59 protein-coding genes (2 of these 59 cut by a window edge) are annotated in these 57,671 nt (G+C 33.1%); 35 read left to right on the top strand and 24 right to left on the bottom strand.

Annotation, left to right across the window (positions count from 1 at the left end; genetic code table 11):
- The 14 genes from nuoF to rpmH form a co-directional block, all read right to left on the bottom strand.
- A protein-coding gene (nuoF, locus tag RT412_RS00775) for an NADH-quinone oxidoreductase subunit NuoF (protein WP_313339309.1) crosses the window boundary here: on the bottom strand, window positions 1-1,008 show its 5' portion. 783 nt of this gene lie to the left of the window's left edge; the window shows 1,008 of its 1,791 coding nt (coding positions 1-1,008); the start codon lies at window positions 1,006-1,008; its stop codon lies off the left edge, out of view.
- 14 nt (window positions 1,009-1,022) lie between these two features.
- Window positions 1,023-1,391 carry a (2Fe-2S) ferredoxin domain-containing protein gene (locus RT412_RS00770; RefSeq protein ID WP_313339307.1) on the bottom strand — a complete coding sequence of 123 codons (369 nt, stop codon included), beginning with the start codon at window positions 1,389-1,391 and terminating at the stop codon, window positions 1,023-1,025.
- A gap of 10 nt (window positions 1,392-1,401) precedes the next feature.
- Window positions 1,402-1,905, bottom strand: a complete 504-nt coding sequence (gene nuoE / locus RT412_RS00765) for an NADH-quinone oxidoreductase subunit NuoE (RefSeq protein WP_313339305.1) — start codon at window positions 1,903-1,905, stop codon at window positions 1,402-1,404.
- 114 nt (window positions 1,906-2,019) lie between these two features.
- Window positions 2,020-2,868, bottom strand: coding sequence for a ParB/RepB/Spo0J family partition protein (locus tag RT412_RS00760; RefSeq protein ID WP_313339303.1), 849 nt, complete (start codon window positions 2,866-2,868; stop codon window positions 2,020-2,022).
- 10 nt (window positions 2,869-2,878) lie between these two features.
- Entirely contained in the window at window positions 2,879-3,640 is a 762-nt protein-coding gene (locus RT412_RS00755) for an AAA family ATPase (protein ID WP_313339301.1), read from the bottom strand.
- Window positions 3,641-3,651: 11 nt separating this feature from the next.
- Window positions 3,652-4,440 (bottom strand): nucleoid occlusion protein, encoded by a 789-nt coding sequence (gene noc, locus RT412_RS00750; protein ID WP_313339299.1) that lies wholly within the window; start codon window positions 4,438-4,440, stop codon window positions 3,652-3,654.
- 15 nt (window positions 4,441-4,455) lie between these two features.
- Window positions 4,456-5,169 carry a 16S rRNA (guanine(527)-N(7))-methyltransferase RsmG gene (gene rsmG, locus RT412_RS00745; RefSeq protein WP_313339298.1) on the bottom strand — a complete coding sequence of 238 codons (714 nt, stop codon included), beginning with the start codon at window positions 5,167-5,169 and terminating at the stop codon, window positions 4,456-4,458.
- Between the two features lie 15 nt (window positions 5,170-5,184).
- A complete protein-coding gene (gene mnmG, locus RT412_RS00740; RefSeq protein WP_313339296.1) occupies window positions 5,185-7,077 on the bottom strand; it encodes a tRNA uridine-5-carboxymethylaminomethyl(34) synthesis enzyme MnmG in 1,893 nt (630 codons plus the stop codon).
- Window positions 7,078-7,161: 84 nt separating this feature from the next.
- Window positions 7,162-8,532 (bottom strand): tRNA uridine-5-carboxymethylaminomethyl(34) synthesis GTPase MnmE, encoded by a 1,371-nt coding sequence (mnmE, locus tag RT412_RS00735; RefSeq protein WP_313339295.1) that lies wholly within the window; start codon window positions 8,530-8,532, stop codon window positions 7,162-7,164.
- A 189-nt stretch (window positions 8,533-8,721) separates the two neighbouring features.
- Window positions 8,722-9,348 carry an RNA-binding cell elongation regulator Jag/EloR gene (gene jag / locus RT412_RS00730; protein ID WP_313339293.1) on the bottom strand — a complete coding sequence of 209 codons (627 nt, stop codon included), beginning with the start codon at window positions 9,346-9,348 and terminating at the stop codon, window positions 8,722-8,724.
- Window positions 9,349-10,122 carry a YidC/Oxa1 family membrane protein insertase gene (locus RT412_RS00725; protein WP_313339291.1) on the bottom strand — a complete coding sequence of 258 codons (774 nt, stop codon included), beginning with the start codon at window positions 10,120-10,122 and terminating at the stop codon, window positions 9,349-9,351.
- A 9-nt stretch (window positions 10,123-10,131) separates the two neighbouring features.
- Entirely contained in the window at window positions 10,132-10,341 is a 210-nt protein-coding gene (gene yidD, locus RT412_RS00720; RefSeq protein WP_313339975.1) for a membrane protein insertion efficiency factor YidD, read from the bottom strand.
- Complete coding sequence (gene rnpA, locus RT412_RS00715) at window positions 10,334-10,675, bottom strand: ribonuclease P protein component (protein ID WP_313339289.1); 342 nt, start codon at window positions 10,673-10,675, stop codon at window positions 10,334-10,336. The genes yidD and rnpA overlap by 8 nt, the downstream gene beginning before the upstream one ends.
- 66 nt (window positions 10,676-10,741) lie before the next feature.
- Complete coding sequence (gene rpmH / locus RT412_RS00710) at window positions 10,742-10,876, bottom strand: 50S ribosomal protein L34 (protein WP_179239151.1); 135 nt, start codon at window positions 10,874-10,876, stop codon at window positions 10,742-10,744.
- A gap of 499 nt (window positions 10,877-11,375) precedes the next feature.
- Here rpmH and dnaA point away from each other — a divergent pair, with 499 nt between their 5' ends.
- The 12 genes from dnaA to RT412_RS00650 all read left to right on the top strand — a co-directional run bounded on the left by dnaA (window position 11,376) and on the right by RT412_RS00650 (window position 25,389).
- Entirely contained in the window at window positions 11,376-12,710 is a 1,335-nt protein-coding gene (gene dnaA / locus RT412_RS00705; protein WP_313339287.1) for a chromosomal replication initiator protein DnaA, read from the top strand.
- A gap of 292 nt (window positions 12,711-13,002) precedes the next feature.
- Window positions 13,003-14,124 carry a DNA polymerase III subunit beta gene (dnaN, locus tag RT412_RS00700; RefSeq protein WP_313339285.1) on the top strand — a complete coding sequence of 374 codons (1,122 nt, stop codon included), beginning with the start codon at window positions 13,003-13,005 and terminating at the stop codon, window positions 14,122-14,124.
- A gap of 82 nt (window positions 14,125-14,206) precedes the next feature.
- Window positions 14,207-14,425 carry an RNA-binding S4 domain-containing protein gene (locus RT412_RS00695; RefSeq protein ID WP_313339284.1) on the top strand — a complete coding sequence of 73 codons (219 nt, stop codon included), beginning with the start codon at window positions 14,207-14,209 and terminating at the stop codon, window positions 14,423-14,425.
- Complete coding sequence (gene recF, locus RT412_RS00690) at window positions 14,422-15,543, top strand: DNA replication/repair protein RecF (protein WP_313339282.1); 1,122 nt, start codon at window positions 14,422-14,424, stop codon at window positions 15,541-15,543. The genes RT412_RS00695 and recF overlap by 4 nt, the downstream gene beginning before the upstream one ends.
- 11 nt (window positions 15,544-15,554) lie before the next feature.
- The gene (gene gyrB / locus RT412_RS00685; RefSeq protein WP_313339280.1) at window positions 15,555-17,465 is read left to right on the top strand and encodes a DNA topoisomerase (ATP-hydrolyzing) subunit B; all 1,911 of its coding nucleotides are present in this window, start codon (window positions 15,555-15,557) and stop codon (window positions 17,463-17,465) included.
- Between the two features lie 12 nt (window positions 17,466-17,477).
- Window positions 17,478-19,937: a DNA gyrase subunit A gene (gene gyrA / locus RT412_RS00680; RefSeq protein ID WP_313339278.1), complete on the top strand. Its 2,460-nt coding sequence runs from the start codon at window positions 17,478-17,480 to the stop codon at window positions 19,935-19,937.
- Window positions 19,938-19,950: 13 nt separating this feature from the next.
- Window positions 19,951-20,265: an STAS domain-containing protein gene (locus RT412_RS00675; protein WP_313339277.1), complete on the top strand. Its 315-nt coding sequence runs from the start codon at window positions 19,951-19,953 to the stop codon at window positions 20,263-20,265.
- Window positions 20,266-20,269: 4 nt separating this feature from the next.
- Entirely contained in the window at window positions 20,270-20,632 is a 363-nt protein-coding gene (locus tag RT412_RS00670; protein WP_313339276.1) for an ATP-binding protein, read from the top strand.
- A gap of 21 nt (window positions 20,633-20,653) precedes the next feature.
- Window positions 20,654-21,415, top strand: coding sequence for a SigB/SigF/SigG family RNA polymerase sigma factor (locus RT412_RS00665; protein WP_313339274.1), 762 nt, complete (start codon window positions 20,654-20,656; stop codon window positions 21,413-21,415).
- 56 nt (window positions 21,416-21,471) lie between these two features.
- Entirely contained in the window at window positions 21,472-24,294 is a 2,823-nt protein-coding gene (locus RT412_RS00660; RefSeq protein WP_313339273.1) for a UPF0182 family protein, read from the top strand.
- A gap of 102 nt (window positions 24,295-24,396) precedes the next feature.
- The gene (locus tag RT412_RS00655; protein WP_313339271.1) at window positions 24,397-24,765 is read left to right on the top strand and encodes a VOC family protein; all 369 of its coding nucleotides are present in this window, start codon (window positions 24,397-24,399) and stop codon (window positions 24,763-24,765) included.
- A 72-nt stretch (window positions 24,766-24,837) separates the two neighbouring features.
- Window positions 24,838-25,389 (top strand): GNAT family protein, encoded by a 552-nt coding sequence (locus RT412_RS00650; RefSeq protein ID WP_313339269.1) that lies wholly within the window; start codon window positions 24,838-24,840, stop codon window positions 25,387-25,389.
- Window positions 25,390-25,435: 46 nt separating this feature from the next.
- Here the strand turns inward: RT412_RS00650 and trxA are convergent, their stop codons facing one another.
- The 4 genes from trxA to RT412_RS00630 form a co-directional block, all read right to left on the bottom strand.
- Window positions 25,436-25,765 (bottom strand): thioredoxin, encoded by a 330-nt coding sequence (gene trxA / locus RT412_RS00645; protein WP_398438643.1) that lies wholly within the window; start codon window positions 25,763-25,765, stop codon window positions 25,436-25,438.
- Window positions 25,766-25,846: 81 nt separating this feature from the next.
- Window positions 25,847-26,701, bottom strand: a complete 855-nt coding sequence (locus RT412_RS00640) for an NAD(P)/FAD-dependent oxidoreductase (RefSeq protein WP_313339267.1) — start codon at window positions 26,699-26,701, stop codon at window positions 25,847-25,849.
- Between the two features lie 7 nt (window positions 26,702-26,708).
- Window positions 26,709-27,146, bottom strand: a complete 438-nt coding sequence (locus RT412_RS00635) for a helix-turn-helix domain-containing protein (RefSeq protein WP_313339266.1) — start codon at window positions 27,144-27,146, stop codon at window positions 26,709-26,711.
- Window positions 27,147-27,240: 94 nt separating this feature from the next.
- Entirely contained in the window at window positions 27,241-27,930 is a 690-nt protein-coding gene (locus RT412_RS00630; protein ID WP_313339264.1) for a cytochrome c biogenesis protein CcdA, read from the bottom strand.
- A 166-nt stretch (window positions 27,931-28,096) separates the two neighbouring features.
- Here RT412_RS00630 and RT412_RS00625 point away from each other — a divergent pair, with 166 nt between their 5' ends.
- From RT412_RS00625 to RT412_RS00605, 5 genes are all read left to right on the top strand, one after another.
- A complete protein-coding gene (locus RT412_RS00625; RefSeq protein WP_313413079.1) occupies window positions 28,097-29,008 on the top strand; it encodes a phosphatidylglycerol lysyltransferase domain-containing protein in 912 nt (303 codons plus the stop codon).
- A 164-nt stretch (window positions 29,009-29,172) separates the two neighbouring features.
- On the top strand, window positions 29,173-30,693 hold the full coding sequence (locus RT412_RS00620) for a DUF1538 domain-containing protein (RefSeq protein ID WP_313339260.1): 1,521 nt from the start codon (window positions 29,173-29,175) through the stop codon (window positions 30,691-30,693).
- Complete coding sequence (locus tag RT412_RS00615; protein WP_313339259.1) at window positions 30,693-31,055, top strand: hypothetical protein; 363 nt, start codon at window positions 30,693-30,695, stop codon at window positions 31,053-31,055. Before RT412_RS00620 ends, RT412_RS00615 begins: the two co-directional genes overlap by 1 nt.
- Before the next feature lie 4 nt (window positions 31,056-31,059).
- Window positions 31,060-31,413 carry a P-II family nitrogen regulator gene (locus tag RT412_RS00610; protein ID WP_313339257.1) on the top strand — a complete coding sequence of 118 codons (354 nt, stop codon included), beginning with the start codon at window positions 31,060-31,062 and terminating at the stop codon, window positions 31,411-31,413.
- A gap of 225 nt (window positions 31,414-31,638) precedes the next feature.
- The gene (locus RT412_RS00605; protein WP_313339255.1) at window positions 31,639-32,892 is read left to right on the top strand and encodes a trypsin-like peptidase domain-containing protein; all 1,254 of its coding nucleotides are present in this window, start codon (window positions 31,639-31,641) and stop codon (window positions 32,890-32,892) included.
- Window positions 32,893-32,969: 77 nt separating this feature from the next.
- On the opposite strand, the gene RT412_RS00600 is transcribed toward RT412_RS00605, so the two are convergent.
- From RT412_RS00600 to RT412_RS00590, 3 genes are all read right to left on the bottom strand, one after another.
- Window positions 32,970-33,626 carry a 3-oxoacid CoA-transferase subunit B gene (locus tag RT412_RS00600; RefSeq protein WP_313339253.1) on the bottom strand — a complete coding sequence of 219 codons (657 nt, stop codon included), beginning with the start codon at window positions 33,624-33,626 and terminating at the stop codon, window positions 32,970-32,972.
- Window positions 33,626-34,279: a CoA transferase subunit A gene (locus RT412_RS00595; protein WP_313339973.1), complete on the bottom strand. Its 654-nt coding sequence runs from the start codon at window positions 34,277-34,279 to the stop codon at window positions 33,626-33,628. Before RT412_RS00595 ends, RT412_RS00600 begins: the two co-directional genes overlap by 1 nt.
- Before the next feature lie 172 nt (window positions 34,280-34,451).
- Entirely contained in the window at window positions 34,452-35,633 is a 1,182-nt protein-coding gene (locus RT412_RS00590; protein WP_313339251.1) for an acetyl-CoA C-acetyltransferase, read from the bottom strand.
- Between the two features lie 357 nt (window positions 35,634-35,990).
- Between RT412_RS00590 and RT412_RS00585 the strand changes: the two genes are divergently transcribed.
- From RT412_RS00585 to spoIIR, 5 genes are all read left to right on the top strand, one after another.
- A complete protein-coding gene (locus tag RT412_RS00585) occupies window positions 35,991-36,191 on the top strand; it encodes a CLC_0170 family protein (RefSeq protein ID WP_313339249.1) in 201 nt (66 codons plus the stop codon).
- Window positions 36,192-36,199: 8 nt separating this feature from the next.
- Window positions 36,200-37,705: a spore germination protein gene (locus RT412_RS00580; RefSeq protein WP_313339247.1), complete on the top strand. Its 1,506-nt coding sequence runs from the start codon at window positions 36,200-36,202 to the stop codon at window positions 37,703-37,705.
- Window positions 37,706-38,794, top strand: a complete 1,089-nt coding sequence (locus tag RT412_RS00575) for an endospore germination permease (RefSeq protein ID WP_313339245.1) — start codon at window positions 37,706-37,708, stop codon at window positions 38,792-38,794.
- Window positions 38,795-38,895: 101 nt separating this feature from the next.
- Window positions 38,896-39,996 (top strand): Ger(x)C family spore germination protein, encoded by a 1,101-nt coding sequence (locus RT412_RS00570; RefSeq protein WP_313339243.1) that lies wholly within the window; start codon window positions 38,896-38,898, stop codon window positions 39,994-39,996.
- A gap of 84 nt (window positions 39,997-40,080) precedes the next feature.
- Window positions 40,081-40,785, top strand: coding sequence for a stage II sporulation protein R (spoIIR, locus tag RT412_RS00565; RefSeq protein ID WP_313339241.1), 705 nt, complete (start codon window positions 40,081-40,083; stop codon window positions 40,783-40,785).
- Window positions 40,786-40,866: 81 nt separating this feature from the next.
- Here the strand turns inward: spoIIR and RT412_RS00560 are convergent, their stop codons facing one another.
- The 3 genes from RT412_RS00560 to murI all read right to left on the bottom strand — a co-directional run bounded on the left by RT412_RS00560 (window position 40,867) and on the right by murI (window position 43,599).
- Window positions 40,867-42,267, bottom strand: a complete 1,401-nt coding sequence (locus RT412_RS00560) for a sigma 54-interacting transcriptional regulator (protein WP_313339239.1) — start codon at window positions 42,265-42,267, stop codon at window positions 40,867-40,869.
- Window positions 42,268-42,358: 91 nt separating this feature from the next.
- Complete coding sequence (locus RT412_RS00555) at window positions 42,359-42,778, bottom strand: DUF1934 domain-containing protein (RefSeq protein WP_313339237.1); 420 nt, start codon at window positions 42,776-42,778, stop codon at window positions 42,359-42,361.
- Window positions 42,779-42,792: 14 nt separating this feature from the next.
- Complete coding sequence (gene murI / locus RT412_RS00550; RefSeq protein ID WP_313339235.1) at window positions 42,793-43,599, bottom strand: glutamate racemase; 807 nt, start codon at window positions 43,597-43,599, stop codon at window positions 42,793-42,795.
- Between the two features lie 402 nt (window positions 43,600-44,001).
- On the opposite strand from murI, the gene RT412_RS00545 reads away from it, so the two are divergent.
- The 13 genes from RT412_RS00545 to RT412_RS00490 form a co-directional block, all read left to right on the top strand.
- Window positions 44,002-45,042: an L-erythro-3,5-diaminohexanoate dehydrogenase gene (locus RT412_RS00545; RefSeq protein ID WP_313339233.1), complete on the top strand. Its 1,041-nt coding sequence runs from the start codon at window positions 44,002-44,004 to the stop codon at window positions 45,040-45,042.
- 103 nt (window positions 45,043-45,145) lie between these two features.
- A complete protein-coding gene (gene ablA / locus RT412_RS00540; RefSeq protein ID WP_313339231.1) occupies window positions 45,146-46,396 on the top strand; it encodes a lysine 2,3-aminomutase in 1,251 nt (416 codons plus the stop codon).
- A gap of 106 nt (window positions 46,397-46,502) precedes the next feature.
- Entirely contained in the window at window positions 46,503-47,534 is a 1,032-nt protein-coding gene (locus RT412_RS00535) for a hypothetical protein (RefSeq protein WP_313339229.1), read from the top strand.
- Window positions 47,527-49,113, top strand: coding sequence for a MutS-related protein (locus tag RT412_RS00530; RefSeq protein WP_313339227.1), 1,587 nt, complete (start codon window positions 47,527-47,529; stop codon window positions 49,111-49,113). The genes RT412_RS00535 and RT412_RS00530 overlap by 8 nt, the downstream gene beginning before the upstream one ends.
- Window positions 49,114-49,146: 33 nt before the next feature.
- Entirely contained in the window at window positions 49,147-50,703 is a 1,557-nt protein-coding gene (locus RT412_RS00525; RefSeq protein WP_313339225.1) for a lysine 5,6-aminomutase subunit alpha, read from the top strand.
- Complete coding sequence (locus tag RT412_RS00520) at window positions 50,703-51,461, top strand: OAM dimerization domain-containing protein (RefSeq protein WP_313339223.1); 759 nt, start codon at window positions 50,703-50,705, stop codon at window positions 51,459-51,461. Before RT412_RS00525 ends, RT412_RS00520 begins: the two co-directional genes overlap by 1 nt.
- Window positions 51,462-51,632: 171 nt before the next feature.
- Complete coding sequence (locus RT412_RS17140; RefSeq protein WP_398438632.1) at window positions 51,633-51,749, top strand: putative holin-like toxin; 117 nt, start codon at window positions 51,633-51,635, stop codon at window positions 51,747-51,749.
- 146 nt (window positions 51,750-51,895) lie between these two features.
- Window positions 51,896-53,038 (top strand): sensor histidine kinase, encoded by a 1,143-nt coding sequence (locus RT412_RS00515; protein ID WP_313339222.1) that lies wholly within the window; start codon window positions 51,896-51,898, stop codon window positions 53,036-53,038.
- 22 nt (window positions 53,039-53,060) lie between these two features.
- A complete protein-coding gene (locus RT412_RS00510; protein ID WP_313339220.1) occupies window positions 53,061-53,708 on the top strand; it encodes a response regulator transcription factor in 648 nt (215 codons plus the stop codon).
- A 151-nt stretch (window positions 53,709-53,859) separates the two neighbouring features.
- A complete protein-coding gene (locus RT412_RS00505; RefSeq protein ID WP_313339218.1) occupies window positions 53,860-54,849 on the top strand; it encodes a hypothetical protein in 990 nt (329 codons plus the stop codon).
- Between the two features lie 10 nt (window positions 54,850-54,859).
- Window positions 54,860-55,789, top strand: a complete 930-nt coding sequence (locus RT412_RS00500) for an ABC transporter ATP-binding protein (protein WP_313339216.1) — start codon at window positions 54,860-54,862, stop codon at window positions 55,787-55,789.
- 9 nt (window positions 55,790-55,798) lie between these two features.
- Entirely contained in the window at window positions 55,799-57,175 is a 1,377-nt protein-coding gene (locus RT412_RS00495; protein WP_313339214.1) for an ABC transporter permease, read from the top strand.
- On the top strand, window positions 57,144-57,671 hold the 5' portion of the coding sequence (locus tag RT412_RS00490; RefSeq protein WP_313339212.1) for an ABC transporter permease. Its footprint extends 651 nt past the window's final position; only the first 528 of its 1,179 coding nucleotides appear in the window; it begins with the start codon at window positions 57,144-57,146; the stop codon falls past the right edge of the window. The genes RT412_RS00495 and RT412_RS00490 overlap by 32 nt, the downstream gene beginning before the upstream one ends.

The following is a 57,671-nucleotide window of genomic DNA, read 5'->3' as shown; positions in this document are numbered from 1 at the left end:
ACCGTTTAGTATGATTTGAGGTACGTTCGCCAATGTTTCAACATTATTGATTATAGTCGGTTTTCCCCACAATCCTCTATTTGCCGGGAACGGAGGTTTGTTTCGTGACATACCTCTTTTACCTTCGATTGATTGCATCAATGCAGTTTCCTCGCCGCAAACAAACGCGCCTGCACCCAATCTGATTTCTACATCAAAATCAAAACCTGAATTAAATAGATTATTACCTAACAATCCAAGTAATTTTGCTTGTTTAATAGCTACTTCCAATCTGTGAACAGCTATCGGATACTCAGCTCTTACATAAATAAAGCCCTTGGTTGCTCCGATTGCATATCCGGCTATGGCCATTGCTTCTAAAACGGCATGAGGATCTCCTTCAAGGACACTTCTGTCCATGAAGGCTCCCGGATCTCCTTCATCGGCATTACATATAACATACTTTTGGTCTGCCTTGTTAGGTGCGGCAAAGCTCCATTTCATTCCTGTAGAAAAGCCCGCTCCGCCTCTTCCTTTTAACCCGGAATCCTTTACTAATTTTATAACCTCATCAGGTGTCATTTCTGTGAGAACCTTACCAAGCGCCATATAACCGTCTCGAGCTATATATTCATTAATATTTTCGGGATTTATTACACCGCAATTTCTTAAAGCTACCCTTTTTTGTTTTTTATAGAAATCCACTTCGCTAAGTGGTTTTATTTGCTCGTTTTCAGCACTTTCATCATATAAATATTTTCTTACTATTCTTCCTTTAAGCAAATGCTCTTCTGCTATTTCGTCAACTCTTTCAACGGTCATTTTTGCATAAAATGTACCTTCAGGATAAATTATTACGATAGGACCTTCCTCACAAAGTCCAAAACAACCGGTTACAACAACCTGTACTTCATTTTCTAAGTTTAACTCTTTTATTTTATCTTCAAACCTTTTTTTAATCAAAGGAGATTTTGAAGAGCTGCACCCTGTTCCACCGCATATCAAGACATGAGATCTGAAAATTTTCATAACAATACCTCCATTTACTGATTATCGGCACTGATTGTAAATTCGCGCACAATTTTGTTATTTACCAAGTGCTCTGATACAATTCTCTTTGCCTTTTCAGAATCAACATGAATATAAGTAACCTTTTCCTTATCTGCAGTATAAACCTCAACGATCGGCTCATAGGTACACATACCGATACATCCTGTTTGAACTACCTGAACGTTTACTAAATTCCTCTTTGCTACCTCTTCTACAAATGTAGTCAACACAGGTCTGGCTCCGGCTGAAATTCCACAGGTTGCCATTCCAACAACCACTCTTGTATCTTTATCTGTATTTCTTAAATCAACATTTTTTAATGCTTCTTCTCTTAATTTTTTTAACTCTTCCAATGATTTCATAGTTGTCCCCCTATTCTCTGTACTTTGAGATTATTTCCGGTATTTTATTTACTTCAAGCTTACCATAGACGTCCTGATCAATCATCATTACCGGTGCCAATCCACAGCAGCCTAAGCATCTGGTGGCTTCAAGAGTAAATAAATTATCGGATGTCGTTTCACCAACCTTAATATTTAATTCCTTAGATAACTTGTCTAATACCTGTTGCGCACCTTTTACATAGCAAGCTGTTCCCAGGCATACACCTATTGTGTGTTTGCCCTTTGGTTCAATTGAAAACTGAGTGTAAAAAGTAGCAACTCCGTAAACCTCCGCAAGGGGTATCTCTAACTCATGAGATATAAACTTTTGAACTTCAATCGGCAGATATCCAAAAATCTCTTGGGCTTCATGCAATGATTGCATCAATACACCCTGCGTATCTCTTTTAGAGTCAATATACTCCTTCAGCAGCATAAACTGCTCTTCATTAAGCTTTAAATCCAGTCCTTTTGACAAAATATAACCTCCCATAATATTATCAATATGTCAACATCGACTTCATTATATTATCTTGTTAATAAAATGTCAATGGTTGATTATAACAAAAAAAGCCAACCCCATTTTTAGGATTAGCTTATCATAAAATCACGACTCGTCAATTTTTAACAAATCTAATATTCTGTTCAAATCTTCATTATTTACGTACTCAATTTCTATTTTACCTCTATTTTTGTTTCGTTTGATATTCACTCTTGAAGAAAATCTATCTGTTAATAATTCTTCAATATATGCTAAGTATTTATCTTTTTCAGGTGGTTGTTTTCTTCTTGGTTTCTTGGAATCCCTGACTAATTTTTCTACATCTCTTACACTTAAGCCATCTTTTATAATTCTATCCGTTATTTCTATTTGTTTTTCCGGCGGAAAGCTCAGAATTGCTCTTCCATGTCCCGCAGAAATTTCATTGGTTACTATTTTGTTTTTTACATAGTTATCAAGATTTGTTAATCTCATTATATTAGTTACGTACACCCTTGATTTACCGACTATGTTTGATACTTCTTCCTGTGTTATTCCGTAACGCTCCATAATGAAATCATAGGCATTTGCTTCATCGATAGGGTTTAAATCCTCTCTCTGAATATTTTCTATAAGTGCTATTTCAGAAGCATTTCTATTTTCCATATCCCTTACTATACAAGGTATACTTTTTAAGTCAGCGCTTTTACAAGCTCTCCAGCGTCTTTCCCCGGCTATAATAATGTATATATCTTTATCTTTTCTAACAATTATAGGTTGAATTACTCCGTATTTTTTTATGGACTCAGTAAGCTCATCAAGCTTATCCTGTTCAAATACTTTACGTGGCTGATTCGGATTCGGGCTTATTAAATTAATATCTATATCCTCAATTCTTTGATTGTCTTCCTTCTCTAAATCCTCAGGTATCAATGCCGACAAACCCTTGCCTAGGGCCTTTCTTTTAAGTGCCATAGTAACCTCCTTAATTGTTTTTAATTAATTCTTCAGCTAATTTTATGTACGCTTCACTGCCTTTTGATTTATCATCATACAGCATGATCGGCTGACCGAAACTTGGCGCTTCAGCCAATCTTACGCTCCTTGGAATAACTGTTCTATATACTTTATCTTTAAAATATTTTTTAACCTCTTCTACCACCTGTATGGAAAGATTTGTTCTTCCATCAAACATATTTAAAAGAACACCTTCTATTTCCAATTTAGGATTCAAATTTTTTCTGACTAATTTAACAGTATCAATAAGTTGTCCAACTCCTTCCAAGGAATAGTATTCACACTGTATAGGAATCAATACTGTGTCGGATGCTGTTAATGCATTCAATGATAATAAGCCAAGTGACGGCGGGCAGTCAATTATTATAAAGTCATACGTATTATCTAACAGATTTATGGATTCTCTTAAGGTTTTTTCTCTGTACTTGGTATTTGTCAATTCTATTTCTGCACCGGCTAACTGAATATTTGCAGGAATTAAATCTAAGTTTTCAATATCTGTTTTAAGTATAACCTTATTAATATCGAAATCTTCTATCAATATGTCGTATACGGTGTATTCTAAATTATGTTTATCCACACCGAATCCACTGCTTGAATTGCCCTGAGGGTCAATATCGATACTTAAAACCTTTTTACCCTTTAAAGCTAACGCAGCACATAAATTTACATTAGTAGTTGTTTTGCCAACTCCGCCTTTTTGATTGAAAATGCTTATTACCTTAGTCACTTTACCACCCTCTATATGCTTTTTTTAGGTATCTTTACTTTAATTTCAATGAATTCGTCAGATTCTTGCTGTTCAAACTTTGCTTCAATACCTGTTTTTACTATTTCATTGTAGGCATTCTTTATAGTATTTATATATATTTTGTAATTAATAAAATTTCTTACATAACGCTTGTCCTTCATTTTCTTAATATTCAAATCTTCTGCAATTGAATTTACAAGCTTTTCTGTTTCACTTACATTTAAATCTCTTTTTATAATTTTTTCAAGAATACTTAAGAGAATTTCTTCATCCTCTATTTTTAACAATGCTCTTGCATGACGTTCAGTTAATTTGGCTTCTCTGAGTTCCTTCTTAACTGATTCCGGAAGTTTTAAAATTCTCATTTTATTTGCTATTGTTGATTGAGATTTACCAAGCTTTTCTGCTAACTGTGTTTGATTTAATCCGAAATCTTCAGTTAATCTTTCAAAAGCCATCGCTTCTTCAATAAAATCCAAATCTTCTCTCTGCAAGTTTTCAATTAAGGCCATGGCAGCGGATTCTTCTTCCTTAACCTCTATAACAACTGCAGGAATAGTTTCCATTCTTAACAATTTAACAGCTTTTAAACGTCTTTCTCCCGCTACTAATTCATAAATGTCATCATATATTTTTCTTACGGTTATTGGTTGAATTATGCCGTAGCTTTTAATTGACTGGCTTAATTCCTCCAAGCTTTTGTCATCAAATACTTTCCTTGGTTGATTTTTATTAGGTATAATTTTATTTACATCAATATTAATTATACTGCTTATCAAAGAATTCTCCCCCCCTTATACCAATGGTTCTTTACTTGGTTTTCCCGCTTTTCTCGGGTATTTTTTGTCTGTTGATTCTATTTTTTCTACTATAACTATTTTTCTTATGATATCAGTTTCCGGCAATTTAATTTCTTTGATTTCTTTAACAATTCCTCCAAGTTTTTTAATAGCATTTTCAGAAATTTCAATTTCAAAGGAAATATTTTCACTCTTATATGCTGCAAAGTAGCCTCCTTTTTTTACAAAGGGCAGGCAATACTCGCTTAGTACATTTAACGGAGCTACAGCCCTTGAAACGCAGATGTCATATTTCTCTCTGTAATTTTTATTTTGTCCGAAATCTTCTGCTCTGCCGTGAATAAATTCCACATTGTCAAGTAAAAGTTCATTTGTAACTATGGTTAAAAAATCTATTCTTTTTCGTAAGCTGTCTAAAAGAGTTACTTTATAATTATTATTAACTATTTTTAAAGGCAAACCGGGAAATCCACCCCCGGTGCCAACGTCTATAATATTCTTTTCTTCATTGTAATTCTCTTCGTTCATAAGCAAGACACTGTCTAAAAAATGTTTCACATAAATATCTTCATCATCATCTATTGAAGTAATATTAATTTTTTGATTCCATTCCTTCAACAGATCGCAATATTTAATAAATTTTCTCTCTATTTCATCGTTATAGGGAATTTTAAGCTGTTTAAAACCTTCATTCAGTGTATTAATCAAGGTGTACTCCTAATATTAATTATTTGGCTTGTGTGTCATTAAATAAATTAACAATACATTTATATCAGATGGGGAAACTCCGGATATTCTTGATGCTTGACCTATGGAATCAGGCTTAATTTTGTTTAACTTTTGCCTTGCCTCTAACCTTAAGCTTCCGATTTCATTATAGTCAATATCGTCAGGTATCCTTTTGTTTTCAAGTTTTTTAAATTGCTCCACCTGATTTATTTGCTTGGCAATATAGCCTTCATATTTTATGACTGTTTCAACGTAATCCTTTATCTCTTTTTTAAGCTGAGGTCTGTCTGTATCTAATTCTGCAGTATTTTCATAGCTTAGCTCAACCCTTTTTAAAAGCTCGTATAAGGATAATGCTTTGCTTAAAGGGACACTTCCGGCTTTTTCCAACAATTCATTTATTTCTGCTTTCGGAGTTATTTTAATCCCTTTCAATCTATCTATTTCATTTTCTATTGCTTCTTTTTTATTTATAAATCTTTTATATCTTTCTTCTGTAACTAAACCAACATCATAACCTTTTTGTGTCAATCTTTCATCGGCATTGTCCTGTCTGAGCAATAACCTGTATTCGGCTCTTGAGGTCATCATTCTGTATGGTTCATTAGTTCCCTTAGTTACTAAGTCATCTATCAGGACACCTATATACGCTTCAGAACGGTCCAATACCAGCGGCTCTTTACCTTTCAAGCTTAAAACGGCATTTATTCCCGCTATTAAGCCTTGAGCCGCTGCTTCCTCATAACCGGAGCTGCCGTTAACCTGACCGGCGAAAAATAAGTTTTTAATACTTATTAATTCCAAGCTTCTTTTAAGCTGGGTCGGATCTATAGAATCATACTCTATTGCATATGCAGACCGCATAATTTGCGCATTTTCCATGCCAATCATCGATCTGTACATCGGTATCTGAACTTCATACGGAAGCGAGGACGACATTCCCTGTATATACATTTCCTTTGTGTCTAATCCTTCCGGTTCGACAAAAAGCTGATGTCTGTCCTTATCAGAAAATTTAACAACCTTATCCTCTATGGATGGGCAGTATCTCGGACCTATACTTTTTATTACTCCTTCATAAAGAGGTGATCTGTCTAAATTTTCTCTGATTATTTCATGGGTTTTTTCTGTTGTATAAGTTATATAGCAAGGTACCTGCTCAATATTTATTTCATCTGTCATAAATGAAAATGGTATTATTTCTTCATCTCCCGTTTGAACTTCCATTTTTTCATAATTAATTGAATCTGAATGTATTCTTGCAGGAGTACCTGTTTTAAATTTTCTCATTTCAATTCCAAAATCCATCAAGGATTCAGAAAGCTCTGTTGACGGTTCCAATCCGTTGGGACCTGAAGAATAATTAAGCTCTCCTATATAAATTCTGCCTTGCAAATATGTTCCGGTAGTTATTATTACTGCTTTAGCTCTATAGTATGCACCAAGCTTGGTAATTATATTGAAGCTTCCGTCTTCATTTATTTTTAAACCAGTTACCTCTGATTGAATAACCTGAAGTCCTTTTTGGTTTTCTAATACCTTTTTCATTTCAGCATGATATTTATTTTTATCTGCTTGTGCTCTTAAGGAATGTACTGCAGGTCCTTTAGAGCGGTTCAACATCTTACATTGTATCATAGTCTTGTCTATATTTAAAGCCATTTCTCCGCCAAGAGCATCAATTTCCCTGACCAGATGTCCCTTTGCGGTACCTCCGATGTTAGGGTTGCATGGCATCATTGCTATTGAATCCAAGCTCATTGTAAGCACTATTGTTTTCATCTCAAGACGTGCAGCGGCAAGGGATGCTTCACACCCTGCATGACCTGCTCCAATAACAGCCACATCAACACTGTCGGCAAGAAATTCTCTTACTGTATTGTTCATTTTTTTCCTCTTTCTCAATTTGGGGACATTCCTCTAAAGCCATTCTGCAAAGTATTATCCCCTTTTAGAAGTGTGTCTCCTTTCCTATTTACCTATGCAAAACTCGTTAAAAATTTTGTCTATTAAATCATCACTCACTGTCTTACCAACTATTAACCCTAAGCTTTCCATCGCTTGTTTTAAATCTATTTCTATAAAATCAATCGTCATTTGATTATTGATTGAATTTAACACTTCCCGGAAACTATTTTTAGCTTTTATCAATAAATTTTTATGCCTGACATTGTTTATAATCAGCTCGTCGCTTATATTTATTGTACCATCAAAAAACATTTGATTTACCTTGTTTATTATTTCCTCCAAGCCCTGATTTTTTAATACCGATATATTGATTAACTCTTTTTCGATATTTTCGTATTTTTCTAAATTTAATTTTCTTGGTAAATCCGTTTTATTGCTTATATAAATAACCTTTTTATTTTTAATATAATCAATTATATATTCATCATCCTGCTCAAGAGCTATTGATGAATCAAAAACCATTATTACTAAATCCGCTTCGTCAACTTTATTAAGTGCTTTTTCAACACCTATTTTTTCTACCCTATCATCTGTATCCCTGATGCCTGCCGTATCAATTATTCTTAAAGGAACGCCCTTTATATTTACATATTCTTCTATTGTATCCCTTGTAGTACCCGGTATCTCCGTTACAATTGCACGATTTTCATTTAACAGAAAATTCATGAGAGATGATTTCCCCACATTTGGTTTTCCGAGTATAACTGTTTTTATACCTTCTTTAAATATTTTTCCCGTATCTGCCGAGCTGATTAATCTGTCCAGCTCATTAGCTAAATTTTCACTTAATTCCTTAACCTTATTTATTGTTACCTCATCCTCGTCATATTCGGGGAAATCTATATTAACCTCTATATTTGCAAGTAAATCCAGTATTTCTTCTATTATTTCGTTTATCTCTCTTGATAATCTTCCTTCAAGATGATTAACCGAAATTTCATGACTTGAATCAGTTTTAGAATTAATAATATCTATAACTGCCTCTGCCTGTACAAGGTCTATTCTTCCATTTAAAAATGCTCTCTTTGTAAACTCTCCTCTTTCAGCTGCCCTGCAATCGTGAAGCAACACCGTTTCTAATATTTTTTTAGCAGAAATTAAGCCACCGTGACAATTAATTTCAATAATATCTTCCTTAGTGTAGGTGTTTGGAGCCTTCATATAAGATATCAACACTTCATCTATAATCTTGTCGTTATTATCCACAATATGTCCGTAATGCAGATACCTTGGCTTTAAATCTAAGTCATTTTTATCGTTCTTTACAAAGATTTTTTCAGCTATATTGAGTGCATTATTTCCGCTTATCCTTATTATATTAATACCTGCATTACCCGGAAATGTAGCAATTGCAGCTATTGTATCAGTATTCATCTAACCACCGTATCTTTCTGAGTATATATTATTATATATTCTACCCTAAATTATAGTAAATGTACATAAGATTTTTGGGGACAGTTTTTTTCGTTTTCAAAAAAGAAACCCGGTTATCCGGGTTTAAGATTAATAACAAAATTATCAAGCTAATAGGTTGTTGAAAAAGTTCTTTTTCAGCGACCTAATTTATTTCAAGTCGATTACTACTTTCCTGTATGGTTCATCACCTTCAGAATAGGTAATAATATCTTTTTCATCCTGTAAAGAAGAGTGTATTATTCTTCTTTCGTACGGATTCATTGGTTCAAGTCGAACCTTATGCTTATAATATCTGCATTTATCAGCCATTTTAAAGGCCAATTTTTTCAAGGTCTCTTCTCTTTTCGATCTGTAATCTTCAACGTTGAAAATTACTCTGACATAATTCTGTCTTCCTTTATTGACTATTAAATTTAAAAGGAATTGAATTTCATCTAAATTTTTCCCTCGTTTTCCAATGATAATTCCTTTATCATCCTCGCTGATTTTAGTAATATCCGCTCTTAACACATTGTCAGATAAACTTACTTTATAAACAGCCTCTATGTCCATTTTCTTAAGCAATACGTCTATAAATTTTCTTGTTCTTTCTTCCGGACCGTTTGTAACTGTTACTTTTACCTTTGCATTTTTACTTCCAATCAAACCAAATAAACCTTTAGACGGTTCATTTATTACTTCAACTACCACTTCATCTTTTTCGGCTTCTAACTCATTTAATGCTGCAATAACAGCTTCTTCTACGGTAGCTCTTTCAATAGTTGCATTTTTCATCTATTTTAATTCCTCCTTGGGATTTTTGGACGAATTCATAACGATATACTGCTGTACTAATTGGAATATATTTGAAACAACCCAGTATAAGGCTAATCCTGCAGGGAACTGTAAACCAAATATAAATATCATGATAGGCATCATCATATTCATAGATCTTTGAGTAGCTTCCTGTTGTTCATTAATAGCAGGCTGTGATGTCATTTTCGTAGTTAAATAAGTTGTAAATGCAGACACTGCAGCCAATATAGGTAATGCAGCTCCTATAAAAGGTATCGCCATCCCCATTGAAATACCATTTATAATTCCATTTTCAAACACATAATTTTCAGCAAAGCTTAAATCATTAATCCATAAAAATGTTTTATTGATTAAATCATATGCTTCCTGATTATCAAATACATATATTTCAGGTGATCTTATAACATAAAAGAAGGCAATAAGAATCGGAAATTGTATAAGCATTGGTAAACAACCGGAAAACGGGCTATAATTTGCTTCTTTATATAATTCCATCTGCTTTCTTTGTAAAGTTTGCGGATCTTTTCCGTACTTCTCTTGCAGCTCTTTAATTTTCGGATTTAATTCCTGCATTTTTTTCATTGATTTGGACTGCTTAAGAGTAAATGGCATCATTAATAATTTGAAAATGATTGTTGACAATATAATTGCAATTGCATAAGCAGACAGATAACTGCTGTCTAATCCGGAAACCATATTATATAATAATTCAACAAGCATTCCCATTGGTTTTGCTATAAAATCTAAATTCATTATTTCCTCCTATTTTAAAGGGTCATACCCACCGGGATTAAAAGGATGACATCTAAGTATTCTTTTGATACCTAAAAATGAACCTTTAAAAAAACCGTATTTTTGTAAGCTTTCAATAAAGTATTGTGAACATGTAGGATAAAACCTACAGTGTCTGACTGATGAATTTGAAGAAAATTTTTGATATATACGAATAATAAAAATCAAAATTTTACTTATTTTTATCACCCTTTAATAAGTTTTTTCTTTTAATCAATTTATTAAAAGATTTTTCCAAATCTTTATAATCTGAATCTGTAGCATTTACTCTTGCCATTAAAACGATATCATAACCTTCTTTAAGATTATACTCATTTAATCTTACTATTTCCTTTAATCTTCGTCTTATAATATTTCGTTGAACTGCCTTTTTTATTTTTTTTGCTGCAGTAAAACCAAATCTATTAAATCCATAACTATTCTTTTTTATAAATAACACAAGATTATAATCTGATATAGAATTATTACAATTATATACTGCCTTGTATTCAATATTCTTTTTTATTATTATCATATCATTTCCTATTATTACCTTTATTCCAATTAAATATAATTGGAATAAAAGGCCACTAATGCGGCCTTATGCTGACAATTTTTTTCTACCCTTTGCCCTTCTTCTTTTTAAAACATTTCTTCCGGACTTTGTGCTCATTCTTTTTAGAAATCCATGTTCTCTGCTTCTCTGTCTTCTTTTTGGTTGATACGTTCTTTTCATCAGAAACACCTCCTCATATAACAGATATCTATATAAATATCTTAAATTTTCACGTTTATAAATTATAATATTTTTAAATATTGATGTCAACATAGAAAAATATTTTATACTGTTTTAACCTCAAATACGGACAAATATTTGTCCGCGACATAAGAAAACAGTATATACTAATTCACTTCAAAGGAATTTATTAATGGAATTAGTATTAGCTATTGTAATATACTATATTTTCATAAATATTGCAAATATTTTTTAAAATAAAAAAATAAAATTGATATTGTGGATAAAAAATGATATTATGATATGTGTCTGTGGATAACTTTTTTTATTTGATAAATTTATGGACAACTTGTTCTTACTTATACAAAAATCCCATTCAATCAATATTGGCAATTGTTTAAATATTATATCAACAATTGTTTATATCATATATTTTTAACTATCTTAACAGATATTATAAACAAAATGTTAATTTTTTTATCAACAACCGGAGGATAATATGAATTTTGAAGATTTATGGAACGAAGTCCTTGAGATTGTAAAAGAGGACACCAATCAAGTAAGCTTTAATACTTGGTTCAAGCCCCTTAAAATTGTCGCATATAAAAACAATACAATTTATTTGGAAACAGCCGACGATTTTTTAAAAAATACTTTAAAAAAGAGACACTATAACTTTCTTAAAAATGCCTTTACATACGTTTTAAAAAAGGATACAGAATTAATATTTACCATACCCGGTGAAAATATAAATAAGGAAGACAAAAAAAATATCTCTGTAAATAATAATGAAGAAACTGACGTTATAAATACCGGAAGGAAATTAAATCCTAAATACAGATTTGATAACTTTATCATAGGAAATTCCAACCGTTTTGCTCATGCAGCATCATTGGCGGTTGCGGAAGCACCTGCCACTGCCTACAACCCTTTGTTTTTATATGGAGGCGTCGGACTTGGAAAAACACACCTAATGCACGCAATCGGTCACTATATACTTGACAGTAATCCGGATGCCTATGTTTTGTATGTTACTTCCGAGAAATTTACAAATGACCTTATTAATTCCATTAAGGACGGAACTAATGAGGAATTCAGAAATACTTACAGAAAAGCAGATGTTCTTTTAGTTGATGATATCCAGTTTATTGCAGGTAAGGAAAGTACTCAGGAAGAATTTTTCCATACATTTAACGCTCTTCATGAAGCAAATAAACAGATTATAGTATCAAGCGATAATCCGCCAAGTGAAATACCGACACTTGAAGATCGTCTTCGTTCTCGTTTTGAATGGGGTCTGATTGCTGATATTCAGCCACCGGATTATGAAACAAGAATAGCAATTTTAAGAAAAAAAGCTGAAGCTGAAAATTATAACGTACCTGACGATGTAATATCATATATAGCTCAAAATATTCAATCAAACATAAGAAAGCTTGAAGGAGCTCTTATCAGAATTTATGCTTATGCTTCACTTACTAATAAAAAAGAAGTTAATTTAGAATTAGCTCAGGAGGCCTTAAAGCATTTAATTTCTAATAATAAGAAAATAACTATCCATGATATTAAGGAAGTTATTGCAAATTATTATAATATATCAATAGATGATTTAGTTTCAAAAAAGAAAACCAAAAACATTGCATATCCAAGACAAATTGCAATGTATATAGGCAGAAAGCTGACTGATTTATCACTTCCTAAATTAGGTGAAGAATTTGGAGGAAGGGACCATTCAACGGTTCTCCACGCATATAACAAAGTAGAAGAAGATATAGAAAACAGTCAGGAAGTAAAGAAAAGTGTAGATGATTTAATTTCAATGCTGAACAGTTAATGTGTATAAATTGTTTATTATTGTTGATAAAAAATATTTTTTATTTTTATAGTTTGAATAAAAAATTATTCTATCAACAGTTAATAATTTTTTATTCATTAGTAATTCAAACATAAAAACGGTTTTCAACAAATTAACACATTCTACTAATATTACTATTTAATTATTTTATATATTTCTATATAACATCACAAATATAAATTGTGCACAATTTAGAATCTCACTCAACACGAAATCAAATATTTCTGTTTCGAGAATCCTTATTGTTTGCACAATAAAAAAGGAGTCGCTAATGAAAATAAAAGTAAACCAAAATGATCTTAATAAAAGCATCAATATAGTACAAAAAGCAGTTTCTTCAAGAACTCCACTGCCGATTTTGTCAGGAATACTCATAGAAGCAAAGGATAATATGCTCATACTTACAGCAACCGATTTAGAATTGGGAATTAAAACATATTCACCCTGTGAGGTAGAGGAAGAGGGTTCAATCGTAGTTCATGCAAAACTAATAGGAGATTTTGTGAGAAAGCTTCCTTCAAATTCCTATGTTCATATTGAAACTACAGAAAATAATAATATGGAAATTAAATGTTTAAATTCTGAAATAAACATTTTAGGAAATTCTTCCGAAGAATATCCAAATGATACTTTTAACAATGAAGGAAACATATTTAAAATAAAACCTGATAAACTTAGAAGCTTAATAAAATATACTTATTTTGCAACAGCTCAAGATAATATTAAACCTATATTTACAGGTTGTCTCATTGAAATTAAAAACAATATTTGTACATTTGTGGCTCTTGACGGATACAGAATGGCCGTAAAAAAAGATAAAATTGATTATGACGGTGAAGTTTCTGTTATTGTGCCTTCAAAAACATTGGTAGAAATTTTGAGAATTATTGAAGAGGATACAGATAATTTAGAAATAATAGTATCAGAAAGTCATATTTCCTTTAAATTAGATAATACAATTATTATTTCTAATCTTTTAGAGGGTAAGTTTATAGATTATGAGGGAATAATAAAGGATAATTACGTAACGGTGGCAAGCGTAGAAACATCTGACATAAGAGACAGTATCGAAAGAGCTTCACTTTTGGCAAAGGATGATAAGAATAACCTGGTAATACTTGATATTAAAGAAAATAATATGCAAATTAATTCAGCTTCTGAATTTGGTAATGTAGAAGAAAATGTACCTATAGAAAAAAATGGTGAAGATATTAAAATCGGATTTAATTCTAAATACTTGTTAGATTTTTTAAAGGTAATTGAAAGTGAGCAGGTGAGCTTAAATTTAATCGGTAAAAATAATCCTTGCTTCATGAAGGAAATTAATGAGGAAAAAGAAGAACAGGAAGAAGACGACTTTATTTATATGGTTCTGCCGGTGAGGATCAGTTAAAGAGGAAAGGGGACACACCTCTTCTATAGGGAAAGTCTTTGAGGGTAAGAGGAATGTCCCCAAATTGAAAAGGAAGTGTTTTATGGAAAAGGTACAAATAAATACTGAATTTATTAAGCTTGATCAATTATTAAAATATGTCAATGCTGTTGAAGGCGGAGGCATGGCAAAGAATGTAATACTTGATGGCATGGTAAAAGTAAATGACGAAGTTGTTTTACAAAGAGGCAAGAAGCTCAGAGATGGAGATATTGTTAAATTTAACAATGAGGAATATATCATTTCAACAGAGGAAAAATGATAGTCAAAAATATAAAAATAAAAAATTACAGAAATTTTAAAGAAGCAAATATTGAATTAAATGATTCCTTAAATATATTTGTCGGAGACAATGGTCAAGGAAAAACAAATTTAATGGAATCTGTTTATCTTGCATCAATAGGCAGGACATTCAGATTAAACAGTGAAAATGAGCTTATAAATTTTTGTGAAAATAAAAGCTATATAGAAATATTGTTAAACAAAAATAATTACAATACTAAAATAGAATTATTTCTTGAAAAAAATAAAAGAAAGACAGTTTTAATAAATGGTGTTAAATTAGATAAAACGTCTGAAATGATAGGAATTTTAAATAATGTAATTTTTACTCCCGATGATATGAAAATTATTAAAGGGAGTCCTGTAGAAAGACGTAAATTTATAAATATATCTTTGTCTCAGATAAAGCCAAAATATAAATATTTGCTTAGTAATTACAAGAAAATTTGTGCAGAAAGAAATATGATTTTAAAAAATTACTGTACAAAGCCCGAAAATAAAGATATTATTAATATTTGGAATGATTATCTGATTAATATAGGTACTGAAATAATACTTTACAGAAATGAATACATAAATAAATTAAAAAAATACGCAGTTGATATTTATGAGGATATTTCAGGTAAAAAAGAAAAATTTGATATAAATTATCATTGTAATTCAGCTAATGTAAACAACATTGATAAAAATGAAACAAAAAAATATTTCACTGAAAAAATAAATTCTAATTTAAACAGTGAAATTCAATACAAGACGACATTATACGGTCCCCATAAAGATGACATAATAATAAAAATAAATAATAAAGAAAGCAAATATTTTGGATCACAAGGTCAGCAGAGATCTGCGGTATTAGCAATAAAGCTTGCTGAAATTGAAATCATAAGAGAAGAAACAGATGAATATCCCATATTGCTGTTAGATGATGTATTGTCTGAGTTAGACAATAAAAGAAAGGGTTATTTAATAAAATATATCCAGGGAATTCAAACTGTTATTACTACAACAGATGATCATGATTTAAATATATTGACAAAGGATTACAATAAGAAAAAATTTTATATAAACGAAGGAAAAATAGGCAACATTACAAATTAGAGGAGAAATAAATGGCGGATAACAGAAATAATCATTATGGTGCTGAGCAGATACAGGTTTTGGAGGGTTTGGAACCTGTCAGAAAAAGACCCGGTATGTATATCGGCTCTACAGGAGAAAGAGGATTGCACCAATTAGTTTATGAAGTTGTGGACAACAGTATAGATGAGGCATTAGCAGGTTACTGTGACACAATTAATGTTACGATTAACGAAGATAATTCTATAGAGGTTGTAGACAACGGCAGGGGAATTCCTATAGAAAAAAATAAAAAAACCGGCAAATCTACATTAGAAACAGTTTTAACCGTCCTGCATGCAGGCGGAAAATTTAATAATGATGCATATAAGGTATCAGGAGGACTTCATGGAGTTGGTGTTTCATGCGTTAATGCTTTGTCTGATTTTTTAACAGCAAAGGTTAATTGGAACGGCAAGACATATAAGCAGTCATTTGAAAGAGGAGTTGCAAAATCAGAGGTTGAATATATAGGAGAAACAAAAAAAAGCGGTACAACAATAACATTTTTACCTGATTCAACTATATTTGATAACATTGATTTTAATTATACAATATTAAAGCATCGTATGAGAGAGCTTGCCTTTTTGAATAAAGGTATAAGAATATCCTTGGAAGATAAAAGAAACAATGTAAAGGACGAGTTCCATTATGAAGGAGGAATCAAGCAGTTTGTTGAATATTTAAACAGCAAGAAGGATGCACTTCATAATGATATCGTATATATTGAAGGTAAAAAAGAAAAGGTAATAGTGGAATTATCATTACAATATACAGATTCTTATAATGAAAATATTTTTTCATTCGTAAACAATATTAACACCATCGAAGGTGGAACTCATTTAGTCGGATTTAAAACCTCTCTTACTCGTGTTATTAATGATTATGCAAAAAAATGCAATCTTTTAAAAGAAAATGATGTTCAGATAACGGGAGAAGATATAAGAGAAGGCATCACTGCAATTTTATCTATAAAAATACCAAATCCTCAATTTGAAGGACAGACAAAGACTAAATTAGGTAACAGTGAAGTAAGAGGTGTTGTAGACAATATTACGGGTGAAGCTTTAAGTAATTATTGCGAAGAAAATCCGAAGACAGCAAAATTGATTGTAGAAAAATCTTTAAGATCTGCAAGAGCAAGAGAAGCTGCCAGAAAAGCAAGAGATTTGGCAAGAAGAAAGGGTGCTTTGGACAGCATGGCGCTTCCCGGAAAATTAGCTGATTGTTCTGAAAAAGATCCGAAGCTTTGCGAAATCTGCATAGTTGAAGGTAACTCGGCAGGCGGTTCTGCTAAAGAAGGAAGAGACAGAAAGTTCCAGGCCATTCTTCCATTGAGAGGAAAAATATTAAACGTTGAAAAATCAAGAATTGACAAAATATTAAATTCTGAAGAAATAAAAAATATGATTACTGCATTCGGCACAGGCATAGGAGAAGATTTTGATATATCTAAACTGAGATATGATAAAATTATAATAATGACTGATGCAGATGTTGACGGAGCTCACATAAGAACATTACTTTTAACATTTTTTTACAGATATATGAAAGATTTAATTACAGGCGGACATGTGTATTCTGCTCAACCGCCCTTGTATAGAGTAAAAAAAGGTAAATTTGAACAATATGTATACAGTGATCCAGAATTAAACAGAGTTTTAGAAGAAATAGGAAGAGACAACAAGGTTGAAATTCAAAGATATAAAGGTCTCGGTGAAATGGACCCTGAACAGCTTTGGGAAACAACTATGAATCCTGAAAGCAGAATACTGTTAAGAATCAATGAAGATGATGCAATGTCAGCAGATGAAACATTCAATATGCTTATGGGGGATAAGGTAGCTCCCCGTAGAGAATTTATTGAAGAAAATGCAAGATATGTTAAGAATTTAGATATATAGATGAGGTTATAAATGAGCGAAATTGAAAACAAAAGTCAAATTATAGATACTAACATAACCGAGGAAATGAGAAAATCTTATTTAGATTATGCTATGACGGTTATAGTATCAAGAGCGCTGCCGGATGTAAGAGACGGTTTAAAGCCGGTTCATAGAAGAATTCTTTATTCAGCAAATGAGCTTGGATTAACTCCGGATAAGCCACATAAGAAAAGTGCACGTATCGTCGGCGATGTTCTTGGTAAGTACCATCCACACGGAGATTCTGCAGTATATGATGCAATGGTTAGATTAGCTCAAAGCTTCTCCATGAGATATCCATTGATTGACGGTCACGGAAACTTCGGTTCAGTCGATGGTGATCAGGCTGCAGCGATGCGTTATACTGAAGCTCGTATGTCTAAAATGGCAATGGAGCTTTTAAGAGATTTTAATAAGGATACTGTAGATTTCAGACCGAACTTTGATGAAACATTAAAGGAACCGGTTGTACTTCCAAGCCGTTTTCCAAATTTATTGGTTAACGGTTCACAAGGTATAGCAGTAGGTATGGCGAGTTCTATTCCTCCCCACAACATAGGAGAGGTTATAAACGGTATAATGGCATATATAGACGATCCGGAAATTGATGTTCCCGGATTAATGAAATATATTAAAGGTCCTGATTTTCCGACAGGTGCAATAATTGAAGGAAAAGATAATATTAAAAATGCTTACCTTACTGGCAGGGGTTTTGTAAAGGTTAAATCAAAAGTAGAAATTGAAGAAATGAAAAACAATAAAAGCAGAATAATAGTTTCTGAAATTCCTTACATAGTAAACAAAGCAAGGTTGATTGAAAAAATTGCCGAGCTGGTTAAGGATAAAAGAATAGACGGAATTTCTGATTTAAGAGATGAAAGTGACAGAACAGGTATGAGGATTGTAATTGAAATTAAAAGAGATTTCAATCCTAATATTGTACTTAACAATTTGTACAAACATACTCAGCTTCAGGATAATTTCAGCATTATTATGATTGCCTTAGTTAATAATGAACCAAAGGTTTTAAACTTAAAGGATATGATTCATTATTACGTAGAGCATCAAAGAGAAATTGTAGTAAGAAGAACTCAGTATGATTTAAATAAGGCTGAAGCAAGAGCTCATATCGTTGAAGGCCTGAGAATCGCCATAGACAATATTGACGAAGTTATCAGAATAATCAGAGCTTCCTATGATGATGCCGAACAAAAATTAATGGAAAGATTTAATTTATCCGAAATTCAGGCCAGAGCAATTGTAGATATGAGATTAAGACGTTTACAAGGTCTGGAAAGAGAAAAATTAGATGCCGAATATGAAGAATTAATAAGAATGATAAATAAATTTAAGGAAATACTTGCTAACCAACATTTGGTTGACCAAATAGTTAAGGATGAATTAAAAGAAATTAAAAACAATTTCTATGACGAGAGAAGAACTGAAATAAGGGCAGATGAAGATGAAATAGGAGTAGAGGATTTAATTGAAGAAGAAAATGTAGCAATTACTCTTACAAATTTCGGATACATTAAAAGATTGCCTGAAGATACCTATAAAGCTCAAAACAGAGGCGGAAAAGGTATAACAGCTCTTACTACAAGAGAAGAGGATTTTGTAAAGGATTTATTTATAACTTCAACTCACGATTATTTGTTATTTTTGACAAATAAAGGTAAGATGTACAGAATTAAAGCTTATGAAGTGCCTGAAGCGAGACGTCAGGCAAAGGGTACGGCTGCCATTAATTTAATAGGCATCGATACTAATGAACAAATCAGAGCTATAATTCCTATCAGGGATTTTAATGATGATGAATTCCTGATATTCGCAACAAAGAAAGGTATCATTAAGAAAACTAAGCTTAATGAATTTGACACTTCAAGAAAGACAGGTCTTGTTGCAATTAAAATAGCTGATGATGATGAGCTTATAAGCGTAAACAAAACTGACGGTACTAAGGATATATTTATAGTTACTAAGTATGGCAAAGGAATAAGATTCAATGAAAGTGATGTCAGAGACATGGGCAGAAACACAATGGGCGTTAAAGCAATAACTACATCAGATGATGATGAACTTGTTTCAATGAGCATTATTAATCAAAGTGACGAAAATAATAAATATATATTGACCGTAACGGAAAAAGGTTATGCAAAAATAACTGTTTCATCAGAATACAGATGCCAGAACAGAGGCGGAAAAGGTATGAAGGCGCACAACATTAATGAAAAGACAGGACGCATCGTCGGATCATTAATAGTTGAAAAAGAAGATGACATAATGCTTTTAAGTATCAATGGCACAATAATCAGAATGCATGCAAGAGGAATTTCAATAATGGGCAGGGATACTCAGGGAGTTATTGCAATGAGATTGAATAATGACGATAAAGTTGCTTCAATTGCGAAAATTTATTCAGAAGAAGATTTAGAAACCGAAGAAGAATAAAGTGGAGGTAATTATGTCTTTAGAAATTAAGTACGATGTAACTTCAGATAACACATTAGAAATACAACCGATAGGAGAAGTAGATATATATACTTCTCCGGAACTGAAAAACAAAATTTATGAATTGATTGATGAAAAAAAATTAGACATTTTAATCAACGGTAGTAACTTAGATTACATTGATTCAACCGGACTTGGCATTTTAATGGGAATTTACAAAAAGCTTAAGGAAAATAATCTGAATATCAAAATTACTAATTTAAAACCAAACATATATAAATTATTTGATATTACAGGATTAAATAAAATATTCAATATTCAGGAGTGATATAATGGATAATATTTTTTTAAAAATCCCCAAAAAATCTGAATATATGAGTACAGTCAGATTGACCACGTCAGCTGTGTCTAATTTAAAAGGTTTTAATGTAGATGACATTGAAGATATTAAAGTAATAATTTCTGAAATCTGCACATTTTTTATAAACAATGTTGTACAAATTGATGAGCCGTTAAATATAAGCTATGAAATCAGCGAAAATAATATAAAAATTGAAGTAACTGATTTAAATGAAGGCATTATTAATGATGAGAGCTTAAGTGATATGAGCATTATGATTATTGAAAGCTTGTCTGATAATTGTAATTTTGATTTAAAAAATAAGAAAATTACTTTTGAAAAATGTATTAAATAATTTTGAATAGGCGTTGATAATATGGGCGAAGCAATCCAAAATACAAAAATTATTAAAAATCAGGATTTATTTTTGTTGTATCATCAAACGAGAGATATTGAAGTAAGAAATCAGATATTTGAAAAATATAAATACATGGCAGAAATAATTTCCCGTAAATATAACAACAAGGGTATCGAGCATGATGATATATTTCAAATTGCCTGCATGGGATTGATTTATGCAATTGAAAGGTTTGATATAACAAAAGGATTTGAATTTACCAGTTTTGCAACACCAACCATCTTAGGAGAAATAAAAAAATATTTCAGGGATAAGGGATGGTCTATTAAGGTGCCGAGAAAAATTCAGGAAATATCCAAGAAGGTTAATGATTACAGCAATATATTAAGTATTGAATTAAACAGAGCACCGACCATCAGGGAAATTGCCGAATATATAGACAGCACGGAAGAAGAAGTTTTGGAGGCATTTGAAGCCGGTAAAATGTTTAATTCACAGTCCTTAGACGAAAAATTTGACAACTCTGCCGATGAAAGTGATTTAACATTGATGGATGTTATGGGACAAGATGATAAGCATTTCACTATTATTGAAAATGAGGATTTTATTAAAAAATCCATGGAAAAATTAAATGAATTAGAAAAAGAAATTATAATTAAAAGATTTTATCTTAGTAAAACCCAAAGTGAAATAGCAAAAGAATTAAATATCTCTCAAATGACGGTATCAAGAATAGAAAAGAAATCTTTGGAAAAATTAAGAATGGAATTCAATAAGTAACCATGGGAGAACTATAGCAAATAACAATTGTTGTCCTATTGTTAAAAGGAGGTTTTATGAAAAATAGGGGAAAATTTTTTACAATAGGATTAATTATAATATTATTCTTAATTGTAAGCTTTTTCGGAACAACGGTAAAATTCATTACAGACTTTTTGTGGTTTAGTGAAGTGGGATATACGGAAACATTCCTGACCAAATTAAAAGCTCAGGTGATTTTAACCATACCGATTTTTATTGTTACGTGGAGTTTATTGTACATATTCTTGAGAAAATTAAAAAAGAAATATGACTTAGAAATTGAAGTTGTGGACGCCAACAGAAACAAAAAAATTAATCTGTGGATAAAATTAATTTCAGTTATCATAAGTTTATTGTTTACCTTTAACATGGTTTCTACAATGTGGTTTGAAATATTGCAGTTTTATAATGGTGAAAGCTTCAATAGTTTTGACCCTATTTTCAATAATGACATAAGCTTTTACATATTCAAGCTACCTTTGATTAATACACTCATAGGTTATATAATCAATATCCTATTCCTGTTAATAGTCGTAACTGTTCTTTTTTACGTCTATCTGTCCATTAAAGACAGTATAAAAAATGTATCAAGCAAATTTGAAGAAATGAGATTTACTCCTCATCAATTTGATTTCAGCTCAGTGTTGAATAGGAAATTTGCAGAAAAAATAATCAACCAATTATCCTTTATCGGTGTTTTTGTATTTATATTTTTAGGTATCAGAATTTTACTCAGAAGCTATGATTTATTATATTCTCAAGTAGGAAGAGTTTTCGGTGCCGGATTTACGGATATAAATATTACATTGAACATATACAGGATAGTAGGCATAGGATGCTTCGTATCGGCTGTTACATTTTTCATGGGTGCAAGGAAAAGAAATCTTAAGACTGCATTGACGGTTCCTGCTGCATTGATTGCAATTTCAATAATAGGTACCGGCTTAGCCGGCTTAGTTGAAAATTTTGTAGTAGAGCCGGATCAGCTTTCAAAAGAAACAAAATATATGGAGTATAGCATAAAAAATACTCAGAATGCCTATGATTTACATGACGTAAGATTGATAGAATTTCCTGCAAATAATAATTTAGCGATAGAAGATATAGACAATAATCAGGAGGTTATTGATAATATAAGAATTAACGACCAGGAGCCGTTAATTCAAGTTTATAATCAATTACAAGGAATACGGCCGTACTATGTATTTAATGACGTAGATGTAGACAGATATTATATAGACGGAGTTTATAAACAAGTTTTCTTATCGGCAAGAGAGCTTGATCAAAATAGATTAAACGAACAGGCAAGAACATGGGTTAATCAATATTTGAAATATACACACGGTTACGGTATAACAATGTCACAGGTTAATGAAGTTACTCCTCAAGGGCAACCCGAAATGCTGATTAAGAACATACCTCCGACCACCGATACAAATATTATGGTTAACAGACCGGAAATATATTTTGGTGAAAGAACAAGTGAATACATAATAGTAAATACAGACGAAAAAGAGTTTGATTATCCATCGGGATCAAACAATGTTGAAACATTATATGAAGGAGATGCAGGTATTAATCTTTCTTTTGTTAACCGAATATTGTTCAGTATCAGAAAAGGAAGCTACAGATTATTGATTTCCAACAATATTGATTCTGACAGTAAAATATTGATGAACAGAAATATTATTCAAAGAGTTCAAGAAATAGCGCCTTTTATATATTATGACCCGGATGCATACATAGTTATTAATCAGGAAGACGGTAAACTATATTGGATTATAGAAGGATTTACTGTAAGTGACAGATATCCTTATTCACAACCGACAGATAAGCTCATTCAAGGTTGGAATGTGAATTATTTGAGAAACTCGGTAAAGGTTGTAATAGATGCTTATGATGGTTCAACTGATTTTTATATAGCAGATGAAACAGATCCGATTATAAAGACATACAACAAAATATTTAAGGATTTATTAAAGCCGATGAGCGAAATGCCTGAAGGATTAAGAAATCATATAAGGTACTCTCAAGTATATTTCGATGTACAATCTGATATGTACAGATTGTATCATATTGAAAATCCTACTGTTTTTTTCGGCAGAGAGGATTATTGGGACATAGCAAATGAAAAATACATGAATAACGGTGAAGAGCCGGTTGGATCAAGCTATGTAATGTTTAAGCTGCCGGATGAAGAAAACGTAGAATTTTTGCTTACTACACAATATACGCCACAAAATAAAGACAATATGATTTCTTTATTGGTAGCAAGAAATGACGGTGATAATTACGGTAAATTAGTATTGTATGAATTTCCGAAAACAAAGACAATACCGGGTCCAAACATGATAGAAACAAAAATCGATCAGGATACTGTTATTTCATCACAGCTTACATTGTGGAGCCAGGTTGGATCTACAGTTTTAAGGGGTAACACCTTGGTTGTTCCAATAGAAGATTCATTGCTTTATGTAGAACCGATTTATTTAAAATCTGATACAGAAAGCAACTTTCCGGAAATGAAAATGGTTGTTGTTTCATTTGGTGATAAAATAGTAATGGAACCAACTCTTGATATGGCAATAGAAAGAATTTTCGGAATAAATACGCAGCCGACAAAACCTGCACCGCCACAGGAAAATGAATATGATAACACAAATATCGAAGAATTAATTGTGCAGGCAAATATTATATTTAACAGGGCGAATGAAGCATCTCAAAAAGGTGATTGGACCTCATACGGTGAAAACTTGAAAAAGTTAGAAAGTATATTAGAGCAACTGAACTTGTTGACGAATGGTGCAAATATAAATAATGAAAATGACATCATAGAAGAAAGTAATGATGCACAATAATTATCAAAGTAAATAGGAAGGGGGACACACTTTTTTTTATCAGAGTAAGTCTTTGAGGATAGGAAGAATGTCCCCGTCAGAATGTATTTGGAGGAGTAAGCTATGAAATTTACATTTAACCACTTTAATTTTAACGTATTAAATTTACAAAAAAGCTTAAATTTCTATAAGGAAGCACTTGGATTAACGGAAGTCAGAAGAAAAGAAGCTGCAGATGGCAGCTATACATTGGTATTCTTAGGAGACGGTGAAACTGATTTTACATTAGAGCTTACCTATATGAAAGACAGAACTGAATCATACGATTTGGGAGAACAAGAATATCATCTTGCTATGCAGACAGATAACTATGAAGAAGCTTATAAAAAACATCAGGAAATGGGCTGTGTTGAATTTGTTAATGAATCAATGGGCATATACTTCATTATAGATCCTGATGGATATTGGATAGAAATTATACGAAAAAAATAAAGAAATATAAAGGTATTTGAAGGTATTCCGGGACGATTTGTTCGTTTCCGGAATAACCTGCAAGGAGCTGTCATGGAAATAAAAAGAACCGTCTCCAAAACACCCAAAATACGATTAGAACGAATTGAAAATAATGATATGATATATATTTATGAGTGGTTTAAAGACATTGAATTTTTGAAATTCTATGATTATATGCCGCCAATTCCTCAGTCAGGGGACGAAGTTGATAAAACATTCAGATCCTATGAAAAAAATGATGAATCAGATGTTTTTGCAATTAAGCTTGCTGATATTAATCAAATAATAGGAGTTGCAGGATTTGATGATATCGTTAAGGAAAACAGGGTTGCCACTCTTTTTATTGGTATAGGCGATAAAAATGTAAGGGGCAGGGGTTATGGTAAGGAAGCTCTGAATTTATTGCTTGAACATGGATTTAATCAATTGGACTTTCATAGGATACAGCTAAATGTACTGGAATTTAATACTGCAGCTATTTCTTTGTATGAAAAAGCAGGGTTTGAGAGGGAAGGTACATACAGGGAGTTTGTATTGAGGGATAATAAAAGGTATGATTTGTTGTTGTATGGTCTTTTGAAAAGTGAATGGAAGAAAAGATGAAAAAAGGCGGTTCTTTTATTGATATAAAAGAACCGCCTTCATATTTTTAAGCTATGTGGCTGTCGAGCATTCTTGTGAAGGAATTCAACGGTTTTACACCGATTTCTTTTGCTTCGATTTTACCATTTTTGTATAGGATAACAGTTGGTATGCTTTGGATGCCGTATCTGATTGAAAGCTCCTGCTGCTGGTCAACATCAACCTTTGCAACGGTTATTTTGCCGTCATATTGATCGGCTAATTTTTCTATAACAGGTGCAATCATTCTGCATGGTGCACACCATGTAGCCCAGAAGTCTACTAATACATATTTCTCTGTGGATAATAATTCATCGAATTCCTTTGCACTGTTTACATACTTTATTTTTTCTGACATAATAATTCTCCTTTATGAATTTAATATTTATTTTATTGCACTTACAGCATAAGCGACTGACTACTAAATTAAAAATTTAGGTCATCTGCTTACATCTATTTGAACCGCTGCATGCTGTGCAGCGATTAGACCTTCGCTAACTGCTTTTGATAACTGAAGTGGTTTACCTGTTATATCTCCTGCGGCATAAACTCCTTCAATAGTTGTTTCCATGTTTTTATCTACCTTGATAAAGCTGTTTTCTGTTTCTAAGCCATCTATTAAAGCTGTCGGAGCTACTGCATCTCTTAGCAAAAACACTGCATCAGTCAGAATCTTTTCTCCGTTTACAACAATGGCTTCTACCGAATAATCTCCCAATATTTCTGAAATTGCTCCGTTTACATATTTAATATTTTCGTTTAAGTGTTCAGAGCGTTTCTTCTTTGAAACAAATGTTATGTTAACACCAATGCTGTTTAAATAATTAGCTTCTTCCAATGCATCGTTTGATTGATCCCAGACTACGGCATTTTTATTTCTGTAAAGCATTCCGTCGCATGTTGCACAGTAGCTTACGCCGTTTCCTAATAATCTTCCCTCTCCGGGAAGCTCTTTTACTTTTGAAATACCCATGGCAAGAATTACTTTTTTTGATTCGGCTATTTCACCGCTTATATTTGCCATGAAGCTTTCACCCATGGGAAGGATATTAACTACTTTTCCTTCTTCGATTTTTATGTTCATAGCTTCTGCATGTTCTCTGAATTTATCCATAAGTTCTTTACCGCTTAAATTATAGAATCCTAAATGGTTATCTACTCTTTCGGCTTTAGATAAATAATTTTCCTTGTTAGAAAAAATTCGGACTGTTTTTCCCCTGTTTACTGCATTAACTGCTGCAGATAAACCGGCCGGTCCGGCACCGATTATTATAATATCTGTTATATCTCCCATATTAACCTCACTCGTTTGGTTCAATTACTTCAAGTTCATTACTGTCAATATATACATTGCATTCAGGGCAATGGTATTTCAGTTCCACTGAGCTATGACATTTATTATGAACTAATTTTTTATGACATTTATTTAAATGCTTCTCGCCCCACAGTACCAAGCTGTTGAATACATCTACCAAATCCATTCCCTTTTCTGTTAAAGAATATTTATATCTTGGAGGATGGTCCTGATAAAGCTCTTTATATATCAACTCATCATGTTCTAACGTTTTTAAACGCTCAGACAATAAATTTGTCGGTATTCCTTCCAAGCCGTCAAGTATTTCCTTATACGTTTCATATCCTATCAATAATCGGTGCAGGATTAGCAATGACCATTTGTCACCAATAATATTTAAAGCTTGCGCTATGTTGCATTGTATGTTGTATTGTGGTTTTCTCACATTTTCACTCCCTTAATTCGGCTTTATTTGACAGGGACATTTCTCCTATCCCTCAGAGACTAACCCTGAGAAAAAGAGATGTGTCCCTCTTCCTCTAAAAAGCCAAATATCTGCTTATTGTAGTAAAAGTTCCGGTATAAGTCATAATACCTATTATAATTAAAATGATTCCTCCTGCTTTTATTGTATATTTAACCAGATTTCTTTTCTCTCTAAAAAAGTTAAGTGCTTCAGTAGTGAATAAACCTAATATTGTAAAGGGTATTATAAAACCAAGGGTATAAATTAATACCAAAGCATTTCCGGAAAAAATATTCTCTGCATTTGAAGCCAATATTAAAACCGAGGATAACGCAGGACCTACACATGGTGTCCATGCAAAGCTGAATGTAAATCCCATTATAAATGCAATTATCGGGTTCATTTTTACAGCGGTTAAATCAAGGTGAAATCTTTTTTCCATTTTTAAAAAATTTAATTTAATTATGTTTAATTGTACCAGACCCATAATAATAATTATTATGCCGCCAATTTTGCTGAACAATTCTTTGTTTTGATTAAAAAACGTACCTAATGCGGAAAATGAAAGACCAAGCAAGAAAAATACGCTTGAAATTCCGCCTATAAAGAATAATGTATTTAATAAAACTATTTTTCTGTTATAAAGTATGGTGCCGTCACTGTTTGTTATTTTTCCATTACCTGCCAAGTAGCTGATATATACAGGGATAAGCGGAAGCACGCATGGTGAAAAAAAAGATAAAAATCCCTCAATAAAAATCAATAAAATAGTATTACCCCCAATCTTTTTATTTTACTATAGCATAGTTACTTTAATTTGTCAAGTGACTTTATATAATAAATTTATAAATATATTGAAATATATTTTTTATGGTGATACTATAATTATAGTAATTATTAATACAGATAATATTTTATATGCATGGGAGATGATTTACATTATAAGTTTTAAAAAGCTTACAATTGAAGATAAGGAAATTATAGAAAGGTATGTTGATAAAGAAAATTTAGAATCTTACGAGTATTTGTTTTCATCACTATATATGTGGAGAAAGCTTAACAATGTAAAATATGCAATATTTGATGATACATTGATTATAGAAAAAAATGAAGAAGGGAAAGAAACATTTTATGCACAGCCCTTTGGTTACAATAAAGAAAAATTGACGGAGCTTGTTGATATTTTAAAGACAAGAAATCAAGATTACACCGACAGAGAATATCTGTTCGGTGATGTTGATGAAGAATTTTTAAATGATTTAAAAAAATATACTGATTATAAAATTGAAGCTGTTGAAGATGTGGATGATTTTGAATATGTTTATAGTATTATGGATTTGATAGAATTAAAAGGCAAAAAATATCACGGTAAAAAAAATCATTTTAATTCATTCAATAAATCTTACAGCTATGAAATAAAAACCTTAGATAATGACAAAGTAGTCAAAGATTGTTTAGCACTCTTACATAAGTGGCACGATGAGGTTGCTGTAACCGTAGATAAAGAAATGTTGATGGAAATAGATGCAATTAAGGATTTGTGCGGTGAACTTCATTATTTTGACCTTAAATCCATTGCTGTGTATGTTGATGGAAATTTAGCGGGTTTTGCCGTTGGAGAAAAAGTTAATGATAACATGGCAGTTATCCATGTTGAACGAGGGGAAATTGCATATAAAGGTATATATTCCTTTTTAAACAGAATATTTTTGATGGAAAGTTTCTCTGATACCGAATTTGTAAACAGGCAGGAGGATACTGGAAATGAAGGGCTGAGAAAAGCCAAACAATCATATCATCCCGTTAAAATGGTAAAGAAATACTTAGTGAAGGTTGTTTAGTATGGGGTTAAAATATATTTCCAATTCTGAAATTTGACTAATAGAAAAAATATAAAGCTAAATTATTACAAAATAAAACTATTGACTACAAAATTTATTTAATATAAACTTATTATTAAAAATACACTTGCTTTTTAAATATATAATGAGGAGATAATTTTTATTTGAACAATCTGATTGAAAAAATTAAAGAATCACTTTCATCAGTGCTACCAATAACCATCATAGTTGTTATTTTGCACTATGTGTTAACACCTATGCCAACAGGTCTATTTATACTTTTTTTAACAGGAGCAATATTATTAATATTAGGTATGGGTCTTTTTACACTTGGTGCTGATATATCAATGATGCCGATGGGAGAAAGAATTGGTGCGGAGCTTACAAAATCCCGTAAGTTGACGGCATTAATCATAATAAGTTTTTTAATGGGATTTATGATTACCGTTGCAGAACCGGATTTGCAGGTTTTAGCGCGTCAAGTTCCTTCAATTGCAGATAATGTAATTATCGGGGCTGTTGCATTTGGGGTTGGTATATTTTTAGTAATTGCAATATTGCGTATAGTTTTTCAAATAAAGCTTTCATATGTATTATTAACGTTCTATGCAGTTATTTTTGTATTAGCATATTTTACGCCAAATGATTTTGTTCCGGTTGCTTTTGATTCAGGTGGTGTTACAACCGGTCCTATAACTGTTCCTTTTATTATGGCATTAGGTCTCGGTGTTGCTGTAGTCAGAGGCGGGAAAAGTGCCCATGATGATAGCTTTGGATTGGTGGCGCTTTGTTCTGTGGGACCGGTTTTATCTGTCTTGGTTCTCGGGCTGTTTTATAATACTTCCGGAAGCTATGAAGAAGTTGTTATAGCAGAGGTAGGTAATTTCAGAGATGTGATAAATATATATATGCATGAATTTCCTGAATATTTTATAGAAGTTGGCTTTGCTTTATTACCAATAGTTATTGCATTTATTATTTTCCAATTTATTTTCTTGAGACTTCCTAAAACTCATTTGATAAAATTATCGGTTGGAGTAATATATACTTATTTAGGATTGGTAGTATTTTTAGCAGGTGTTAATGTCGGCTTCCTTCCTGCCGGAAACTATATAGGCTATGCATTGGCAGATTTGGATTATAATTGGGTTTTGATACCTATAGGAATGGTTATGGGGTTTTTCATAGTAGCAGCAGAGCCGGCAGTCCATGTTTTAAACAAGCAGGTTGAGGAAGTAACGGGCGGTGCAATTTCTAAAAGAGCAATGTTAGTATCACTTTCATTAGGTGTAGCTGTATCAATAGGAATTGCTATGATTAGGATTCTTACAGGAATAAGTATTTGGTACTTTATAGTACCAGGTTATGCTATTGCATTATTATTGATGTTTTATGTACCTCAAATATTTACAGGTATTGCTTTTGACTCAGGCGGTGTGGCTTCGGGACCTATGACAGCAACATTTATGCTTCCTTTTGCAATGGGGGCTGCAGATTCTGTAGGTGGTAATGTATTGACCGATGCTTTTGGATTAGTAGCAATGGTTGCAATGACACCGTTGATTACAATTCAAATTCTTGGAGTTGTATATAAGCTAAAAGTGAGCAAACTTGAAAAGATTAAAGAAAATATAATTGAAGATGAAAATAATGAAATTATAGATCTTGAAGGAGGTGAGCAATAATGAATAGCATAAGCTTACCTAAAAATATAAAATTGTTTGTCACTATAGTTAATAGGGGCTATGGCGAAAAAATAGCGGAAATGTTAAGAGAAAATGAAATTATGTTTAACATAATTGCTTTGGGAAAAGGTACAGCAAAATCGGAAATATTAAATTATCTCGGATTAGGTCAAACAGATAAGGACATAGTTTTAAGCGTTGTACAGGAAGATAAAATCCCGATAATTATAAATAATTTAAGGGAAAAATTTAATTTGAAAGAACCCGGGAACGGTATTGCTTTTTCTATACCAATAAGCAGCGTTGACAGTGCCGCAGCATTAGAGCTTATAAGCAGTATAATTAATAATGATAGAGAGTGAGATAATGGTAGATATAAAAGATGATTATCAAGAGTTTGATTTAATAATTACAATAGTAAATCGCGGTTTCGATGATGTAGTAATGGATGCGGCAAGAAGTGCAGGGGCTACCGGAGGAACAGTCCTTAATGCAAGGGGAACAGGAGTGCATGAAGCTGAAAAATTCTTCGGAATATCTATTCAGCCGGAGAAGGATGTAATTTTAATACTTGCAAAACGTAAAGATAAAAAACAAATAATGCACGCAATCAGAAATGAAGCCGGCTTAAACAAAGAAGGCAGAGGATTGTCATTTTCCATGCCTGTAGAAGATGTGTGCGGTATCGTTCATATGAAGTTGGATTTTAAAGATAAATAAGGTTGTAGAATTAAGAATTTTGTCATTCTAAGATTACGCATCTTCGGGATGACTTTTTTTGCACTTACAGTATAAGCGCTGACACTAAATTAAAAAAATTTGGGTCATCTGCTTATTATTTTTTACTAAAATTAAGTTTCATTAAAGAAATTAATGATAATATAAAAATAAAGTGGAAGAATAAGTAAATAACACATATATAAATCATTGTAGGAGGAATATAAAATGGATTATAACGACAAAAATCAATTTAATGAAGACTATAACTTTAATAGTGGTCCGCATAATGATTTTAATAATGAACAATACAGGGATATAAATTTTGTAATGCGTGATTATGAAGTGGAGCCGATTAAGAAAAGAGGCAGGAAAAGAACATTTTTCGGATATGTGGCAGTTGCATTGATTGCAGCTATCATCGGAGGTTTATCAAGCGGATATTTTGTATATAGTCAGTTTAAAGTTAATCAAAACGGTGTAGAGCAACCTATTACAGCTCAGGATGTTAATATAAATTTAACGGATGATGTTTATTTTGCTGTTGCTGTGGCAGAAAAATCACAAAAAACAGTCGTTGGAATAACTACTCAGGCAACCAAGCAGGTTAATACGTGGTTCGGACCTCAAACACAAAGGTCTCAAAGTATGGGTTCAGGCTTTATTGTGGATCCTAACGGTTATATTGTAACCAATTCACATGTTATTGAAGACGGAAAATATGATAAAATAACTGTTTCATTGATTGATGGTTCAACAGAAGTCGGTGAAGTGCTGTGGTACGATAAATCTCTTGATTTAGCTGTAGTTAAAATAAACAGAACCAATTTACCTTTTGTAGAATTAGGGGATTCCGACAAACTTCTGGTAGGTGAGCCGGTTGTGGCAATAGGAAATCCGATGACATTGGACCTTGAAAGAACAGTTACTCAAGGTATAATAAGCGGATTAAACAGAACGATAATATTTGAAAACGGAACAGTTATAGAGCCGTTAATACAAACGGATGCATCTATCAATGAAGGAAACAGCGGCGGTCCCTTATTTAATGCCAAGGGTCAGGTAATTGGAATAAACACTGCAAAAATAAACACTGCAGAGGGATTAGGATTTTCTATTCCAATAAATACAGCAAAACCGATAATAGATCGTATAATAAAAGAAGGTAAATTAACTACTGTCTATGTAGGTATATCAGGCGTTGAAGTTGAAACCTATGAAACAGCATTAGGAATAGAAGTTCAAGCTGAATATGGAGTTGTTATAGCAGAAGTAATAAAGGATTCTCCTGCTTCAATATCCGGTTTACAAGTTGGTGACGTAATAATTGCAATAGATGGAGATAAAATAACAAGCATGCAGGAATTAAAAATAAAATTGTACGAATATAAAGATGGTGATAATGCTGAAATTACGTTTTTAAGAAATGGCAATGAGCATAATGTTTCATTGACACTTAAAACAAAACCGGCAGATTTATAGATCCTCCAATTAAAAAGATAAGCAGACAGCCCAAATCAAAGATTTGGGCTGTCTGCTTAAAAATTTGGGTCATCTGCTTATTCATCTAAACCAAAGCGTTTTAAATTTGGAGAAATTATCAATTTTGCTTCTGTTGCGGCAATTACATCTTCTACTGTCGCCTCAGGTCCTAATTCTTCAAGAACCAAACCTTTATCAGTAACTCTTATTAGTGCCATTTCTGTAACAATTATGTTCACTTGCTCTTTTGCAGTTAAAGGCAGAGTACATTGTTTTAAAATTTTTGGTTTACCTTTTTGAGTATGAACCATTGCAATTATTACAGTATTTGCACCAACTACCAGATCCATCGCTCCGCCCATTCCCGGAACCATTTTTCCCGGTATTTTCCAGTTTGCAAGATTACCCTTTTCATCAACTTCCATTGCTCCAAGAACTGTAGCATCAACATGACCGCCTCTGATTATTCCAAAGGATGCAGCACTGTCAAAGAACATACCGCCTGATACTATTGATGAAGGCATACCTCCGGCATTTACTAATTCCCAGTCTTCCTTTCCTTGTTCAGGTGCAGGACCCAAACCTAAAAATCCGTTTTCTGACTGAAAAGTAATATCCATGCTTTCAGGTATGTAATTTGCAACCATTGTAGGAAGCCCTATCCCTAAATTTACAACGTCACCGTCGTGTAACAACTGAGCTACTCTTTTTGCTATTACTGCTTTTTCGTTCATTATTTGCCACCTCCAACTATGTAGTCTACGAATATTCCTGAGCACATAACATGTTCCGGATCGATTTCTCCTACTTCAACAATCTTGTCTGCCTCAACTATTACCAAGTCAGCCGCCGTAGCCATGATAGGGTTAAAATTTTTAGTTGTTTTATTAAAAACCATATTACCTTTTTTATCAACGACGGAAGCTTTTAAGAGTGCAACATTGGCTCTCAATGGAGTTTCAAATATATATTCTTTGCCGTCAATAACCTTTTTTTCTTTTCCTTCCTCAGCTTCAGTACCGATTCCCGTAGGTGTATAGAAGCCGCCGAGACCGTTGCCTCCGCATCTGATTTTTTCTGCTAATGTACCCTGGGGTGTTAAGCAAACTTCCGTAGTTCCCGAATTCATTTGATTTGCAGTTTCAGGGTTTGTACCAACATGAGAAGCAATTATTTTCTTAAATTGTTTACTCACTACCATTTTTCCGACACCCTTGTCCGGAAACCCGGTATCATTGCAGATGAGGGTTAAATTTTTAATATTTCTTACAACAAGTGCATCAATCAGGTACTCAGGAGAACCATTAGCTAAGAAGCCGCCAACCATAATAGTCATGCCATCTTGAACTTTTTCAACGGCTTCATTAATGGAAATAATTTTGTTAATCATAATATCTTCCTTCCTAATAATTATTATAGTATTTGTTTATACAATTGTTATATTTTTGACAAATAAAGTCAAAAAAAATTATATATGATTGTCATTCTAAGCGCAGTGTAGAATAAATCCTACGATAACGCTTAGAATGATTACTTTTTTCTTTTATATATTACACATATTATTTTCTTTCTACTAAAAGCGCTGTTCCCATTCCTCCGCCTATACATAATGTAGCGAGACCTTTTTTTGCATCTCTTTTTGCCATTTCATATATAAGTGAAACTAATATTCTTGCTCCGGATGCTCCTATAGGATGTCCGAGAGCTATTGCACCGCCGTTTACATTTGTTATTTCTTCCTTAAAGCCAAGTTCTTTGACAACTGCCGCTGCCTGAGCTGCAAATGCTTCGTTAGCTTCAATTAAATCTAAATCTTCTACAGCCCATCCGGCATTAGCCAATGCTTTTTTAGTAGCAGGCACAGGTCCGATACCCATTATTTTTGGATCAACTCCCGCTGAACCATATCCGGCTATTTCACATATATATTCCAAGCCAAGATCTTCTGCCTTGTCCTTGCTCATTATAATTAAAGCTGCTGCTCCGTCATTTATTCCCGATGCATTACCAGCGGTAACTGTTCCGTCTTTTTTAAATGCAGGTTTTAATTTAGCCATTTTTTCCATTGTTGTTCCGTGTTTTGGATATTCATCCATATCAACAATGATTGGATCTCCTTTTCTTTGAGGAATTTCCACAGTAACTATTTCTTCTTTGAATTTTCCAAGTTTTTGAGCTTCTTCTGCTCTGTTTTGGCTTTGAACAGCTATTCTGTCTTGTTCTTCTCTCGTAAGTCCCCACTGCTCAACGATATTTTCAGCTGTGATTCCCATGTGGTATTGATTGTAAACATCTGTTAATCCATCATAAACCATGTAATCAACTATTTTTCCATCGCCCATTCTATGTCCCCATCTTGCTTTTGGCAATAAATATGGAGCATTTGTCATGCTTTCTGTTCCGCCGCACAAAATTATGTCACATTGTCCACTTTCAACAAATTGTGCTGCCATGCTAACTGCTCTTAAACCGGAGCCGCAAACCATATTAATTGTTATTGCCGGTGTTTCTACCGGTATACCGGATCCAAGCGTAACCTGTCTTGCTACATTTTGTCCCAATCCTGCACCCAATACATTACCAAAATAAACTTCTTCTACCTGTGAAGGTTCGATTTTTGCTCTTTTGATAGCTTCTTTTGCTGCTATTACACCTAAATCTACAGCTGATAATGATGAAAATGCACCACCAAATGCGCCAATCGGCGTTCTTGCTGCTGAAACGATAACTGCTTTTTTCATGTTATTCCTCCCTAAATTTTATTTACATAAAATAATGCAATAATCATGCCAAATATATCCGTAAAATATTAATTGTTAAATAGTATTATGTTATAAATGCAAATATGTATATATGAATATTTACAAATTGATTTTATCACAAAGCACATTAAATTTCAATAAACATTCTTAATCTAACATAATGTATTAATTCCATATTATTGGACAAACTAATACTAATTCGCATTAAATTAGTTCCCTTGGTGTCGGTCGCTTATGCTGTATGTGCAATAAAAACAGTATAAAATTATTGGTATAAATTGAAGGTTTTTTGCAAATATTACTATTAATGTTATATTTTTTGATAAGGGAGATACTATGTCTTTAATTAATCATATAAAACCAATTTTAAACAGCGATGTTATAATTATTTTTTTAATAATAAGTTATATATTAATTTTTAAAACCAGTAAAGGGCTTAAACGGAAAAACTTTCACAGAGATTATAAAATTGTCAGGTTTACGGGAATTATTTACGGATTAATTGCAATAGCTGCTATTGTAACAAAAAATATTTAGGAGATATTATGAGTATTTATCAGGATTTAACTAATATTAATGTGGATATTGACTTAAAAAAGAATGAAGCTGTTCTAAAGGAAGTATTTAAGGATGCTAATGACATAATTTTTCGCAATATGAAGGTAGGACAAAATAAAAAGTTAAATATTTTGATTTTTTATGTTGATGGTATGACTACTAAGGATTCTATAAGTGAGTATGCAATTCAGACTTTAATGGATTCTATTAATTTAGAAAACTTAAAAAAGGATAGCGGAAAAGAATTACAAAATGAAGTTTTGAATTCAAATATTGCCATAACTGAATTAGGTACCGTACAAACATTGCAGGAATGTGTGGACAAAGCCCTGTCCGGAGAAACAATTTTATTTGTGGAAACTTGCTCAAAAGCAATATGGCTTTCATCAAGAGGATGGCAAATAAGAGGAATTCAGGAGCCGGCGGCAGAAACGCTTATCAGGGGAGCAAGAGACGGTTTTATTGAAACAATGAAGGTAAATATCACCCTTATCAGGAGAAGAATCAGAGACCCAAGATTAAAAGTAAAATATTTACAAATTGGTACAAGATCCAAGACTGATATAACATTATTATACATAGAAGATATTGTGAACAAAACTGTATTAGATGAAGTTGAAAAAAGAATAAATAATATCGAGATAGAAGCAGTTTTAGAAAGCTCATATATAGAGGAACTAATAGAAGATGATACGTATTCACCGTTTCCTCAAGTTGAAAATACCGAAAGACCGGATGCTGCAGCTTCTGCCTTGCTTGAAGGCAGAGTTGTAATTGCAGTTGATAACACTCCTACTGTACTGATGGCACCCGCAACATTTATATCTTTTATGCAGTCATCGGAGGATTATTATGAAAGATGGATGTTGTCTTGTTTGATAAGAATGATAAGATACATAGCTCTGCCTATAGTTATGCTTTTACCTGCAATATATGTGGCCGTAGCACAATTTCATCCGAATATGCTTCCTACCCAGCTTGCACTGTATGTAGCTGCTTCAAGAGCTAACGTACCATTCCCCCCATATTTTGAGGCATTGCTTATGGAACTGGTAATGGAGCTTGTACGAGAAGCATCTTTAAGAATTACAACTCCTGTTGGTTCAACAATCGGCTTGGTAAGCGGTTTGGTTATTGGTTCAGCATCGGTTGAGGCCGGCTTAATAACACCTATTGCCGTAATAATAGTTGCATTGACCGGTTTGGCTTCCTTTGCAATACCAAGCTATAATTTCAGTACGTCGCTGAGGATGATCAGATTTGGGTTTATTATACTTGCTTCGACTTTCGGGTTGTTTGGCATTTCAATCGGTCTATGTATACTAATTATACATCTGTGCACATTGAAAAGCTTTGGAGTACCTTATTTGACACCTATGACCCATTTTGTTGAAAGAAGAAGGGATTTAAAGGATACGGTTATCAGACCTAAAATCCATGATTTAGTCAGAAAACCGATATATTTGCAGGTTGAAAAGGAGAAGGGCAAATAAATGTTTAACCAGAATATTACCCCATATCAAAATTTATCAATTTTAATATTAGTGTCATTTGCATTTCAATCAATACTTATGCCTCTTTTGCTTTCAGAAATAGACGGACCTGTTGGATGGATGACGATAATAATTGCTGCTGCCGTTTTATATTTTTCATTAAGACCGATTAACAAGCTGCTGATTAAATATAAAGATGATTCTTTTTTAAGTATATCAAATAAAATATTTCCTAATTTCATATCAAGGCTAATCGGGATTTACTACATAATTATGTTTTTAACTGCAAACAGCATATTGATGAAGGATTTCGCCGAGCAAATAAAATTGATGATGCTGTTCAAAACTCCTTTAAGTTCAATAATCATTGTAATATTGCTGACAGCAAGCTATGCAACTAAAAAGGGAATAAAAACAATTGCAAACATCAGTGCTATAACAGTTTTAATTGCCTTTATACCATATATTTTTATAATGATATTTTCAACATATTATGCCGACTATTCAAATGTTTTTCCAATATATCCTGCTGATGTAGCAGGTGTTTTAAAATCAGTGCCGGGAGCAATACTTGGATTTTTCGGTTTCACAATACTGCTGTTTTCAAACAGTAAAGTAACTGTTCAGGAAAACAACAGGGGAATCAGCAAAAAATATATTATATTCAGTACCATTTTGTATGTGGCATGCTACCTGATGATAATTGTTAAGTTTGGCATAAAGGAATCAGTACACTTGGTATGGCCGTTCATTTCTGTTATGAAATATGTAAATATACCCGGATTTTTCTTTGAAAGCACTGAAATTGTGGGTTTATGCTTTCAAATTATAGTTACATTTTCTTGCATATGCATTATTGCATACTTTACAAATATAGCGATGCAGGAAACATTTAAAACAAGAGAAAACGGATTTTTTATTTATATGCAGATACCGATTTTATATTTTATGGCAGCAGTGTTGCCCGGAATGTACATGATGTTTCCATATATACAATGGCCGATAATTATTCTTAGCGGTTTAAATTTATTGATTCCGTTAACAGCTGTTTTAGTTGATAGAAAGAAACAAAAAAATTTGTCATCCTGAGCTACTATGTCATCCGCCAAAGCGAAGGATCTCCATTCGAGTACATGAGATTCTTCGTGCTGCGCCTCAGAATGACGATATATTTGATATAGAGGGTTTAAATGAAAAGCATAAAAATTTTAATTATAACAATTATAACATCAATAGTGTTGACAGGATGTTGGGACAGCGTTGAAATAAATAAAAGGGAATATATATTTGCAGTGGGAATTGATAAAAATGCCAAAAATTTGACTTTTACATCCGAAATTCCAAAAATAAACGAGGGCAGTGAAGAACAAAGATTGGTATACACTAAGGACTGCATTAATTTTGCAGACTTTTACGCCATAAATTATCTTCATTCAGAAAAGGTAATTTCCGACAGGTTGATGCAGGTAATTGTACTTGGTGAGGATTTAGCAAGAGATTCCGAAACAGTCAAAAGAATCTTTGATGAAATTCAGCGTTCACCTCAAATGAACAGAAGGGTTAAAATTTGCATTGCAAAAGGAAAGGCACAGGATATCATTAATACCGAAATCCCTCATAATCCAATTGTGGGAAGATTTTTAAGCGAAATGCTCATTAAGCTTAAGAGAGAAAGCTATCAGGATATTTATACCTTTGATGAAGCAATATTGGATCTTGGCAAGACAGGTAATGCAATGATACCTGTTGTTGAAATCAACGAAAAAAGCTTAAAGGTTGAAAGAGCGGGAGTTTTTAAAGAATATGAGTTAATAGGTTTTTTAGAACCGGAAGAAGTATCTGCCATAATGGTTTTATTGGATCCAAGCAAAGCTACAATCAGAAATGTTAATATTACAGTTGAAGGTACAAATGTTTCGTTAGGTGCAGTGGAAATAATAATGACAAAAAAAATAAATTTAAGCAATGATAAATTGAAGGTTGACTACTATGTTACGTTGTACAGTTACATAGATTCATTTATCATAGGAAGCAACAAGCTTGAAGATCAGAGCTATTTAAACAAAATTAAGGAAGAAGCTACGAAAAATATTTTAACGGTTTCCGAAAAGGCCTTAGATAAATTGCAAAATTCTTATAGAGCAGACTTGTTAAAAATCAAGGAAGATTTATATAAGTACCATAAGCATGATTATGAAAAAATTGCCGACAAATATGACGAGATATTTGAGGCGGCAGATATAAACATACATTTAGACATGGTTATTAAAAGTACCGGCTTAGTAAAATAAGTTAGAGGAAAGGGGACACACCTCTCTTTGAGAGGGATTTCTCTGGGGATAGGATGAATGTCCCCAAATTGATAAGGAGGACAAATGAATTATAATAGAAAAATAATAATAGCAGCCATATTTGTTATTATTTCAATGACAATTGCATATACAGTCGAAGCGTATACGGGTATGGCAAAAATAAATGATAAGATTATAAGATTGCATGTAATTGCAAATTCGGACACTGTCTATGACCAACAGCTTAAATACAAGGTCAGAAATAAAATAGTAAATAAGTTTAATAATGAATTTGAAAATATTTCTTCCAAGGATAAAAGTGAAGATGTAATTATCAAAAAAATAAATGAGATCAGAATTGAAGCAGAAGAAATTATCAATAATGAAGGCTATGATTACGACGTCAATGTATACTACGGTAATTTCAAGTTTCCACGAAAAACATACGAAGATATAGTTTTGCCTGAAGGTTATTACGATGCAGTGAGGATTGAAATCGGCAAGGCAGAGGGCAATAACTGGTGGTGTGTAATGTTTCCGCCTCTTTGCTTTGTTGATTTTGGAAAGGATAAGAAATCAGAACCTTTATTTGACATAGAGACGGAAAGAAAGCTTCAGGAGGTTTTGACGGTTGAAGAAATCGAAGCAATTAAAACAAAAAGAGGATTAGAAGATATAAAATTAAAATCAAAATTATTTGAATTCATAGAAAAAGGCAGGGTTGAGAATACAGGAGTTTATTCAACAGACAGAACTAAGACATACGCAGAAGCAATAGATAAGCAATAGAAAAGAGCGCCGCAAGGCGCTCTTGAATCTATCGTAAGTCAATTGATAGTCAACTGCAAGTCCATTGCCTACCCATTGTCTTTAAGAAGGTATATCTAATTTTTTTATTTTATATTGCAGTGTCTGCCTTGGTACGTTAATAAGCTTTGCTGCTTTGGATATATTGTAGCTTGTCTGCTCCAATGCGGACAAAATTATTTCCTTCTCAACCTTCTCAACTGCCTGACTTAAGGGTTGTATTGTGCTTGTGTCAGGAGTATAGCTGCTATTTAGCTGATAATTTTTAAACTGGAACGGAAGATGCTCTTCTCTGATAATTTCACCGTCATACAATGAAATGGCACTTTCAATGGCGTGCTCCAATTCTCTTACATTTCCCGGCCAACTGTAATCTAAAAATATATCCAGCACCTCTTTAGAAATTCCTCTAAAAAATTTATTGCATTTCTCATTGTATTTTTGTATAAAATGATCAGCTAAGCTTGGTATATCTTCTTTTCTTTTAGACAATTCAGGTATAACCAAAGTTATAACATTTAATCTGAAAAATAAGTCCTGCCTAAGCTGTTTAGTTTCAATTACTCTGTTAATATCAGTATTTATGGCAGATATAATCCTTACATCCACATCTATGGTATTGCTTGAACCGACTCTTCGAACTCTTCCGTCCTGTATGACTCTCAATAACTTTGTCTGCAGCTCTAATGGCATAGAGTTAATCTCATCCAAAAATAGTGTCCCGCCGTTTGCAAGCTCAAACAATCCGGGTCTGTTTTCGGCTCCCGTAAAGCTTCCTTTTACAGAACCGAACAAAATACTTTCCAATAAGTTGGAAGGAAGGGCAGCGCAGTTTTGAGCTATGAACGGCTTGTACTTCCTGTTGCCGGAATTATGAATTGATTGAACAAAAAGCTCCTTGCCTGTACCGGTGCTCCCGGCAACCATAACGGGTGAATCTGAAATCGCTGCTTTTAACCCCAACGCCTTAAGCTTTTGTATCTCTTTATTGTGACCTATTATGTCTAAGAAGGTATATTTTGCAGACGGCTTAGAGAGCTTCCCGTGATTTTCCTTTTTTTCATATAATTCATTTTGTAAGGAAACAATTTTTTCCGATAACTCTCTTACTTTAGTAATATTTCTTGATACCTCCAGCGCTCCTACAACCTTATTGTTATAGCAGATTGGAATTGTCGAGTTTAAGGTAGAGATTTTGTCACCCTTGTAATTTATAAAATTTTGCTCAACATTATAAATGGGTTTACCTGTTCGTAAAACTCTTAACAAAGTACTTGTCTCAAAAGTCAGCGATGGATAAACTTCTAATATATGTCTTCCGATGGCTTTATCCACGTCAATTTCATCCAGATGTTTAGCGGCAATATTATAATAAACTATTTTACCACTTGCATCAACTATGTGAATTCCATCATTTATAATGTCTATCGCCTGTATTAAGGCATCAAAATATTTTATTTCCATAAGCTCTCCTTTTAAGCGCCTAATATTGGGCACATTATGCCGGAAAATCAGCAACAATGTTCGTGTTTATATAAAATGACAAAAAGTTCGTCTAATTAATATCAATCATTATTTTATTCAGGGCTTCTTCTGCTCCGTCAAAGATAATTTTATACTCAATATATACGGAACCGTTTCCGAGTTCATTAAGAGAATAATCATATATTATAGTTTTGAAACTAATATCAAAACTTCCATAAGGTGTTGTATACATGTTGGTAGAGTTTTTATTTTCTTCAAACTCCATTTTAGTGGAGAGAGTTCCCATTTTTATCATAATTAATTTATCTTTGTAAATTTTTAATCTTGTTTTATTTCCTTCACTTTGTGTAATTTCGCTTTCATCATAATCTATGATGAAGCAATCTCCGTTAAATTCCTTAGTTGCCTCGGTTAATAGTTCTATTTTATCTTCATTTCCTGCTTCATCGAGTATTTGTATAGTTGTGATTTTTACTTTTGTTTTATTCAATATTCATCCCCCTGTTAAAGTTTATCTATTGCAATTTCATGCAGATTGTCAATTTCTTTTTTTAAGAAATTGCCTCCTATCCTTCTTAAGCGTTCAGGTGCATCACTTGCATAGTATTCGTATTTGGCTTTGCCGAAATGCTCATTAAGCATATTGTTTTCTTCTAACAGTCTCTTTAAATCTCTTGCTGTTTCAAAGGCTGGGTTTACTAATTTTACATTTTGACCAACAACTTTTCTTATGGTATATCGAAGTATTGGATAATGGGTACATCCTAATACTAAAGTATCCACTTCATGTTCAATTAATTCATCTAAATATTTTTCGGCAGTCAATTCAGCTATATTTGAATATTCCCATCCTTCTTCCACAATTGGTACGAAAAGAGGGCATGGAATACCGATTACTTCCGCATCATGAAGATATTCCATAATTTTTTGCTGGTATGCATTGCTGTTAATTGTTGCAATTGTTCCGATTACTCCGATTTTTTTATTTTCTGTGGCTTGAGCAGCACTTCTTGCTCCGGGATCAATAACCCCTAATACAGGTAAATCAAAGTTTTTTTGTACATTCTCCAATGCAATTGAACTTGCGGTATTGCACGCAATAACTATTGTTTTTACATCCTTGCTCATTAAAAAGGATGAGCATTGATTTGCATATTTTTTTATGGTTTGATCAGACTTGGAGCCGTATGGTATCCTTGCCGTGTCTCCTAAATATATTATATTTTCGTATGGCAGCTGCTCCATAACCTCTCTCATTACGGTAAGTCCGCCAACTCCTGAATCGAAAATTCCTATAGGTCTGTTATCCATTGATTTGCCCCTTTATAATCTCTTTTATTATTTTCTAATATATTATGTGTGTAAATAATTAATGTTAAATGTTATAATAACAACAATAATATTATAGCAGAATAATAATTATAGAGCAATACAAAAAGCTGAATTTTCGGCACTCATAAATCAAGTTATTAAGTAAATTGAGAAAATCGTTGAAAAATAGCTATTATAATGTTTTAATGAAATTGGCATAATAATTGCATTATATAAATTCGAATAAACTTAAGCCCTAACCCCATTTTTCAGAGTGTTTTTTCTGAAAAACAGCGGTAGGTCTAATGCACAGAATACCAAATTTATGCGAATATAATGAGCTAATAAATTTGATGCATTCTACTGCCTAAAACTCATTAATTAAAGTAATCAGGAGGTACCATGTTTAAAAAAGGAAATCCATACGGAACACACAGGGTAATTGAACCAAAAGGAGTGCTGCCACAGCCCGCACTTAAAGTCGATAACACAATGGAAATTTACGACAATGAAATTTTGATAAACGTACAAACTTTAAATGTAGACTCAGCAAGTTTTACACAAATCAAAGACCAGGCAGGCGGTGATGTAGAAAAAATCAAAGAAATTATGAAAGGTATCGTTGCTGAAAGAGGAAAGCATCAAAACCCTGTAACAGGTTCAGGCGGTATGCTTATAGGAACTATTGAACAAATAGGACCTGCATTGGAAGGTAAAACAGATTTAAAGATTGGAGACAAAATTGCTACATTAGTTTCTTTATCTTTAACACCACTTGCAATTGAGGAAATATTAACAGTAAGAAAGGATATCGATCAGGTTGATATTAAAGGTAAAGCAATATTATTTGAAAGCGGTATTTATGCAAAGCTTCCTTCAGACATTCCGGAAAATCTTGCATTGTCAGTACTTGACGTAGCAGGAGCTCCTGCACAAACTATTAAATTAGTTAAAGAGGGAGATACTGTATTGGTGCTTGGCGGCGGCGGAAAATCAGGACTTTTATGCTTATACGAAGCTAAGAAAAAAGTCGGTCCTACAGGCAAAGTTATTTGCTGGGCACACAGAGAAGCTTCATTGGCAACTGTTAAAGAGCTTGGATTGGCAGATATTTGTATCGCAGGCGATGCTACAAATGCAATCGAAGTTTATGAAAAGGTTATGGAAGCAACTGACGGTAAATTATGTGAGTTGGTAATCAGCTGCGTATCAAGACCAAACTGTGAAATGTCAGCAATACTTGCAACAAAAGACGAAGGAACTGTTTACTTCTTCAGTATGGCGACAAGCTTTACAAAGGCGGCTTTAGGAGCTGAAGGTGTAGGCAAAGACGTTAACATGATAATCGGAAACGGTTATACAAAGGGTCATGCAGATACATCTATTCAAATAATGAGAGAAAGCAAAGAATTAAGAGACCTTTATACAAAATTATACGCATAAAATAATCAATAATATAAAATGTCATCTTAGGGCTTGAATTTAAAATCAAGCTCTTTGGATGACTAATTTCTATGTAAAACAAATTATTAAAGGAGGTATTATTATGGCTTATTACAATGAAATTAAGCTATGGAAGGATGTTAAACCTGAAGAGTGGAGTGACTGGAAGTGGCAGGTTGAAAACAGAATCGATTCTGTTGAAAAAATCAAACAAATAATAAATATCACAGAACAGGAAGAAGAAGATATTTCTAAGGTTCTTGAAAAATTCAGAATGGGAATTACTCCATACTATGCAGCTCACATGGATAAGGAAGATCCGAGAGATCCAATAAGAATGCAGGCAGTGCCAACATTCACGGAAACTCATGTGAGCCCGGCAGATATGCTTGACCCGTTACATGAGGATACTGATTCACCGGCACCGGGATTAACTCACAGATATCCTGACAGAGTTTTATTTTTAATTACAGATCAATGTTCAATGTATTGCAGACATTGTACAAGAAGAAGATTCGCCGGACAATGCGATGATGAAGTTTCAATGGACAATATCGATAAGTGTATAGAATATATAAGAAAGACACCTGTGGTTAGAGATGTATTGTTATCAGGCGGTGACTGTCTGTTAGTTTCCGATGAAAAATTAGAATACATTATCAAAAAATTAAGAGAAATACCTCATGTAGAAATTATTCGTCTCGGTTCAAGAACACCGGTTGTTTTACCTCAGAGAATTACGGATGATTTGGTAAATATGTTGAAGAAATATCATCCAATATGGCTGAATACTCACTTCAATCATCCGAATGAGTTTACTCCTGAATCAATGGAAGCATTGAGAAAGCTTGCTGATGCAGGTATTCCTTTAGGAAACCAATCCGTTTTATTAAGAGGAGTTAACGACTGTCCTCATATTATGAGAGAATTAGTTCATAAGCTTGTAATGAACAGAGTAAGACCATATTATATCTATCAATGTGACCTTTCACTTGGTATTGAGCATTTTAGAACACCTGTTGCAAAAGGAATTGAAATAATTGAAAGCTTGAGAGGTCATACATCCGGATATGCAGTTCCGACATTCGTTGTTGATGCACCCGGTGGCGGAGGAAAGATTCCTGTAATGCCTAACTACGTATTGTCACAATCAGCTGACAAAGTTATTTTAAGAAACTATGAAGGTGTTATTACAACTTATACTCAACCTCATGTACCTGATTTAGAATGTACCTGTGACGTATGTCAGGGTAAGAAGCAAGATCCGTTAACAGGAGTTGCCGGTCTTTTACAGGGTAATGAATTAGCACTTGAACCTACAAAATTAGCAAGAAGAGAAAGAACACATAAATAAACAATGGGTTAGCTATGGATTAGCTATGGGTTGGCGATGGATTTAATTTATCAATTGCCTGTCAATCGCAAGTCAATTGCCTATCCATTGCCTAAGGATGTAATATATGAAGATAATTGATTTTATTCTAACAAAAAATTATAAGTCAGTATCTATCGTGGGGCTTGCGAAGAATGCAGGAAAGACGGTTACGCTCAATTATCTCATAGAAGAGGCAGAAAAATCAGGAATAAGAATTGGCATCACATCTACCGGAAGAGACGGTGAAAGTATAGATCTTGTTACGAAAACTCAAAAGCCTTCAATTTCAGTAACAGAAGGAATGATTGTTGCAACAGCTAAAAAGACATTGCTGCTTTCTGATGCCAAGACAGAAATATTAGAAACAACGGGTATAAGCACTCCAATGGGTGAAGTTATAATAGTTAAGGTCAGACAGAGAGGCAATATTCAGATTGCCGGACCTGTCAGTGCTTTAGACATGAAAAAAATAAGCAAAAAACTTAATCATTATGGGGCGCAAATTGTATTTATTGATGGAGCTATTGACAGGAAGGCTGTTTCATCTCCCGTAATAACCGATGCTTGCATTATTGCAACAGGTGCAGTATTAAGCAGGGATATGAAAAAAGTTTTAGAAAAGACAGCCCATTCAGTAGAGTGTTTTACCTTAAAGAAAGCGGACAGTGAGCCGATATTCATTGCAAATAAGTATAATAAAACCTGTATTATTCAGAATATGGGAGAGGTTTCTATACCGGATATAGAAACAAGTATTACCGGAGGCAAAAAAATAAGTGAATTAATTAATGAAAATACAACGTATGTTTTCATTAAGGGAGCTTTAACAACATCCTTGTTAAAGGATTTAGAGGGCAATAAATATTTAAGAGGCATTAAAATAATTATAGAGGATGGAACAAAAATATTCGCAGACATTAATGTTTGGAATGAAATGCGAAGAAAAGGGCTTAAGGTAGAAGTATTAGCACCGATTAACGTTGTTGCTGTTACCTTAAATCCTATATCCCCGACAGGATATTTTTTTGACAGTGTCGAATTTAAGTCAGAAATGGAAAAATATCTTCGCGGGGTTAAAATAATTGATGTGGTTGCGGGCGGTGATTTGAATGGCTGATTTTATGGCTGAAGGTACTGTTAAAAATATAAACTTTGATTATATTTTTAATGAAATTAAGCCGATAACAGAATATGGTATCAGGGTAAAAACAGAGTTTAAGCCGTTTAGGATAGGTCAAGAGGCAGACTTAAAAGAAGAATTCAATAAAATTAGGGCATTTATTGAAACTCCTAAAAGGCGAGATATCATTGATGTGCTCAAACATATTAAGAACATATATGAAACATTAGAGAGGGCAAAGAATAACCAGGTATTAGATGAAGTTGAATTATTTGAAATAAAAAATTTCCTTATTCAAACAGAGAGAATGGATAAAATTTTAAAAACTTTATCATTGAGAGATTTAGAATTATCGCCTCTGCCGCAGCTTTATGAAATGTTAGACCCTGCAAATGAAAAGCTAAACACATTTTATATATATGATGAATATTCAAAAAGACTAAAAGCAATAAGAGCAGAAAAAAAACAAGCAGATAAAGATATTGTTGTACTGAGCAAAAAAATAAAAGAAGAAATTGAAAAAAAATATAATATTAAATTTAATTTAAAAGATGAAGTAACGGTAAGCAAGACACAAAAAGAAAGAACGGAAGAATTATTACAAGACAGCAATTTGAGAGTTTCTGGAGAAAATTATTTAAATATTATTTTTAAAATTAAAAATAATGATGAAATAGATGAATTAGAAAAGAAACTGGAATATTTGAAGAATGAGGAAGAGGAAGAGGAATTCATAATTCGACAAAATATTTCCAAGGAAATAAAAGGTTTTTACGATATAATAAAAAATAATATTCGAGTAATAGGTATAACCGATTATATTATAGCCAAAGCAAACTATGCTCAGAAGACAAGGTCAATTGAACCTGCAGTGACAGATGAACTTAAAATAATAATTAAAGCCGGAAGAAATCTTAAGCTTGAAAAAACATTAAAGGAAAAGCACAAGGAATATATTCCTGTTGATATTAATATACGTAAAAATGTTGTATGCATCACAGGAGCTAATATGGGCGGCAAGACCGTATCATTAAGAATGATTGGACAAATTGCGGCCATGGTAAGCTTTGGGTTGTTTGTTCCGTGCGAATATGCGGAAGTATGTTTGTTTGATAATATATACATTTCAGTCGGAGATGATCAGTCTATTGAAAAAGGGCTAAGCACCTTCGGGGCAGAAATAATGAATTTAAAAGAAGCATTGGATAATTCAGACAGGAAGTGCCTGATTTTGATTGATGAGCTTGCAGGCGGCACTAATCCCAAGGAAGGTTATGCAATTACCAAAGCAGTAGTTAATTACCTGAAAAGGAAAGCTTGTATAACTGTACTTACAACACATTATGATAATGTGGCCAATGACGATGAAGTACAAAATTTGCAGGTTGCAGGTCTTAACCTTTTAAACGAGCACGATTTATATAAAATCAACAACGTAGAACAAATATCAAGATATATGGACTATAGATTAATAGAGGTTAAATATCAAAAAGATATACCTAAGGATGCTTTAAAAATAGCAAAAATGTCAGGTATATACGAGGGAATTATAAAGGATGCAGAAAACTATCTCTAACTATAAGAGAATAATCGTTTTAAAGGAGGAAACATGGAAAGCAAGTTAAATTTAAACCCGAAGTTAATTGACAGTGCTCGATCAGCTGCCGGTCGTATAGCAGAAAATGTTCAGCTTTTTATTGATAAGAATACAACCGTAACTGTTGAAAGAACAATTGCAAGACTAATGGGTGTAGACGGTGTAGATGAAATCGACAAGCCGCTTCCGAATGTGCTGATAGACAATATAAAAGAAGGTGGCGGACTTTCGAGAGGAGTTGCATTTTGGTTAGGAAATGCAATGGTACAAACAGGCAAGACACCTCAGGAAATAGCTGAAGGAGTAAGTGCGGGAGAAACAGACATAACAAGGCTGCCAATCGTCGATGAAAACAAAATCATTGAAGCAGTTTATAAAACTGCTGAAAAAATGGTTGACAGAATCAGAAATAACAGGGCAAAAAGAGATGAATATCTGAATACTATCGGCGAAGGCAGAAAACCATATTTGTATGTAATTGTTGCAACGGGAAATATCTATGAGGATGTTATCCAAGCACAGGCAGCAGCAAGACAGGGTGCCGATGTTATAGCAGTTATAAGAACTACTGCACAAAGCTTGTTAGACTACGTTCCGTACGGACCAACTACAGAAGGATTCGGAGGAACATTTGCAACTCAGGAAAACTTCAGAATTATGAGAAGAGCTCTTGATGAGATTGGAGAAGAAGTAGGAAGATATATACGTCTTTGCAACTATTGTTCAGGTCTTTGCATGCCTGAAATAGCAGCAATGGGAGCAATGGAAAGATTAGACGTTATGCTTAATGATGCTCTTTACGGCATATTATTCAGAGACATCAACATGCAAAGAACATTGGTTGACCAATATTTCTCAAGAATTATCAACGGTTTTGCAGGCATAATCATAAATACGGGAGAAGACAACTATTTAACAACGGCAGATGCTGTTGAAGAAGCACATACAGTTTTAGCTTCTCAGTTTATAAACGAACAATTTGCATTAAAAGCAGGTATACCGGAAGAGCAAATGGGCTTAGGTCATGCTTTTGAAATGAATCCAGCACTTGAAAACGGATTTTTATATGAGCTTGCTCAAGCACAAATGGCAAGAGAAATATTCCCTGATGCCCCTTTAAAATATATGCCTCCTACTAAATTCATGACAGGAAATATATTCAAAGGACACTTGCAGGATGCCTTATTTAATTTTATTTCAGTTTGGACTAATCAGGGCATTCAGCTTTTAGGTATGCCTACGGAAGCAATCCATACTCCTCATCTTCAGGACAGAATGCTTTCAATTGAAAATGCTCAATATATTTTTAATAATGCAAGAAACATTGGTGAAGAAGTAGAATTTAAAAAAGACGGCATTATCCAAAAGAGAGCTCAGGAAGTACTGGCTAAGGCAGAAGAATTATTGCGTGATATTGAAAATGAAGGTATTTTTGATACAATCGAAAAGGGTAAATTCGGCGGCGTAAAAAGAAGCTTTACAGGCGGCAAGGGCTTGGAAGGTGTTGTAGAAAAGCACGAAAATTATTTTAACCCATTTATCGATTTAATGTTGGGAGGTGACAGGTAATGGAAGGTATTCAAAAGGTTGATTTAACTAAAGTAAAACCATACGGTGATACACTGAACGACGGAATGGTTCAAATGAGTTTCTCTTTGCCTGTACCATACGGTGATGAAGCATGTGAGGCCGCAAGACAGTTAGCTGCTAAAATGGGCTTCGATGATCCGGCTGTAGTTTATTCCAAGGATTTAGGCGTTGGATACACATACTTCGTAATTTACGGTAAATGTACTCATACTGTTGATTATACAACTATTGAAGTTCCTAAGGTAAGCATGGAATTCATGGATAGACATGAAGTAGAGGATTATATAAGTGAAAATATTAAAAGAGATGTAGTAATAGTAGGAGCCTGTACCGGTACTGATGCTCATACCGTAGGTATAGATGCAATTATGAATATGAAGGGCTTTGACGGCAATTACGGTCTTGAAAGATACAAGGGTATAGAGGCAATCAACATGGGCAGTCAGGTTCCGAACGAAGAGCTTATTGCCAAGGCGATTGAATTAAAAGCAGATGCTATTTTGGTTTCTCAGGTTGTAACACAAAAAGATGTCCATATTGCTAACCTGACTCAGCTTGTTGAAATGATGGAGGCAGAGGGCTTGAGAGATAAAATAATATTGGTCTGCGGCGGTCCTCGTATTTCTCACGAATTGGCACAGGAATTAGGTTACGATGCCGGCTTCGGTTCAGGAAGCTTCGCAAACCACGTTGCAACATTTGTTGTAAAACAGGTGGTAGAGAGAAATATGATATAGCAATGGATTAGCAATAGAATGAGATTCCTCACTGCGTTCGGAATGACATGATGTTTGTTATTCGCAGAAAAGAGGGATCTCTTTTTTGTGTATAAAATAACTTTTCAAATTTGCAAAAATATGGTAAAATAATTTGAATAGGTAGTAACAGGGTATAGCTGATCCATCCTGATGAAAGGAGGTAACTCTTTCCATAAGGAGGTGATGCGAATGTCTACATACGAAGCTATTTCACTAATGATTGCATTTGCAATATTAGTATTAGCAATAGTTAATGGACGAAAATAATTACCCTGTGCGGCAGGGTAATTATCAGTAAAAAACTTTAAATTGTCAGCTATGCCGACTACCTATTTATCTTATGCACATATTATCACATTTATGCACATAAATCAATAATTTTAATAAAAATTTCTAAAATTTTGGAGTAAAATATGATAAAAGATAAAAAATCTTTTTATATTATAAAAACAATAATATTAACATTGCTGTTTTTTGCTGCATTATACCTTGAAAATGCACAGCAGCCAAGATTGGCTATACTCATATCAATATTTTTGGTGTTAATTATCAACAGCTCATTAAAATATTTCATAAGCAGCAAAAAGATTTATTTCATTTCATTCATTTTAGATTCAGTCCTCATATTCCTGTTAGAACAGAATTTCAGGCTGCTTATAAATTATTTTCTGCACTCATTTTATATAATCACACTTATAGAGGCATCAATTACATTAAGTGTCGGTAAAGGAATTATAGCCTGTATAGTTGCTTCTGCTTTTTCAATGATTAAATTTATTTACTTAGTCTATTTTAAATTCAATATATCAAGCTTCTCACAATTTATTTTTTTCATGCTTGTAAATATATTAATAATGATAATTGCAATATTTGCACAATATAATAAAACAGAAAAGGAAAAGAAGGACATCTTGTATAGAGAGCTGTTGGATACTCATAAAAAATTAAAGGAATATACGGAAGAGGTACGCCGTCTTTCCATAATAGAGGAAAAAAACAGAATAGCAAGAGATATACATGATAACTTAGGACATAATATGACATCATTAATCATGCAGCTGCAAATGACAGAGCATTATTTGGAAACAGATGCATCAAAATCTATGGAGCTTTTAGATAGCTCCATAAAAACGGCAAAGGACAGCTTAAAAGGAATCAGGGAGGTTGTAGAAACCTTAAGGGGCAAATCATTGTTACCCGATAAGGTCATTCATGTGCTTGTAGATGAATTTGCGGAAAAAACGGGAACTGAAATAAAATTAAATGTAACAGGAAAGATAATACAAGATTATGATATGCATACTGCTTTGTATCACATATTGCAGGAAGGAATGACTAATGCCGTTCGACACGGTAAAGCTGCAAATATCTGGATTGAGCTTAATTATGAGGATGACAATGTTAAATTCAGCATCAGAGACAATGGTACAGGTGCAGATATAATAAATGAGGGATTCGGAATAAAGGGCATAAAAGAAAGAGTAAAGGCATTAAATGGCATCGTAGAATTTAAATCGGAAAACGGATTTACCGTTAATGGTTTTTTGTCATCATGACGAAGGATTTTCAGGAGGAATAATGATAAAGGTATTATTAGTTGATGATCAGGACATTCTTGTCCAGGGTCTTAAGCTTATATTAGGAGCAGAAGAGGACATAGAAATAAGCGGTACTGCAAATAACGGAAAAAAGGCATACGAAGAATGCAAGTGGAACATACCCGACGTAGTTCTTATGGATATTCAGATGCCTGAGGTTAACGGTGTTGAAGCTACTGCTAAGATTAAAAAGGATTTTCCAGATATAAAAATAATAGTTCTTACAACATTTAACGATGACCAATATATTTATGATGCACTAAAAAACGGTGCTTCAGGATATTTGTTAAAGGATACATCACCGGCAGAAATCGCTAAAGCGGTAAGAACTGTATACAATGGCGGCGGCTTGATACAATCAGAGGTTGCCGTTAAGGTAATAGACAAGTTTTCACAGTTAGCCAAGGAAACTGTGGATAAACCCATTGACTCAAAGGTTGAATTGTTGACAGAAAGAGAAATTGAAATATGCCGGCTTATAGCAGAAGGCAAAAACAATCAGGAAATTGCAGAGGAATTATTTTTAAGCAAGGGCACTGTTAAAAATCACATAACAAGAGTGTTAATAAAATTGGACTTAAGGGATAGAACACAATTAGCGGTTTTCACTATAAAAAACAACCTGTAAGAAACCGCTCTAATTGTGTTTTTTTGTGACTTTAGTCACATCCGAATTTTATAAAATGTGATTTAAGATACTATAAATTTAAAATTTAAAGTAATAAAATGCTAATATAGAAAAAATATTATGGGATTGCTCCCAAAATGGAGGGTGTATTATGAAAAAAATATTAATAGTAATATTGGCATTAGCGCTGACTATAGTTACATTGACAGCTTGCAATACAGATAATCTTGAACAATATAAAAAGGCACTTGAAAAAACAAATCAAATTAAAAAAGGTCAGTCATCCGGAGAAATTTCCATGAAATTAGATTTCAATACTGATGAATTATCTCAGGAAAATATAAATGAGCTTAACAATTTTAAAGAAATGAGCGGTAGCTTCAACATTGTGTTTGATCATGAAGAAGAAAAAGCTATATTCAGAAACTATCTTAATTTTGGCGGCTTAGGATATGACTTTGATATGTATTTGAACGGTGAAGAAGCAGTTATGAAGCTGCCGGTCATAGGTAAGTATATAAAGATAAGTGAAATGCAGCAATCTGATAGAAATACGGGAAACTATAATCAGATGGTTTCAGATGATACAATGAAGCTAATTGCTGAAAAGTGGATCGGATTAATGAAGGAAGAGGATGTATTTAAAGGAAAAGACATTATAATCACAACGCCTGACGGAGATGTTAAAACAACCGAGTATACAATTATATTAAGCAATGAACAGATTAAAGAATTGATACTGGAAATCATAGAAGTTGCATCTGAAGACGATAAGCTAAGAAGCTTCTACAATGAAAATGTAATTATTAAAAATGATGATATAGCTGAGGATATAACCTTTGACAAAGTATTAAAAGATATTAAGGATAACATAGATAAGTTTGAAATAGAAAATTTTAAATATACTGCTCTCGTTGATATTGACGGATATATAGTGAATGAAAATTTAGTCTATTCAATAAGTTCTACAGACGAAAAAATTACTCTTAAAAGGGCAGAGTATAATTTAGACGTTAAAAGCTGGGATATTAACAAGGAACAAGTATTTAATTTCCCGGTATTAACCGAAGAAAATACATTGGATACAGAAAATTCAGAAGACATACCAAGCTTAATGGAAGATTTATTTAAAAATAATTAGAGGTGCTTAAATGTTAAAAATAGAAAATTTGTATAAAGAATTCGGGAACATTAAAGCTGTTAACAATATTAGCTTCGAGGTTAAAAGGGGTCAGTTATTTGGATTGTTGGGACCTAACGGTGCGGGAAAATCAACTGCTATATCTATGATATCAACACTGATAGAACCAACAAAGGGAGATATATTTTTTGAAGGAAAAAGCATATTGAAGGATTCAAAGTTAATAAGACAAAAGCTTGGAGTAGTTCCGCAGGACATTGCCCTTTATCCCACACTTACCGGATATGAAAATTTATCATTCTGGGGAAGCGTGAATGGATTGAAAGGTCAGGAATTAAAAAACAGAATTCTTGAGGTTTCCGATATTATTGGATTAAACGGCAGACTAAAGGATAGAGTTGATAAATATTCAGGCGGTATGAAACGAAGATTAAATATCGGCGCAGCTCTCCTTCATAAACCCGAATTACTGATAATGGATGAGCCGACTGTCGGTATTGACCCACAATCAAGGAATCATATATTAGATACCGTATTGGAACTCAATAAGCAAGGTATGACTATAATCTACACAAGTCATTACATGGAGGAAGTTGAATATCTGTGCAATGAGCTTTGCATCATGGATGAAGGAAATATTATTGCATCGGGAAATCAGCAGGATTTAGTTGACTTAGTAAAGGAAAAAACTCAGATAAATCTTAAGCTTAATAAAATTGATGATGAAGTCGTAAATAGCCTGATGGAAATTAAAGGCGTTTATGAAGCAAAAATAAATGAAAATGAAATTAATTTATTCGGCAGCAGTACAGGCGTTCTGTTAGCAGATATTATCGCAAAGGTTACTGAAAACGGATGGATGATAGAAACGATAGATGTTAAAAAGCCGAATCTTGAATCAGTGTTCTTGCACTTAACCGGCAAAGCTTTGAGAGATTAGGTGATTTGAATGAAGATTAATATTATTAAAAAGGATTTAAAGATTATACTGAGTGACAAAAAAGCTTTGGCAATAATGATTCTTATGCCGATAATTTTGACTACCATATTAAGTATGGCCCTGAAGGGCTCTTTTGCAAGCGGTGATTCTGATTTCGAACCTATCAATATAGCAGTCGTAAAGCTTTATAACGAAAATGAAGATAACCTGATGTTTAAATCATCATTGAAGAACAGTTTAATTGCCGACAGTATGGGTGAGGATGCAATCCAAAAGCTTATTGATTCAGGTGATGATGTAAATCCCGAAAGTTTTTTTTTCGACGATTTCTTAGAAAGCGAAGATGTATCTAAGATTATAAAGTACACAGTAGTTTCAGATGAAAAAAAGGCGTTAAATAAATTAAACAGTGAAGAGGTTTCAGCAATTGTACTCTTGCCTGACAAATTTATATACGATATGAAGGTAAACCTTCTGACCCCTTTTAGAAATAAGGTCGATATAAAAATACTGACTCATCCGGACAAAAACCTGAACGGTAAAATAGTTAATACGGTTATAGATGCATATTCAAATGCTATGTCTACCGTAATTATAGGGAAAAACGTAGTAATAGAAACCTCTATGGCAAACAACATTTCAAGCGACGGTTTTGACAATTTAGAACAATTGATGGAAGGTATTTCAGATGTAATAAAGTCCATTGATGTAAGTATAGAAAACGTGGTAATGGAAGGAAGAAAACAGATAAGCAGTGCCGACTATTATGCTGTAGGAATGATGACAATGTTCATATTATTTGCTGCAGGCATTGGCGGAAGGATGCTGTTAGAGGAAAAAGACAATCGGACCTATCAGCGTATGGTTATTGCCGGAACCACTAAACTTGAAATTTTATCAGGTAATTTTATGACGGTGTTTTTAATAGCATTATTACAAATTACGGTTATGATTACATTTACACATTTCGCATTAAAGGTTCAATGGGGCAATATCGGTTCAATTATATTGATAAGTATAACGGCTTCATTTGCCGTAGCGGGGCTTGGCTCATTTGTAGGAGCTTTGACCTATAGGGCAGGAAATTACAAGATGGCAAATATGTTTGAATCGGCAATAATACAAGTAATGGCACTTTTGGGAGGCAGCTTCTTCCCAATAGATCTAATGCCGGAATTTATGCAAAAGCTCAGCTTTTTGTCACTTAACGGTATCGCCATAAGGGCATATTTAAAGGTTATAGCCGGTTATGTGACATCAGATATTTTGAATTATATATTAGTACTAATCGCTATGGGTATGGTATTTACAGTAGCGGCAGTGGTTGTATTAAAAGGAAAGGAGGGTACCGGAAATGTTAAGCGTAATAAAGTTAAGATTGCTTAGATTGAAAGATGAATGGATGATATTTTTATTTATGACAGCAATGGCACTTGGTTTTACGGCAATATTCGGTGCATCCTTTACTACCTACAAACCAACAGTGTATATAGTTGATGAAGATAAAAGCTATTATTCTGAGATGTTAATAAGTGAGTTAAACACATACAAGGATTTTAAGTTCAAAGAGACAGATATAAAAGCCGCAGAAAAGGATATAGAAGAAGGCAATGTAAGTATGGGTCTTTTAATCAAAGATGGCTTCCAAAGGGATGTCGAAGAAGGACTGAGTATTTCCTTAGGAATTATTAAGGTAAAGGATGATACCGTAATATTGACTTTGCAGGAAATGGTATCAAGCATTACGATGAAAATGGCTGGAGCTAACAGAATTGCAGACGTAACTGCCGCTTTTATTCAATCCGCCAAGCCTGACGTAGATTTTGAAAAAATAAAGTTATCAAGCTATGAAAATGTTATGGATTCATGGAAGTATAAAACC

The organism is Sedimentibacter sp., assembly GCF_032080165.1.
Classification (GTDB): Bacteria; Bacillota; Clostridia; order Tissierellales; family Sedimentibacteraceae; genus Sedimentibacter.
The sequence above is the reverse complement of the archived record's forward strand: the minus strand, read 5'-3'. Positions and strand labels throughout refer to the sequence as shown.

Excerpts from the sequence above, each read along its gene's own strand:
- gyrA (WP_313339278.1), top strand. The coding sequence starts at position 17,478 with ATGAGCGAAATTGAAAACAAAAGTCAAATTATAGATACTAACATAACC.
- mnmE (WP_313339295.1), bottom strand. The coding sequence starts at position 8,532 with ATGAATACTGATACAATAGCTGCAATTGCTACATTTCCGGGTAATGCA.
- RT412_RS00575 (WP_313339245.1), top strand. The coding sequence starts at position 37,706 with ATGTTTAACCAGAATATTACCCCATATCAAAATTTATCAATTTTAATA.
- RT412_RS00530 (WP_313339227.1), top strand. The coding sequence starts at position 47,527 with ATGGCTGATTTTATGGCTGAAGGTACTGTTAAAAATATAAACTTTGAT.
- RT412_RS00520 (WP_313339223.1), top strand. The coding sequence starts at position 50,703 with ATGGAAGGTATTCAAAAGGTTGATTTAACTAAAGTAAAACCATACGGT.
- dnaA (WP_313339287.1), top strand. The coding sequence starts at position 11,376 with ATGAATTTTGAAGATTTATGGAACGAAGTCCTTGAGATTGTAAAAGAG.
- RT412_RS00660 (WP_313339273.1), top strand. The coding sequence starts at position 21,472 with ATGAAAAATAGGGGAAAATTTTTTACAATAGGATTAATTATAATATTA.
- RT412_RS00600 (WP_313339253.1), bottom strand. The coding sequence starts at position 33,626 with ATGAACGAAAAAGCAGTAATAGCAAAAAGAGTAGCTCAGTTGTTACAC.
- mnmG (WP_313339296.1), bottom strand. The coding sequence starts at position 7,077 with ATGAACAATACAGTAAGAGAATTTCTTGCCGACAGTGTTGATGTGGCT.
- recF (WP_313339282.1), top strand. The coding sequence starts at position 14,422 with ATGATAGTCAAAAATATAAAAATAAAAAATTACAGAAATTTTAAAGAA.
- trxA (WP_398438643.1), bottom strand. The coding sequence starts at position 25,765 with ATGTCAGAAAAAATAAAGTATGTAAACAGTGCAAAGGAATTCGATGAA.
- ablA (WP_313339231.1), top strand. The coding sequence starts at position 45,146 with ATGGCTTATTACAATGAAATTAAGCTATGGAAGGATGTTAAACCTGAA.
- RT412_RS00590 (WP_313339251.1), bottom strand. The coding sequence starts at position 35,633 with ATGAAAAAAGCAGTTATCGTTTCAGCAGCAAGAACGCCGATTGGCGCA.
- RT412_RS00625 (WP_313413079.1), top strand. The coding sequence starts at position 28,097 with ATGATTTACATTATAAGTTTTAAAAAGCTTACAATTGAAGATAAGGAA.
- RT412_RS00605 (WP_313339255.1), top strand. The coding sequence starts at position 31,639 with ATGGATTATAACGACAAAAATCAATTTAATGAAGACTATAACTTTAAT.
- RT412_RS17140 (WP_398438632.1), top strand. The coding sequence starts at position 51,633 with ATGAAAGGAGGTAACTCTTTCCATAAGGAGGTGATGCGAATGTCTACA.
- RT412_RS00665 (WP_313339274.1), top strand. The coding sequence starts at position 20,654 with ATGGGCGAAGCAATCCAAAATACAAAAATTATTAAAAATCAGGATTTA.
- RT412_RS00655 (WP_313339271.1), top strand. The coding sequence starts at position 24,397 with ATGAAATTTACATTTAACCACTTTAATTTTAACGTATTAAATTTACAA.
- RT412_RS00495 (WP_313339214.1), top strand. The coding sequence starts at position 55,799 with ATGAAGATTAATATTATTAAAAAGGATTTAAAGATTATACTGAGTGAC.
- spoIIR (WP_313339241.1), top strand. The coding sequence starts at position 40,081 with ATGAATTATAATAGAAAAATAATAATAGCAGCCATATTTGTTATTATT.
- RT412_RS00505 (WP_313339218.1), top strand. The coding sequence starts at position 53,860 with ATGAAAAAAATATTAATAGTAATATTGGCATTAGCGCTGACTATAGTT.
- gyrB (WP_313339280.1), top strand. The coding sequence starts at position 15,555 with ATGGCGGATAACAGAAATAATCATTATGGTGCTGAGCAGATACAGGTT.
- dnaN (WP_313339285.1), top strand. The coding sequence starts at position 13,003 with ATGAAAATAAAAGTAAACCAAAATGATCTTAATAAAAGCATCAATATA.
- RT412_RS00570 (WP_313339243.1), top strand. The coding sequence starts at position 38,896 with ATGAAAAGCATAAAAATTTTAATTATAACAATTATAACATCAATAGTG.
- RT412_RS00640 (WP_313339267.1), bottom strand. The coding sequence starts at position 26,701 with ATGGGAGATATAACAGATATTATAATAATCGGTGCCGGACCGGCCGGT.
- RT412_RS00670 (WP_313339276.1), top strand. The coding sequence starts at position 20,270 with ATGGATAATATTTTTTTAAAAATCCCCAAAAAATCTGAATATATGAGT.
- RT412_RS00695 (WP_313339284.1), top strand. The coding sequence starts at position 14,207 with ATGGAAAAGGTACAAATAAATACTGAATTTATTAAGCTTGATCAATTA.
- RT412_RS00610 (WP_313339257.1), top strand. The coding sequence starts at position 31,060 with ATGGTAGATATAAAAGATGATTATCAAGAGTTTGATTTAATAATTACA.
- RT412_RS00770 (WP_313339307.1), bottom strand. The coding sequence starts at position 1,391 with ATGAAATCATTGGAAGAGTTAAAAAAATTAAGAGAAGAAGCATTAAAA.
- RT412_RS00500 (WP_313339216.1), top strand. The coding sequence starts at position 54,860 with ATGTTAAAAATAGAAAATTTGTATAAAGAATTCGGGAACATTAAAGCT.
- RT412_RS00615 (WP_313339259.1), top strand. The coding sequence starts at position 30,693 with ATGAATAGCATAAGCTTACCTAAAAATATAAAATTGTTTGTCACTATA.
- RT412_RS00725 (WP_313339291.1), bottom strand. The coding sequence starts at position 10,122 with ATGAATTTAGATTTTATAGCAAAACCAATGGGAATGCTTGTTGAATTA.
- RT412_RS00535 (WP_313339229.1), top strand. The coding sequence starts at position 46,503 with ATGAAGATAATTGATTTTATTCTAACAAAAAATTATAAGTCAGTATCT.
- rnpA (WP_313339289.1), bottom strand. The coding sequence starts at position 10,675 with ATGATAATAATAAAAAAGAATATTGAATACAAGGCAGTATATAATTGT.
- RT412_RS00760 (WP_313339303.1), bottom strand. The coding sequence starts at position 2,868 with ATGGCACTTAAAAGAAAGGCCCTAGGCAAGGGTTTGTCGGCATTGATA.
- rpmH (WP_179239151.1), bottom strand. The coding sequence starts at position 10,876 with ATGAAAAGAACGTATCAACCAAAAAGAAGACAGAGAAGCAGAGAACAT.
- RT412_RS00585 (WP_313339249.1), top strand. The coding sequence starts at position 35,991 with ATGTCTTTAATTAATCATATAAAACCAATTTTAAACAGCGATGTTATA.
- murI (WP_313339235.1), bottom strand. The coding sequence starts at position 43,599 with ATGGATAACAGACCTATAGGAATTTTCGATTCAGGAGTTGGCGGACTT.
- RT412_RS00545 (WP_313339233.1), top strand. The coding sequence starts at position 44,002 with ATGTTTAAAAAAGGAAATCCATACGGAACACACAGGGTAATTGAACCA.
- jag (WP_313339293.1), bottom strand. The coding sequence starts at position 9,348 with ATGAAAAATGCAACTATTGAAAGAGCTACCGTAGAAGAAGCTGTTATT.
- RT412_RS00560 (WP_313339239.1), bottom strand. The coding sequence starts at position 42,267 with ATGGAAATAAAATATTTTGATGCCTTAATACAGGCGATAGACATTATA.
- RT412_RS00650 (WP_313339269.1), top strand. The coding sequence starts at position 24,838 with ATGGAAATAAAAAGAACCGTCTCCAAAACACCCAAAATACGATTAGAA.
- RT412_RS00510 (WP_313339220.1), top strand. The coding sequence starts at position 53,061 with ATGATAAAGGTATTATTAGTTGATGATCAGGACATTCTTGTCCAGGGT.
- RT412_RS00580 (WP_313339247.1), top strand. The coding sequence starts at position 36,200 with ATGAGTATTTATCAGGATTTAACTAATATTAATGTGGATATTGACTTA.
- RT412_RS00525 (WP_313339225.1), top strand. The coding sequence starts at position 49,147 with ATGGAAAGCAAGTTAAATTTAAACCCGAAGTTAATTGACAGTGCTCGA.
- RT412_RS00515 (WP_313339222.1), top strand. The coding sequence starts at position 51,896 with ATGATAAAAGATAAAAAATCTTTTTATATTATAAAAACAATAATATTA.
- nuoE (WP_313339305.1), bottom strand. The coding sequence starts at position 1,905 with ATGGGAGGTTATATTTTGTCAAAAGGACTGGATTTAAAGCTTAATGAA.
- RT412_RS00675 (WP_313339277.1), top strand. The coding sequence starts at position 19,951 with ATGTCTTTAGAAATTAAGTACGATGTAACTTCAGATAACACATTAGAA.